General features: G+C 60.2%; 53 protein-coding genes, 2 tRNA genes, 1 other RNA gene and 1 pseudogene (2 of these 57 only partly in view). 38 read left to right on the top strand and 19 right to left on the bottom strand.

The window, feature by feature from the left end; translation table 11 throughout:
- A protein-coding gene (locus tag CFOUR_RS08165) for an ABC transporter ATP-binding protein (protein WP_230471924.1) crosses the window boundary here: on the bottom strand, positions 1-240 show its start. It extends 576 nt beyond the left edge of the window; only the first 240 of its 816 coding nucleotides appear in the window; it begins with the start codon at positions 238-240; its stop codon lies off the left edge, out of view.
- Complete coding sequence (locus CFOUR_RS08160) at positions 230-1093, bottom strand: ABC transporter permease (protein WP_085958559.1); 864 nt, start codon at positions 1091-1093, stop codon at positions 230-232. Before CFOUR_RS08160 ends, CFOUR_RS08165 begins: the two co-directional genes overlap by 11 nt.
- Before the next feature lie 162 nt (positions 1094-1255).
- Here CFOUR_RS08160 and CFOUR_RS08155 point away from each other — a divergent pair, with 162 nt between their 5' ends.
- The 6 genes from CFOUR_RS08155 (at position 1256) to CFOUR_RS08130 (ending at position 9816) form a co-directional block, all read left to right on the top strand.
- A complete protein-coding gene (locus tag CFOUR_RS08155) occupies positions 1256-1984 on the top strand; it encodes a DUF6270 domain-containing protein (protein ID WP_143339062.1) in 729 nt (242 codons plus the stop codon).
- Positions 1985-2115: 131 nt separating this feature from the next.
- Positions 2116-3567: a hypothetical protein gene (locus CFOUR_RS08150; RefSeq protein WP_143339063.1), complete on the top strand. Its 1452-nt coding sequence runs from the start codon at positions 2116-2118 to the stop codon at positions 3565-3567.
- A gap of 41 nt (positions 3568-3608) precedes the next feature.
- Positions 3609-3956: a hypothetical protein gene (locus CFOUR_RS08145; RefSeq protein ID WP_143339064.1), complete on the top strand. Its 348-nt coding sequence runs from the start codon at positions 3609-3611 to the stop codon at positions 3954-3956.
- On the top strand, positions 3953-6628 hold the full coding sequence (locus tag CFOUR_RS08140) for a glycosyltransferase family 2 protein (RefSeq protein ID WP_085958563.1): 2676 nt from the start codon (positions 3953-3955) through the stop codon (positions 6626-6628). The genes CFOUR_RS08145 and CFOUR_RS08140 overlap by 4 nt, the downstream gene beginning before the upstream one ends.
- Positions 6625-8589, top strand: coding sequence for a hypothetical protein (locus tag CFOUR_RS08135; RefSeq protein ID WP_143339065.1), 1965 nt, complete (start codon positions 6625-6627; stop codon positions 8587-8589). Before CFOUR_RS08140 ends, CFOUR_RS08135 begins: the two co-directional genes overlap by 4 nt.
- Before the next feature lie 48 nt (positions 8590-8637).
- On the top strand, positions 8638-9816 hold the full coding sequence (locus tag CFOUR_RS08130) for a glycosyltransferase (RefSeq protein WP_179154894.1): 1179 nt from the start codon (positions 8638-8640) through the stop codon (positions 9814-9816).
- Between the two features lie 186 nt (positions 9817-10002).
- Here the strand turns inward: CFOUR_RS08130 and CFOUR_RS08125 are convergent, their stop codons facing one another.
- Complete coding sequence (locus CFOUR_RS08125; protein ID WP_290179095.1) at positions 10003-11379, bottom strand: UDP-glucose dehydrogenase family protein; 1377 nt, start codon at positions 11377-11379, stop codon at positions 10003-10005.
- Positions 11380-11583: 204 nt separating this feature from the next.
- Here CFOUR_RS08125 and CFOUR_RS08120 point away from each other — a divergent pair, with 204 nt between their 5' ends.
- The 7 genes from CFOUR_RS08120 to CFOUR_RS08090 all read left to right on the top strand — a co-directional run bounded on the left by CFOUR_RS08120 (position 11584) and on the right by CFOUR_RS08090 (position 20515).
- The gene (locus CFOUR_RS08120) at positions 11584-11982 is read left to right on the top strand and encodes a hypothetical protein (RefSeq protein WP_085957810.1); all 399 of its coding nucleotides are present in this window, start codon (positions 11584-11586) and stop codon (positions 11980-11982) included.
- Entirely contained in the window at positions 11955-14141 is a 2187-nt protein-coding gene (locus CFOUR_RS08115) for a glycosyltransferase family 2 protein (protein ID WP_085957811.1), read from the top strand. The genes CFOUR_RS08120 and CFOUR_RS08115 overlap by 28 nt, the downstream gene beginning before the upstream one ends.
- A 2-nt stretch (positions 14142-14143) precedes the next feature.
- Positions 14144-14821, top strand: coding sequence for a hypothetical protein (locus tag CFOUR_RS08110; protein WP_085957812.1), 678 nt, complete (start codon positions 14144-14146; stop codon positions 14819-14821).
- A gap of 7 nt (positions 14822-14828) precedes the next feature.
- Positions 14829-15893, top strand: a complete 1065-nt coding sequence (locus CFOUR_RS08105) for a glycosyltransferase (protein ID WP_230471825.1) — start codon at positions 14829-14831, stop codon at positions 15891-15893.
- Between the two features lie 404 nt (positions 15894-16297).
- A complete protein-coding gene (locus CFOUR_RS08100) occupies positions 16298-18145 on the top strand; it encodes an ATP-grasp fold amidoligase family protein (protein WP_085957814.1) in 1848 nt (615 codons plus the stop codon).
- Between the two features lie 454 nt (positions 18146-18599).
- A complete protein-coding gene (locus CFOUR_RS08095; protein ID WP_290179094.1) occupies positions 18600-19562 on the top strand; it encodes a UTP--glucose-1-phosphate uridylyltransferase in 963 nt (320 codons plus the stop codon).
- 8 nt (positions 19563-19570) lie between these two features.
- Positions 19571-20515: an NAD-dependent epimerase/dehydratase family protein gene (locus CFOUR_RS08090; protein ID WP_085957815.1), complete on the top strand. Its 945-nt coding sequence runs from the start codon at positions 19571-19573 to the stop codon at positions 20513-20515.
- 198 nt (positions 20516-20713) lie between these two features.
- On the opposite strand, the gene CFOUR_RS08085 is transcribed toward CFOUR_RS08090, so the two are convergent.
- Positions 20714-21190 (bottom strand): type 1 glutamine amidotransferase domain-containing protein, encoded by a 477-nt coding sequence (locus CFOUR_RS08085; protein ID WP_230471826.1) that lies wholly within the window; start codon positions 21188-21190, stop codon positions 20714-20716.
- Between the two features lie 451 nt (positions 21191-21641).
- Here CFOUR_RS08085 and CFOUR_RS08080 point away from each other — a divergent pair, with 451 nt between their 5' ends.
- The 3 genes from CFOUR_RS08080 (at position 21642) to CFOUR_RS08070 (ending at position 23343) form a co-directional block, all read left to right on the top strand.
- Positions 21642-22115, top strand: coding sequence for a hypothetical protein (locus CFOUR_RS08080; protein ID WP_143339018.1), 474 nt, complete (start codon positions 21642-21644; stop codon positions 22113-22115).
- Between the two features lie 86 nt (positions 22116-22201).
- Complete coding sequence (locus CFOUR_RS08075; RefSeq protein ID WP_143339019.1) at positions 22202-22903, top strand: hypothetical protein; 702 nt, start codon at positions 22202-22204, stop codon at positions 22901-22903.
- On the top strand, positions 22900-23343 hold the full coding sequence (locus CFOUR_RS08070; RefSeq protein ID WP_143339020.1) for a hypothetical protein: 444 nt from the start codon (positions 22900-22902) through the stop codon (positions 23341-23343). Before CFOUR_RS08075 ends, CFOUR_RS08070 begins: the two co-directional genes overlap by 4 nt.
- 747 nt (positions 23344-24090) lie before the next feature.
- On the opposite strand, the pseudogene CFOUR_RS08065 reads toward CFOUR_RS08070, so the two are convergent.
- The 3 genes and pseudogenes from CFOUR_RS08065 to CFOUR_RS08055 form a co-directional block, all read right to left on the bottom strand.
- Positions 24091-24554 (bottom strand): annotated as a pseudogene (locus tag CFOUR_RS08065) (type 1 glutamine amidotransferase family protein); the annotation flags it as partial.
- Positions 24555-24558: 4 nt separating this feature from the next.
- Positions 24559-25557 (bottom strand): NADP-dependent oxidoreductase, encoded by a 999-nt coding sequence (locus tag CFOUR_RS08060; RefSeq protein WP_101706394.1) that lies wholly within the window; start codon positions 25555-25557, stop codon positions 24559-24561.
- Between the two features lie 155 nt (positions 25558-25712).
- Positions 25713-25785, bottom strand: a tRNA-Asn gene (locus CFOUR_RS08055).
- 107 nt (positions 25786-25892) lie between these two features.
- Between CFOUR_RS08055 and CFOUR_RS08050 the strand changes: the two genes are divergently transcribed.
- Together CFOUR_RS08050 and CFOUR_RS08045 are read left to right on the top strand one after the other, a co-directional pair.
- Complete coding sequence (locus CFOUR_RS08050) at positions 25893-26156, top strand: hypothetical protein (protein ID WP_085957820.1); 264 nt, start codon at positions 25893-25895, stop codon at positions 26154-26156.
- Between the two features lie 28 nt (positions 26157-26184).
- Positions 26185-26817 carry a hypothetical protein gene (locus CFOUR_RS08045; protein ID WP_085957821.1) on the top strand — a complete coding sequence of 211 codons (633 nt, stop codon included), beginning with the start codon at positions 26185-26187 and terminating at the stop codon, positions 26815-26817.
- A gap of 212 nt (positions 26818-27029) precedes the next feature.
- Here the strand turns inward: CFOUR_RS08045 and CFOUR_RS08040 are convergent, their stop codons facing one another.
- The 3 genes from CFOUR_RS08040 to CFOUR_RS08030 form a co-directional block, all read right to left on the bottom strand.
- Positions 27030-28160: an XRE family transcriptional regulator gene (locus tag CFOUR_RS08040; RefSeq protein WP_230471827.1), complete on the bottom strand. Its 1131-nt coding sequence runs from the start codon at positions 28158-28160 to the stop codon at positions 27030-27032.
- Positions 28126-28812: a hypothetical protein gene (locus CFOUR_RS08035; RefSeq protein WP_179154833.1), complete on the bottom strand. Its 687-nt coding sequence runs from the start codon at positions 28810-28812 to the stop codon at positions 28126-28128. The genes CFOUR_RS08040 and CFOUR_RS08035 overlap by 35 nt, the downstream gene beginning before the upstream one ends.
- Before the next feature lie 153 nt (positions 28813-28965).
- Positions 28966-30600 (bottom strand): AbgT family transporter, encoded by a 1635-nt coding sequence (locus CFOUR_RS08030; RefSeq protein ID WP_413540781.1) that lies wholly within the window; start codon positions 30598-30600, stop codon positions 28966-28968.
- Positions 30601-30683: 83 nt separating this feature from the next.
- Here CFOUR_RS08030 and CFOUR_RS08025 point away from each other — a divergent pair, with 83 nt between their 5' ends.
- The 12 genes from CFOUR_RS08025 (at position 30684) to CFOUR_RS07970 (ending at position 42206) form a co-directional block, all read left to right on the top strand.
- Positions 30684-31349, top strand: coding sequence for a DUF4230 domain-containing protein (locus tag CFOUR_RS08025; RefSeq protein ID WP_230471828.1), 666 nt, complete (start codon positions 30684-30686; stop codon positions 31347-31349).
- 10 nt (positions 31350-31359) lie between these two features.
- Entirely contained in the window at positions 31360-31974 is a 615-nt protein-coding gene (locus tag CFOUR_RS08020) for a hypothetical protein (protein ID WP_085957823.1), read from the top strand.
- A 172-nt stretch (positions 31975-32146) separates the two neighbouring features.
- Complete coding sequence (locus tag CFOUR_RS08015; RefSeq protein WP_143339056.1) at positions 32147-32833, top strand: hypothetical protein; 687 nt, start codon at positions 32147-32149, stop codon at positions 32831-32833.
- The gene (locus CFOUR_RS08010; protein ID WP_290179092.1) at positions 32782-33825 is read left to right on the top strand and encodes a DDE-type integrase/transposase/recombinase; all 1044 of its coding nucleotides are present in this window, start codon (positions 32782-32784) and stop codon (positions 33823-33825) included. The genes CFOUR_RS08015 and CFOUR_RS08010 overlap by 52 nt, the downstream gene beginning before the upstream one ends.
- A gap of 132 nt (positions 33826-33957) precedes the next feature.
- Positions 33958-34755 (top strand): serine hydrolase domain-containing protein, encoded by a 798-nt coding sequence (locus tag CFOUR_RS08005; RefSeq protein ID WP_290179093.1) that lies wholly within the window; start codon positions 33958-33960, stop codon positions 34753-34755.
- 68 nt (positions 34756-34823) lie between these two features.
- Positions 34824-36266, top strand: a complete 1443-nt coding sequence (uriT, locus tag CFOUR_RS08000; RefSeq protein ID WP_085957825.1) for a uridine transporter UriT — start codon at positions 34824-34826, stop codon at positions 36264-36266.
- Positions 36259-37242 carry a uridine-preferring nucleoside hydrolase UriH gene (uriH, locus tag CFOUR_RS07995; RefSeq protein WP_085957826.1) on the top strand — a complete coding sequence of 328 codons (984 nt, stop codon included), beginning with the start codon at positions 36259-36261 and terminating at the stop codon, positions 37240-37242. The genes uriT and uriH overlap by 8 nt, the downstream gene beginning before the upstream one ends.
- Positions 37243-37605: 363 nt before the next feature.
- Positions 37606-38421: a trimeric intracellular cation channel family protein gene (locus tag CFOUR_RS07990; protein ID WP_179154834.1), complete on the top strand. Its 816-nt coding sequence runs from the start codon at positions 37606-37608 to the stop codon at positions 38419-38421.
- 48 nt (positions 38422-38469) lie between these two features.
- Positions 38470-39312, top strand: a complete 843-nt coding sequence (locus CFOUR_RS07985; protein WP_179154835.1) for a trimeric intracellular cation channel family protein — start codon at positions 38470-38472, stop codon at positions 39310-39312.
- A gap of 21 nt (positions 39313-39333) precedes the next feature.
- Complete coding sequence (locus CFOUR_RS07980; RefSeq protein WP_085957829.1) at positions 39334-40251, top strand: DMT family transporter; 918 nt, start codon at positions 39334-39336, stop codon at positions 40249-40251.
- Positions 40252-40498: 247 nt separating this feature from the next.
- Positions 40499-40822 (top strand): hypothetical protein, encoded by a 324-nt coding sequence (locus CFOUR_RS07975; protein ID WP_085957830.1) that lies wholly within the window; start codon positions 40499-40501, stop codon positions 40820-40822.
- Complete coding sequence (locus CFOUR_RS07970; RefSeq protein ID WP_085958464.1) at positions 40812-42206, top strand: NAD-dependent succinate-semialdehyde dehydrogenase; 1395 nt, start codon at positions 40812-40814, stop codon at positions 42204-42206. The genes CFOUR_RS07975 and CFOUR_RS07970 overlap by 11 nt, the downstream gene beginning before the upstream one ends.
- Here the strand turns inward: CFOUR_RS07970 and CFOUR_RS07965 are convergent.
- Both CFOUR_RS07965 and CFOUR_RS07960 read right to left on the bottom strand, forming a co-directional pair.
- Entirely contained in the window at positions 42176-42988 is an 813-nt protein-coding gene (locus tag CFOUR_RS07965) for an HAD-IIA family hydrolase (protein WP_085957831.1), read from the bottom strand. The two genes, CFOUR_RS07970 and CFOUR_RS07965, sit on opposite strands and share 31 nt — an antisense overlap.
- Entirely contained in the window at positions 42985-43272 is a 288-nt protein-coding gene (locus CFOUR_RS07960; protein ID WP_101706396.1) for an acyl carrier protein, read from the bottom strand. The genes CFOUR_RS07965 and CFOUR_RS07960 overlap by 4 nt, the downstream gene beginning before the upstream one ends.
- Before the next feature lie 17 nt (positions 43273-43289).
- Between CFOUR_RS07960 and CFOUR_RS07955 the strand changes: the two genes are divergently transcribed.
- On the top strand, positions 43290-44150 hold the full coding sequence (locus tag CFOUR_RS07955) for a Rib/alpha-like domain-containing protein (RefSeq protein ID WP_101706397.1): 861 nt from the start codon (positions 43290-43292) through the stop codon (positions 44148-44150).
- Between the two features lie 109 nt (positions 44151-44259).
- Here CFOUR_RS07955 and CFOUR_RS07950 read toward each other — a convergent pair whose 3' ends face one another.
- From CFOUR_RS07950 to aceE, 3 genes are all read right to left on the bottom strand, one after another.
- The gene (locus CFOUR_RS07950) at positions 44260-45303 is read right to left on the bottom strand and encodes a DDE-type integrase/transposase/recombinase (RefSeq protein ID WP_290179092.1); all 1044 of its coding nucleotides are present in this window, start codon (positions 45301-45303) and stop codon (positions 44260-44262) included.
- Positions 45252-45938 (bottom strand): hypothetical protein, encoded by a 687-nt coding sequence (locus CFOUR_RS07945; protein ID WP_143339056.1) that lies wholly within the window; start codon positions 45936-45938, stop codon positions 45252-45254. Before CFOUR_RS07945 ends, CFOUR_RS07950 begins: the two co-directional genes overlap by 52 nt.
- Positions 45939-46145: 207 nt before the next feature.
- The gene (aceE, locus tag CFOUR_RS07940) at positions 46146-48941 is read right to left on the bottom strand and encodes a pyruvate dehydrogenase (acetyl-transferring), homodimeric type (RefSeq protein WP_085957834.1); all 2796 of its coding nucleotides are present in this window, start codon (positions 48939-48941) and stop codon (positions 46146-46148) included.
- A gap of 199 nt (positions 48942-49140) precedes the next feature.
- On the opposite strand from aceE, the gene CFOUR_RS07935 reads away from it, so the two are divergent.
- Positions 49141-49545: a DUF3052 domain-containing protein gene (locus CFOUR_RS07935; RefSeq protein ID WP_085957835.1), complete on the top strand. Its 405-nt coding sequence runs from the start codon at positions 49141-49143 to the stop codon at positions 49543-49545.
- A gap of 47 nt (positions 49546-49592) precedes the next feature.
- Positions 49593-49668, top strand: a tRNA-Val gene (locus CFOUR_RS07930).
- 230 nt (positions 49669-49898) lie between these two features.
- On the opposite strand, the gene CFOUR_RS07925 is transcribed toward CFOUR_RS07930, so the two are convergent.
- The 4 genes from CFOUR_RS07925 to CFOUR_RS07910 are packed head-to-tail and all read right to left on the bottom strand — an operon-like array spanning position 49899 to position 52345.
- Complete coding sequence (locus CFOUR_RS07925; protein ID WP_085957836.1) at positions 49899-50315, bottom strand: hypothetical protein; 417 nt, start codon at positions 50313-50315, stop codon at positions 49899-49901.
- Between the two features lie 22 nt (positions 50316-50337).
- Entirely contained in the window at positions 50338-51240 is a 903-nt protein-coding gene (locus tag CFOUR_RS07920) for an SURF1 family cytochrome oxidase biogenesis protein (RefSeq protein ID WP_085957837.1), read from the bottom strand.
- A 6-nt stretch (positions 51241-51246) separates the two neighbouring features.
- Positions 51247-51762 (bottom strand): low molecular weight protein-tyrosine-phosphatase, encoded by a 516-nt coding sequence (locus CFOUR_RS07915; protein WP_290179091.1) that lies wholly within the window; start codon positions 51760-51762, stop codon positions 51247-51249.
- The gene (locus tag CFOUR_RS07910; protein WP_085957838.1) at positions 51713-52345 is read right to left on the bottom strand and encodes an HAD-IA family hydrolase; all 633 of its coding nucleotides are present in this window, start codon (positions 52343-52345) and stop codon (positions 51713-51715) included. Before CFOUR_RS07910 ends, CFOUR_RS07915 begins: the two co-directional genes overlap by 50 nt.
- Before the next feature lie 36 nt (positions 52346-52381).
- Here CFOUR_RS07910 and CFOUR_RS07905 point away from each other — a divergent pair, with 36 nt between their 5' ends.
- The 5 genes from CFOUR_RS07905 to CFOUR_RS07885 form a co-directional block, all read left to right on the top strand.
- Entirely contained in the window at positions 52382-53515 is a 1134-nt protein-coding gene (locus CFOUR_RS07905) for a Nif3-like dinuclear metal center hexameric protein (protein ID WP_290179090.1), read from the top strand.
- 9 nt (positions 53516-53524) lie between these two features.
- Entirely contained in the window at positions 53525-54205 is a 681-nt protein-coding gene (locus CFOUR_RS07900; RefSeq protein WP_290179089.1) for a zinc ribbon domain-containing protein, read from the top strand.
- Positions 54206-54208: 3 nt separating this feature from the next.
- Positions 54209-55351, top strand: a complete 1143-nt coding sequence (locus CFOUR_RS07895) for a bifunctional RNase H/acid phosphatase (protein WP_290179088.1) — start codon at positions 54209-54211, stop codon at positions 55349-55351.
- A gap of 484 nt (positions 55352-55835) precedes the next feature.
- Positions 55836-56225: RNase P RNA component class A (gene rnpB, locus CFOUR_RS07890), an RNA gene on the top strand.
- A gap of 26 nt (positions 56226-56251) precedes the next feature.
- A protein-coding gene (locus CFOUR_RS07885; RefSeq protein WP_290179087.1) for an RNB domain-containing ribonuclease crosses the window boundary here: on the top strand, positions 56252-56911 show its beginning. Its footprint extends 726 nt past the window's final position; only the first 660 of its 1386 coding nucleotides appear in the window; the start codon lies at positions 56252-56254; its stop codon lies off the right edge, out of view.

The raw sequence follows: 56911 nt of genomic DNA, 5'->3' as shown, positions 1-56911 counted from the left end.
TACTCGTACGAGTCCAGACGTAGGAGACTCGTTCCCCGCGATGATCCGAAGCAGGGTGGATTTGCCCGAGCCGTTCTTGCCTAAAATGCCGACGGACTCGCCACGGTAGGAGACGAACGAAACGGACTTCAAGGCGTCGACAGAAGTGGTCTTCCTACCGAGTCCACGGATCGAGCCCGAAGACGTCAGGCGGTAGGTTTTAGATAAATCTCGTACAACAACGGTTGGTTTACCGGACACGCGCGTACCTTTCTTCAGCTTCCCAGAAGAAGATCAAACCGATAATGAGTAGACCAAATGTCCAAGCAGCGAGATAGAGCCACCGGCCGAGGGGAGGAACGGTTTGATAAATGGTTGCCTCGCGTACCGCTGTTAAGAACTGGTAGGCGGGATTAGCGAGCATGATGGACTGAATGGTCTCATTCGAATCGAATCGGTGGATGTCGAAGAACACGCCTGATACGAAGAACAAACCGCGAGTGAAAGTAGACACAAGGGCTTTCAAATCGGGAATGAACGCCGTAATTCTTGCGACGATCAACATTGCTCCTAGAGAGAACAAGTGGATCATCAGGAAAAAGACGGGCACCGTAAGGATTGCAGGGCTAGGCGTCAGCCCGTGGTACAGAAACGCAATGAGAAGACCGACGATCGCCGGCGCGACGTTGTCAAGCAACTGCTTGACAGTCAGCGAGATGGGGAGCGCCGCCTTTGGGAATGAGAATGACGAGATCATTCCTTTCGAGCTTTGAATCAATCCAGCACCAGAATTCAGACCTCTAGTGATGAAGTTGAAGAAAATAACACCGATAACCAGGTACCCAATGAAATGGTCAATATTCTTTGAGATCTTGAGGACAACACCAAAGACAAGGATGTAAACGGCGGTGTCAAGAATCGGTTGAAGCACAATCCACGCCCGCCCGAGGTACATGTCTCTACCTCGTGAAAAAGCCTTGTTCCTAGCTTCAGCCCAAATAAAATGGCGGCGTTGCCAAAGTTGTGCGAGATATCTGCCCAGGCCTGGCCTGGCGCTAAGTCTCCTCAAATAGGTGTCATCGACCTCGATGAGATTTTGTTGCACCGTATTCACGTTCTTTCCTCAGCTAACAATTCGCGTTGGGCTTGTAATTCACGACCATAATCTAGACTTCTTTCGCCGATCGTCCCAAAAGAGGGAAATGAGTTGGGAGCTAGTAGGATTATTCAAACTTTTTCGATTTCAACCAGTTTGCTCTAGTGGGTGAGGACAGAAGTGACATCACCGAAATACAGTCTGCTCATTGTGGGCGGCTGCGTTAGTCGCGACACGGTCGACCCTCTTCTCGGAAAGTCCCTTGAGCTCAAGCGGTACGTAGCACGTCAATCCTTCATCTCTGCCGGCACTGATGCAACGAAACTGGTTCCCAAAGTTGACCTGCGCAGTCAATTTCAGCGTCGAATGCTCGAAGCCGATCTGGCGGGCTCGCTATTTCGTGATGTCGAAGAGAATTCGGAAGTCGACTTGGTGCTGTGGGATCTGAATGTTGAACGGCTCGGCGCTTGGCAGTTCGATGTGGACACGTTTGCTACAGACAGTGGTGAGTTTAGGCGGATGGAGAACTACAGCAGCATCACCACTGGTGTCCCCCATATCGACTTCGGCGAAGAGGATCACTTCCGAATCTGGAAGGAGCGATTCTTCCAGTTCAAGGACGTGCTCCAAAGGAACGGGCTAGTTGAAAAGACGCTACTGTTAGCTCCTGACTGGGCTTTGGTTGATGAAACTGGTGAGACTGTTGGATTGTTTGAGGCAGTCAAGGCTGGTGCGTATAACGCGATCTACCGGCGGTACTGGGACTTCGCGGAGGCAAACGGATTCGAGGTTCTGCGGATGCAAGATACAGTCGCTGATTCCCATCACAAGTGGGGGCCTGCGCCGTTTCACTACACTGAAGGCGTATATGACGTTTTCCGGGAAACCATAATGGGGAAATTGGCATAATGCCCATTCGCAGCATTCTGAAGTGCGTCGCCACTTGGTGGCCTTTTGAGTCGTTATACCGACGTGTGAGACCGGTGAAAACGAAGGTCTCCGTGTACCGGCAACGTGGTAGATCGTCTCGAGGCGCTGTCATGGTTCCACGATCTCGCAGAATTGATGATGAGGTAACGCCGTTTGGTAGGGGATACCTCATCGCTAGAGGTGAGGAGCCGCATTTTGTGCCTAGCGGGTGGGAACGTCTTTCCATCTGTGACCTCGATCTCTGGCATGACGAGCGGTTGCCTGTAGAAATCTGTGCACCAGGCGATTTCGAGTGGGCTGCGATCCTCATCGGCACAGCGATTGATTCAGATTTGCATTCGAGCGACCAGTCCGAAATCTGTAGCAGGCTCATGGAAGCGGCGGGCAGCGGCTCGGACTTGCGGGCATTGGACGAGTACGTCACATGGCTCGGGGGCAGGTTTGTAATTCTCATGGTCAACGGGGAGACCGTAAGGATCTACGGGGATGCGACCGCTAGTCGGTCATGTTTCTGGGCCGTAACGGAGCGTGGTTTCGTTGCATCGTCACATTCGACTCTGACCGCACGCGCTATCGATGCGGTGGCTACAGACAGGTCGCGTTCGTTTCTAAATCACCCTGACTACAAGAGCCCCGCAGGAAAGTGGCTGCCCGGAGCAATGGCGCCGCACGATGTAGTTTCAATGGTCACGGCGAACTGTGTCTTGACGGTGAATAAGAACGAGGCGAAGCATTCCCGGTTCTTTCCTCCGGAGGGCTACTCGCCAAAGAGACGTGACGCGTTCGAAACAGCACGTCAGGTGGAGGAAGAGCTCAACCGCCAACTCGAGCTCGGAATAGATAGCAGAAGGCCTTTCTATTTCGGGTTAACCGCGGGCTGGGACTCGCGAGTGTTTCTCAAAGCGACCCTCGATCGCCTGCATGCACTGAATGCGATTGCATTCACCTACCACTCCTTCGATAAGAACCCATCCCACTCCAGAAATGACCTGATAGCGGCTAGCCGCCTAGCCGTGGATTCTGACTTGCGGTTTTTGGTAATGGATTTGAAACCGTCCGATAAATCCAGTCGCTTCAGAAAGGCTTATGCAAAGACGTTTACAGGGTGGGCACGCTTCCCCGCATTGGCGGAAAACTTCTATAACGAACTTGACCATGACGGCCAGGTGGCGATTTTGCTTGGGCCGGAGGTTGGCACGGTTTTCTACCGTGAGAGGGATCCATCACTTCTCAATGCACACGGTCTCGCAAAGAAATTCACGCAATCTTCGTTTTCAGAGAATGTCGAACTGGTGCGTTACCTCGATTCGTACGTCGATTACACCCAGCTTGATATGAGTGAACAAGCGACTTTCCACCCGTTTGATCTGTTCTACTGGGAAAGCCGATTGAGCTCGTGGGCTGCCGGCGGTTACGCGGAATATGAAATGACAGCCGATGTAATATTGCCTTTTAATACTAGGAGGATTCTTGTGCCGATGCTGGAGCAATCCCTAAATGAGCGCCTAAGTAAGCGTGTCTATAAGATCATTTTGGATAGAATTGACCAGCAATATCGCTGAGTGTGTCCAAACTCGAATGTCAAAGAGAAGGTATTAGCGGCGTGGCAAAACAAGTGCGACCGGTTGATGATTTCGAATCATCTCAAGACGTAGCTGATCAAGTTCGGCGTTTGACCGTCGAACTAGAGGAGACCTGCGATGCTCTGCTCTTTGAGATTGATCGGGATAGAAAACTCCTTGCCGGAATTCAAAAGCGAGATCGGAAGATTGCGGAATTAAAACAGCGAGTCCGCGTTCTGGAAAAGAAGCTCGGCATTCCCGACGAAGAGCGCGCTGGCTTGCCATTCCTACCAAACTCATTGCGCGGCAAAGACGTACCGCGGGGGGTTTTGCAGATTAAGAAAAAGTATTGGGCAATGAGAAGCACTTTTAGGAAGGCAAAGAAGTGAAGGACGCGGCCGTACAAAAGCAGTTAGACCGCCTGGCTGAGCTGGAAGCTAAAGCCGAAGCAACCAAGTCGGCATCCCGGGACCTACGCTCATACACTCACACGCTGGCATACCGCGATGCTCTGTCGGGCAAGCACGTCTTTTTTGATCCCACTAATTCTCGCGACGCTTATGAACAGCGCGTGGACTTTTATGACAGCGAGTTTTCGCAGCGACTAAACGAGATGTTGGCTGAGGCTGATTCCTTGCCAGCTATACACCGACAGCGCTGGGACAAGCGTAGGAACGTTCGGATCGGCATCATCGCCGATAGATTTCTTTACGAGTCCCTCCGAGTTGCGGCCGATTTTGTGCCTTTGACCCCGGAGAACTTGGACAAAGAGATTCCGACTTTGGACCTCTTGCTCGTAGTTTCCGCTTGGAGAGGGTTGGAGGACGAATGGCATGGGTTCGGTGGGGCGAATTCTGAAGGGCGTCGGCTCTTCTCCGAAAAGGCCGCTCCGCTTGCTCGGTCGCTTGACATCCCGATCGTTTTTTATTCGAAGGAAGACCCGCCAAACTTTGCGAAGTTCCTTGGTCTTGCGAAGGAAGCGGACTTCATTTTCACGTCCGCTGAAGAAATGGTGCCCAAGTACCAGGAAGCGGTGGGCGATGGAACACCGGTCGAGGCCTTGCGTTTCGCGGTCAACTTCGAGCGAACCAATCCCGTTGGAAGTGAGCGATTCGACGGTAACGATGTAATTTTTGCGGGATCGTGGCTTTCGCACAAATACAAGTCTCGTGCACAAGCGGCAAAGAAAATCTTTAAGGGAGTCCAGGATTCCCACCTCGACCTGTCGATTTTCGACCGCAATGCGGATTTGGATCAGAGCGACTTCAAAAGCGATCTATCCCGTTATAACTACCCGGATGACTTTCTTCCGCATCTGCGGAGACCGATCTCGCACGAAAACGTTCATCGTATTCAACGGCTTCTCCCTTTCGGGGTAAACCTGAATTCAGTTACGGCGAGCTCAACTATGTTTGCCAATCGCGTTGTAGAGCTACTGGCGACCGGTACGACCGTTTTATCTAACTACAGCAACGGAGTGAATTCCCTTTACCCGTATGTTGCAATCGTCGATTCTGAGATAGACGCTCAGCAGTTCGTTGATAACTTGAGCACGGAGTATTTCCGCTACGGTCGAGCGAGCGGCATCCGAGACGTGTTCCTCAATGACACTGCGTTTGAACGAGTCGATCAAATCCTCGATGCGGTTGGAGTGTCGCACACTAGGACTGAGCATCGCGTTCTCGTGGTCGCTGATGATGAGAAAAAGTTCGCGGACTTCGTGGCTTCTCAAGACGGAGACTTCGACTTTGAATGGGTCACTCGAGACGAGCTTGCAAAAACACAAGGCAGCAAGGATGGCGATGTCGTCGTCTTCGCCAACAACCTATCGCTCAATTCTCCTTTTTTGGTTGCAGACGCGATTGCGGCTTTCCGCTACAGCGACGCCGACGCAGTAGAGCTTTGCCCAGTAGATGACCCGCGGACTTGTTATGAATTCGTGGAACCGGGGCCGAGGTCGACCCTGCAGGTTTTTTGGCTAGAGCCGGGGGAGACCTTTAACACCACCCCCATTGAGCGGGCGATCTTGGTGAGGACCGCTGCGGTTGCAAATACGGTAGTTTCTTCGCCGGAGGCAAAGGATCTGACAGTAATTGTGCCGGTATACAACAACGGCCGATTCCTGATTCATAAGTGCTTCCAATCACTGCGGAGGAGCTCGGTATTCTCAACGGCGGAAATTCTTCTGATCGATGACGGGTCGACAGACAAGGAAACGCTTCATGCATTAGCTGTGCTTGAGCAGGTTTACGAGAATGTCTCAGTTTTCCGGTTCCCACCAGGGGGATCGGGTAGCGCTTCTCGCCCTCGAAATAAGGGCCTTGAGCTCGCGCGCACGAAGTTCGTTACTTACTTAGATCCGGACAACGAACAAGTGGAAGATGCTTATATCCAGCTTCTTGAGTTAATGCGCTCTGAGCCACTCTCGTTCGCACTTGGAAACATGGTGAAGTTCAAGGGAACTCGAAGCGTCATCAACAATTCTTGGCACCTCAAGAAGTCTCTTAAATCAGCTGGAATCAAACGAAGTGGAGAAGGGATTTACCACCTCGGCGGTAACAACCGCGACTTACTGGCTACAGCCCAGTATCAGCCGATGAGTATTCAAGCTCTCATCGCTGATACCGCCTGGCTCCGCAGCACTGGTATTGAGCAGCCAGAGGGCGCTGTCGGACAAGACTCATACTTCTTCCAGCAGATGCTTTACTACGCCGAAAACATCGCAGTCGTACCGACTCCGGTGCACGTTTACTATGCGGAGGTTGCCAACTCGACGGTGAATTCTATTTCGGCGAAGTTCTATAGAAAATACTTGCCGCTAGAGGAGTCTCGATCTTCCTGGTTGAAGGAAATCGGCCTCATCGACCACTACTCTGACACACGATTCATGGCGTTCCTTGAAAAGTGGTACTTAGTGAAGCTGAAAGACGTTGTTGGCGAGGATCGGGCAGAGAGCATCTCGCGTATTCACGAGATTGCTTCGATGTATGGCCCTCGGGTAACGGAAAGCCCCAAGTTCCAAACTTTGATGGCTGAAGCGGAAGGGGAAGCTTACCTGTGACCAGATCGGAAAATGATCTGAGCGATCAGCCAGTTACTTTGAGCACAGGTAATCAGCCCCGTTCAATCTCGCGGCACCTCGATCCATACGTAGGTGGATTCCTTCTTTCAGAAGATGACCTAGGCGTGATTGGCAAATTCACTAAACGAGAGCTTCCGAACGGGCTCTATTGGTGGAGCGACAATATCGTCGCAGAGGACCTTGTGGAAGGTCTTGACCAAAGTTTCCTTTTGATTCGGGGGCACTGGGCTCTGACCTCACCCGGAGGGGAGGACGGTCCTGCTGCTCGGTGCCTGCTTGAATCGGCCCAGTCCTCCATGGATGAGTTTCATGAGCAGTTGGAATACCTCAGTGGCAGATACGTCATTATCCTGCATCTTGCCGGGCGCACATACGTGTATAACGACACCCTCGGAGCGCGCACGGTCTTTTATTGCGAGAAAGATCGATTAGTGGCTTCGCACCTGCATCTCATAGAGGAAGTTGGTGCATATGAAAAATACGATTTTAGTGGGGACATCCGCGAAGTTCAGTGGGCTGCGGATTTCACGCCCCTAAGAGGGGTTTTCAACCTCCTTCCTAATTTCTTCCTCCAAATACCAGAATTCAAAGTTTCTCGGTTCTATCCGCGACAAGAGAACAGATTCTGGGGCGTTGACAGAGAAGAGAAGTACCGCGAGATTGAACGCATCTGGCGGAGCTCTCAAAAGACCTACTTCGAGGCATTCCCAAACATTGCGTTTTCGATCAGCGGTGGAATAGATAGCCGACTAGTCCTCGCCATGGCCAAGCCGTATTGGCACAAGATGAATGGCTATACCTATGGACTGCCATCACGTGAAAATAGCCGCACTGGAGGTACCTTTTACCGGCGCACAATGCTTGCGGACGATCGCATCGTCCGGAGCATCCTCGAATCAGTGCGTTTCAAGGAACATACCTTTTTCGACGTAGCGAAACGAGCAGAGGTCAGCAGTGAATTAGCTGGTCTGCTTCGAAAAAACACCTACGGTGAGCATGGCCAGCACCTGGTTGCTTCCTACCGCGAAAAGTTTTCGAATGGGAGCTGGCTGAACATTAGAGGAAACGCCATCGAGCTTGCGCGTATTGTTCATCTCGGTACTGGGTTTGACCGTCGTCTTTCCAAAGTTCAGAGTGAATTTCCGGATGATGTTGAAGAACGAATGAATGTCCTGGGGTATAGCTCTACTCTTCACGGCTACGCCAAGCAGCTCATGATGTACTGGGAGCTGAGACACGGCAAGTGGCTCGGAGAGATTAACAATGAGCTCGATGCAGCGTTCGATACGTGGATTCCTGCTGCTAACCGGCGGATCCTTGATTTGATGAGCTCTTTCGCTGAAGAGGAGCTCACAGAGGGGCTCGTCATTCGCGATCTAATCGACAGGAATGCGCCCGAGCTAAATTGGCTTCCGGTTAATTCATCGCAGACGCTCTACCAAGATTGGCGCGATCTGCGCTTTCCGGCATCCCGGATGCTCGACACGGTTACCACTTTCGATGGCAAGGGTAATCAGCAGGAACTTCAGCCCTTGGGGGAGTGCAGGCTATCGCAGTCCCAGGTAGGCCCAGGTGCGGGGATGCAGATTAAGTTTGCGCCCGTAAAGGAGACTGGGACTCTACTCTTTCGGGTTTTGGTGCCCTATGGAAGCGCTTCTGGGAAGGGCTATTTCAACTGGGGCGTCAAGATCAATGGAGAACAGCGTTTCACCATTGATGGAGCGGAGAAAGGTGTCCCCGTCAGCTTTTCAATTGACAACATCTCGCCGCAAGATGAGGTGCTCGTGGAGCTTAACTTCCTTAAGAAGGTCAACGGAGCCGAATCTTGGTCGAGGGCAACTCGGCTTCGAATTGAAGACTGTAAGCTCTATCCCCGCGCAATTGGAGATGCCAGTCCAGAACTCCGAACGGATTGGCCCAGCACAGGAATCCAACCGTGACAATAACTAGAAATTAATTGTTCAGAGAAGGGTTTTAGTATGGACAAAATGGTTCCCGTAATCGCGCTTACTAAGTGTGGGATTGGAATCTTCGATCTTGACTGGTGGGTTCCTCGACTCGGTCTTTTCAAGTCGGTAACCCTGCCGAGCGTGCTCCAAGCATCCGAAGGGTATGAGTTTCACTGGTTCATACTTCTCGACGAAGACATGCCGGCTGACGCGCTGGAATCTTTGCGTACTGCGATCGACGAAGCGGGTGGCACTGATAAAGTTCATCTGCAGTTCGTGCGGACCTCAATTGAAGCGAACCGTGCGGGTTTGAATGCGGTGCGGTCGGTAGTCGGGGATGATCAACGGGCACTAGCTATCCGGATCGACGATGACGATGCGGTGTCCCGCGAAGCGTTTACGACTGCCCTAGACGCTATTGATGACCGTGGACGACCTGCGGTGATTTCGCTAGCTGAAGGCTACATTTTTGATGCCCCTGGCAAGGCCTATGGTGACTGGACGTCCCCGAACCAGACGAGTAATACTTACTACTACGGGAATCTCGCAGAAATCCGACGGGTCATTTGGCACAACCACACGAAGGCGCTATTCAACGCAAAGCGTTTCGGGTATCAGTCGAAGTCGGTCCTTGGGAAGGGCAGGAACTTCCTTTATACGGTTCACCGCCAAGCTGATGGCTCCTATGAGGAACGTCAACAGAGGATTCAAGAATGGTCGGACGTTGATGACCAACTAGCTGACGAGTTTGCGCTAGACGTTGAAGGGTTGACCGACTGGCAGAACTATCAGCGTACTGCTAAACCTACGTTGGGCTTGACCTGGCGTAGGGCCATGCCAGAAGTCACTCGAATTCGTGAGCTCTATGCTGAGATCGATAAGCTGAAACGCGAAATCGTCAAGACTAATAGCACCCTGTTTGATCCCAAGACTCCGTTCCTGTACCTGCTGGACCCGGCAATTCCCCCTGCGTCGGTCAAGAAGGGCAAGGTGCGTTTCAGGGGAGTCGCCACACCTGGTACGCGTCTGAATCTGTCATTAGCTGGTAAAAGCTCGAACTACAAGCTATTCAAGACGACGGAGGTAGACGACCACACTGGAGAATTTGATTTTCTCTGCGGCTTTAACGCAGCGACATGGAAGGTGCGGCTAGACGTGGTCGATAGGGAGAATGAAAAGGTGCTGAAGACGTGGGAGTTTAAACTCACTGTGCGTTAACAGAGCGGGCCTAGATTCCCGGGACCAAACGAAGAAGAATCCCTGAATGGTTCCGGGAATGTCTCTGCCCTACACGTCTAAGTCCTACCTTTTTAGGAAATTAACGTCTCCAGAACTAAAAATGCCTGGTTGCACTGCTAGCAACAGTTCGTGTCAGTGGCCACCTAGCCGGATTGTCCTAAAGCGTTATCTCCCATGCAATCCCGAGATAGGGGTTTGCGTTCGGCCTAGAGCTTGAATTTTCCAGCCAGCGTTTTGCCAGTCGGTGACGTCGAGGACGTTTCGGCCGTCGATAAGCAGTTGCTTAGCGACGAGTGTTGCCGCCCACTTCGGGTCCATCTGCTTGAACTCGTTCCATTCGGTGGCCAGGATGACCAGTTCCGCCCCTGTTAGTGCGTCTTCGAGGCTGGTGGCGTAGTCGAGTGTGGGGAAGACCTTGCGGGCGTTGTCCATGCCTTGCGGGTCGTAGACGCGCACGCTTGCTCCGGCGAGGTTGAGCTGGCCGGCCACGGCCAGTGCCGGCGAGTCACGCACGTCGTCGGAATTCGGTTTGAACGCCGCGCCCAACACGGTGATGTTGCGCCCGATCAGGCTGCCGAGCTCCTCACGCGCAAGATCGATCACGCGCTGGCGACGGCGCATGTTGATCGCGTCGACCTCGCGCAGAAACGTCAGCGCCTGGTCTGCGCCGACCTCGCCGGCGCGCGCCATGAACGCGCGGATGTCCTTGGGCAGGCACCCGCCGCCGAACCCCAAACCCGCGCCGAGGAACTTGCGCCCGATGCGGTCGTCGTAGCCGATGGCGTCCGCCAGCTGCGTCACGTCCGCGCCGACGTTTTCACACACCTCGCTGACGGCGTTGATGAAGGAGATCTTCGTAGCGAGGAAGGCGTTGGCGGAGACTTTCACCAGCTCCGCGGTCTGCAAATCGGTGACGATAAACGGGGTGTTGTGCGACAGCGGGGTGGCGTAGACCTCCCGGGCGATCTCCTCGGCTCGGCTGTCGCCGTGCGTGGCGCTTCCGTTTTGGGCACGTGTGCCCAAAACGATGCGGTCCGGTTCGATGGTGTCTTTGACCGCGTAGCCTTCGCGGAGGAACTCCGGGTTCCACGCGATTTCCACACTGGCGTGGCCGCCAGCGTTGGCCACAAGCCGGTCCGCGCGCTCCTGCAACGCGGCGGCGGTGCCGACCGGGACGGTGGATTTACCCAGGATCAGGTGCTCGCCTTCCAGCTGGGGCACCAGATCGTCGATGACAGCTTCGACGTAGCGGGTATCCGCCGCGTACGAGCCGCGCTGCTGCGGGGTGCCCACGCCGATGAAGTGCACGTTGGCGAACGCCGCGGCCTCGGCGTAGTCGGTGGTGAAATCCAGCCGCCCGGCGTCGATGTTGCGCTCGAGCACCTCGGGCAGGCCCGGCTCGTAGAAGGGCACCTTCGAGTTCTTCAGCGCCTGGATCTTGCTTTCGTCAACGTCTACGCCCAGTACCTCGTGGCCCAATTCAGCCATGCACGCCGCATGCGTCGCGCCGAGGTAACCAGTACCAATCACAGTCATCCGCATGTATTTGAGCTTACAACTCGGCTTTGTAGCGGATTGAATGGCGAGCACCCCGGTTTTTATTGCAGCGCCGTGGTCGTGCATTTTGGGGTTTCTCAGGGGTCAGGTAGTGCAGTGAAGATTCTGCTAATAAACTAATTTTCCGGTGAAGAATGGCTGCGAGGTCAGGCTCGCAGAGTATGTTGCTATTCAGAAAGTTTTTTACGGATGTCAAAAGTGGAGCCCAACCTGGTTTATCCCAATCGGTTCAGTGAGATGACACTCGTTTTAGATGGCGATGTTTCGTTCAGCTACCGCGACTTTGTAGTTACCTTCAAATTCTTCGATGAGTCGGGTAAAGAGATGACTGAAACAGAGATCGGAGCGGAACAGTCCCAGAAGCTCGGGTGTTTCTTCAGATATTTGAAGCCGAGTGACAACGGGCTAGGCGCGGATGCCATTCGTCCGTTTCAGTTACTGCATCCTGCGGCGAGTGCGCGGGTGGAGATTCGTCCCTGGAAGAACAGGAGTGCAGACGCCGCCAGAGAAATGCAAGGGCGTGTTTTTGTGTGTGCGAAATCTTCTGAAAGTGCCAAAGTATGGACCAGGAGGATTGGCAGCAAATGAGTGTCTCGGTAATTCTTCATTCGCTTCCTAGCGATAGCAGCACCTGGGGTGCGTATATCGACCATTTCCGGCAGATTCCGGGGGTTTTCGAGTGTCTGCTCACCTTGACAGATGGGTCAGACATAGACCCTTCGCGAATCTTCTCTTTTGCAGATGATTTTTTTAGGTTCGAGTACGTCGCAGAGCCCCTCAATGATGCACAAAGACTGAATCAAACCGTTGCGGCAGCCTCCGGGGACACACTTTTGCTTCTGGAAGGGCCGTTTTGGGTCGCGGGTGATTGCTCCGAGGGCTGGCACGAGCTCCGCTCGGCGAGAACTGTCCGCCCACTGGCACGGCGCGTGTCGAATTCACTTCACGCCGGTCAGTCTGATGTATTCTCAAACACACTGCCTATTGCTGACGATGCATTAGGGGCTGCGTTCATCATCGGGAGAGATCATTTCCTGGAAATGCGTGGCTACGACGAACGCGATGAGGTCAGTGGTGCGTTGGGGTTTGACTTCCTGTTGCGGCAACGTCGTTGTGGTTTAGGGGTTGAGGCTCCAACTCCTGGCGGAGGGCCTGTTGCAGTGAATGGGGACGCGCCAATGAAGCTCGACAATGAAGCGGAAATTAAAAGCGTAGCCCTTCAAGATTTGACTCTCTTCAGGAACTTAGAGTCTTGGTCGGTTCCGGCTGAACAGCGAAAGCCGTTGATTTCAGTCGCTATCGCAACAAAGGACCGAGGACCAATGCTGATTGAGAGCATTAACTCGGTTCGCTATCAGAGCTTTCAAGAGTTTGAAGTCATCGTCGTAGACGATGGGTCGGCGGATCAGGTCGCGGTGAAGCGGTCGGTTGAAGATTTGGGCGATCCGAGAATCAAGTTCTTTGAGCACACGGAGAGTCGTGGGGTTGCCGCAGCGAGAAACACTGCTGCAAAGCACTCGCGTTGTCTATACACCGCAGTGCACGACGATGACGACATTATGCTTCCGGATCGTCTGCTCGACGGACTCAGGCCGTTGAGCAGTGAGGTTGACGCTACTTACGGTAGCTGGATCAACTTTGATCATGATACGGGTGAGCTACGAGGCTTTCTTACCAAAACTGGCTTTAGCGAAAACATGATCGCCTTCAACGGCGCGGGCCCGGGACATAGCACCTGGACTGTGCCAACTCGGCTGGTTCAAAAGTTCAAGTACGACGAGCGTCTGACTTCGTCCGTTGACCACGAATTGGCGTCACGGCTAATGAACGCGGGAGTCCGCTGGCTGCACGTAGAGAAATTCATGTATCTCCGCAGGGTACATGACCTCCAAATCACGGCGCAGGACACAGATAACCAAAAGGCTGGTCATACCCTTTCGAAGCTTGCCAATAGGTTCCTGACATCATCTCGAGGATTCGACGCCATGGCGGCGCTTGGGCGCAATCTTCCTTATCCCAGAACTCCGGGATCGAAATCCCTTAATGCCATGTTCTCGGGGTATCTCCCAGACCACTTGGTAAAGCGTGACATCGTCTTCAGGGGCAATACAGTTACCAAGTCACGTGTGGCTGACACGCCACACCGAGTATCAACGATCCTGACCGAGCGGGACCTTCTCACCGGGAGGGCCGTGGTTGAGGAAAGTTCGATTGCAGATGTGAAATTTGAGGACTTCGTGAAGTTCCGGCAGCTCGGCGTGGCCGACTTCACCGTGAAGTCGCACCTTCGGAGTGAGAGCGAAGGGAAGACTTTCGAGCGCGATGATACTTCCATCACCGATGAGGGGGCGATTCGCTCGCGCGTACGGGATATGGTGATGAACCGCATCGACGCAACGATGGCTCAGCTTCAAAGCGCCGAAGAATCGAAGCTGCACTTTGTGCTGGTCTTCTTTGAAGACGGGCTGAAGGTGTCGGAAGGCGATTTGGTCGAGGGGGGCCCGCAGGTCGTCCGAAGGATTATCGGTACAGGTCAATTCGGCTTCAACACGACTGCGTATCTTCTCGGGTATTCCTCGCTGACTACAGCAATCCAGGCAATGGATACGTTGACTGAACGCTGCGATAGTGCCGCCGTGCTATTGATGGACGAAGATCCACACGAATTCGTTCCAGCACTGCGACTGGAGAAGTTCCACGCTGTAGTGGTTGATTCGGAAGATGATTCCGGTTTGGCCGGGGAGTAGATATGCGCATTGTTTTTGAGAACAAACCGAACGGAAAATTTTCTCTTCGCCAGGAGGCTGAGACTGCAGGCGACATAATTAGCTTTCCTCGTGAATTTCTAGCGGACGTCACGCTTCTCGAGGCAAAACCGTCGAACGCTCTCTTGGCCGCGTTGATTCTGTTTCAAATTTCCGAGGGGAGCGGCGTGCTGACTGTGCCTCCTTCGACTACGCAACTTGATCGCACTCTACGGCGTGTTCTGGGGGAGCATTCACCTCAACTCACTGTGGACCCTTTGTTGTCAGTGACGCCGGAAAGCCACACGCAGCTGCTGGTAGGGGAATACCGAGAAGGCAAGGTGGCAGTTCAGCCAGACGGCAAAGGACGCAATGTTCTTGTGCAGTACCTAGACAGCGCACGCTGGACCGGCAAACTCTTTTCTGTAGATCGGGTTGTCGTCGCGGCGAACGTCTCGGCATTCGACGAGACGAGGCTGAGCCCGACTGCCTTTAGGGTTGCACTTGGTCTTTTGTTGGCAGGCGATTGGAAATCTTCGACCTTAATCGTCGAGGAATCTGGCGATGAGGAAGGCCTGTTCTCTACCGCCATGATGCAGGAGCTGTGCGCCGCGATCGGCGTGCGTCTTCTATTTGTTGACGGGCACGAGATGGAAGGGATGTTGCAAGATGGCCAAGCGTAGGATTCTCATGCCCGTTCGCACCGTTGCCGAATGGGGAGGCGTGCACGAATGGACCGTGGATGCGGCGTCGGCCCTCATTCGAGCGGGGCACGATGTCACGTTTGTCGGTAGCGGGGTGGTCTTTAAAGAGAGAGCCGAAGCTACTGGCGCCTCATTTCGGGTAGTGAACTGGCGCAAGGGGTGGGAATCTGTTGCGCGATCGATGGGGGAGCAAGCTGATTTCGATCTGATTTTTTCGCACGCTCCTGCAGGCAGACAATTCGGCTTGCTGGCTAACGAGCAAGCGAAGAAAGAGCACATCGTAATGGTGCATGGTGCGTACCACGACTACATGTACGAGTGGTCAGACCAGGTGGATGCGTTTGTCGCGGCGAGCCCTGCGCTAGTACATTTCGTTCAACAGTTCGGCCGGGTGGCGCCATGGAAAGTAACTAATCTGCCTAATGTGGCGCCTGACGACGTATTCGATCTACCGTTGCTGAGCCACGATGAAAAGCTCGAGGGGGGCGTCGGGCATATCGTCACCGCTTCGCGCTTGTCCAAAGACAAGGTTGTGCAAATCGACTCAGTGGAGGAGGCAGTGCGCTCCCTTGCCTCTTTGTACCCAGACGTGCACTGGGAAATAAACGTGTGCGGGGATGGCCCATTACGGGATTACTTTGACCAACGATACAACCTTTTGGAGATGTCCGTCCCGAATGTTTCTCACACTATGCATGGCTGGGTTGAACCTGCAGAAATCCCTCTGATGATGAACCGCGCTTACTTGACCGTAGCCGCAGGAATGGCTGGCATGCGGGCATCGGCAGCCGGTTCGCTTCTCCTTGGGACTGGCGCCCGTGCCTCGGTTGGTATTCAAACTGGAAACAACTTGAGGGCAGGAATTTGGAGTAACTACGGAGATCACGGGATCTTCAGGTTTGCACCATCCGACGTACGCGCTGATCTGGTTAAACTCGGGTCGCCTGCGGCGTACGATGAAGCTATTTCAGTGGCGCGTTCGGTCGTTAGATTGGCAAATTCACAAACGGTTGTCGATGATCTTATGTTCGCTGCACTCCACTGTGGCTGAGTACCCAGATTGGCTAGTTGTCTTGAGGTCCAAAAGCCACCATGGAAATCGCGGTTGTCCAGTCGACGATCTTTCACTTCTGTGGAAGCTGACCTGGGGCTGGGAAAGCACACCTTCCCCAGCGTGCTCAGCAGTCGGGTTGTTAACCTAGGAAGTCGTGTAGAACATTTTTCCAAAGCAATCCATTCAGAATGGATCGAATCGAACTCAGAAAATGCGAAGCGCTCGCAGCGTGACACTGCGCTAAAGTGAGCCCCGTAATTTCACCACCCCATGGTGACTACTGTTCGGGGGCTGGGCTTTCAGACTTTTCATTGTGTAGGGTATAACAACAACTCTTAATAGGAAATCGCCAGTTGGGGACGGAATTCGATGATTTCTTCTAATCAGGAGACCGTATAAGAATGGCGACTATTTTTGCCCCGGAATTAAAAGGAGAATTTTATTCGATGTCCCAGGTCTCAGTCATCCAAGTCTCCGAGTTAGAGAAAGATGGCCTCAATGCGCCACGCGTCTCGTTGGATCGGTTGGATGGATTTCCCGAAACCCAACCTCTCGGAGCGACCCAATACCAATACAAATATCCGGAAGGTCCCCAACTTGACGCACTTCTCGTGAATCAGGGTTCAGACACCCTTGTGGTCTCCCTCCATGGCGCTCTGAATAGGCAGCGCTTCACGCTGCCTAGGTACGAACGCCTCAGGACCTTGACTGATTACTCTGTTAGTTCGCTGTACTTTACTGATCCCACTCTTTATCTTGATGACCAGTTGCAGCTCGGTTGGTATACGGGATGGAAGGGGCAAGATGTGCAGTCGCACATCGCCGATTGGATTATAGCCGCACAAAAAGCTGTATCGGCTAGCAAAGTCGTCATTTCAGGATCGTCTGGTGGAGGCTTCGGTGCGCTGCAAATCTCTTCCAAGGTTCCGGGATCTCTGGCAGTAGTTTTCAACCCAAGCGTCTACATACGCGGCTACCTGAACAACGGGGAAGAAGGTGCTCACGCAACTGAGCGCAAATATGTCACCAGTGTTCACCCTGATTTAAGAGACTTAGTAAAAACTAATGAGGATATAGAGAACAACGACTGGTCAACCGGATTCGGCTCCGAAATTTCAGCGCTTAAGACTTACTCGCGCCCGGTTCATAATCGAGTCCTGTTCTGCCAAACGCCGACAGACTGGCACTACGATCAGCATTATCTCCCCTTCCTCGCCGCAGCAGCGCGTGGTGAGAACTTGGATAAAGTCCGAGTACATGAGTACGGGGAACGGGTCGGGCACTTTCCACCCTCTCCGACAGAATTTCGTACTGCACTAGAAAAAGCCTTTTCGTGGCTCGGCGAGGATTCCACTCAGCCTAGCGCAAGTACAGTCGAACAAGCCCCTACTTTCAGCGACATCTTCTCGGTCTACCGAAAAAACAAGTTCGAATACGATTCCGTAAAGATTCCAGTCCCTTACTGGGCAATCGATAAGCTTTCAGTCGAAGAGTTTTGTATAGCAAACGACATCCCGTCCCCACGAGTGCTGGAGAAATGGAGAGATCCGGCAGAGCTTACCTTCGACAACTTGCCAGACAACTTCGTGCTTAAGCCATCCAATTTGAACACCTCGCGAGGGGTTATGGTGCTGGAGCGTAAAGGGAAAGCCTTTTATGACTATTTTGCAGAGAGGGAGTTAAGCGCAGCGGATATCAAAGCTGAGCAACAAAGGATTTTTGAAAACGTCGCGCAGAAAGAGCCACATCGTCTTAAGCGCTATCACCTAATTGCAGAAGAGCGCCTGAGCGACGGGGACGGGATTTTGGAGGTTGCAACGGACTTCAAGTTCTGGATATTTGGAAATGAGATTGTCTATATCTTCATGAAGGAAGAGGGAAAGCACGAAAAGCTTCGCTTCTGTTCTTACGATGGCAGTTTCAATTCGCTTCCCGCAAACAACGAACTTACTTATGCGCTGCCAGGATCCGAATACATAAGCCCGAAAGAACTTTCACCATCGGATAAGAAAGAAATGATTGAACTCGCGCTTCATGTAGCTCGCCTAGTTGGCAGCACATTCGTTCGGGTTGATTTATACCACACTGCCGAGGGGCCAAAACTCGGGGAAATCACGCCAGTCCCCGCTTCACCATTTAATGGGAAGTATTTCAAATTCACCCCACAGTTTGAAAAGTTTATTGGCCAGAAATGGATGGAAGCCATCAGAGAATACGCTTCAGCGTCGAAGGGGGATGGCCCACGGTAGAAATTGAGGTTATCCTAGCAATCTCATTCCCGCTATGTTGCTAGCTGTTCCACCTCGGGGCACTGAAGATTCATAGCGTGTTTACCCGGTTGGGCGGACCATGATTTAGCTCGTTCGCGCCGTCCGAAAGGACAGTAAAACTAGCCGCTGGCCTCGGTATGGATTATTCCTGTCCGCGCCTGAAAATGTTCTTGGTGCGGTGCCGGCGAAGAAAGTGACATGCCCAAACAGCTAGTAGGGATCTCGCCCATCCTAGGTGGAATGAGGCCTCACATTAATGTGGACGCCAGCACAAGGGGTGCGGCCAACCTCAGTGGCGAAGCTTAAATGACCCAACTGCTAATTTATGGCTAGGGGTCACGCACCCGAGGGTGTCCAATTTGGTGTGTGCGCTCCTTGACTCTGCCGGGTCGTAGCCGGGTTGTGCCGTGTGTGGGCTGTAGGCTTTGCGTTTATGCGGAATTCTACTGACCAGCCCGTGCAGGACGTGAGTGCTTCGGTGAAGACGGTTGTTGTGCCTGCGGCGGGGATGGGTACGCGTTTTTTGCCGGCGACGAAGACGGTGCCGAAGGAGTTGCTTCCAGTGGTGGATACTCCTGGCATTGAGTTGATTGCGGAGGAGGCTGCTGCGGCTGGGGCGCAGCGTCTTGCTGTGGTGGTCGCGCCGAATAAAGAAGAGATCATGCGTCATTTCGGCGAGTTTGAGCAGTTGCAGCAGTTGATGGTTGCCCGCGGCAAGGATGCGCAGGCTGAGAAGGTCGCGCGTGCCAATGGGCTGATTGAAGCTGTGGCGGTGACTCAGGAGGAGCCGCTTGGTTTGGGGCATGCGGTTGGCTGTGCTGAGTCGGCGTTGGATGACGATGAAGATGTTGTGGCTGTCATGTTGCCGGATGATTTGGTGTTGCCGGTTGGTGTGATGGACAAGATGGTTGCGGTGCGCCGCGAGCTTGGTGGGTCGGTGTTGTGTGCGTTTAACGTCTCTCGCGATGAGGTGTTCAACTACGGCGTGTTTGACGTGGAGGATGCCGAGGCCCAGGTTGATGGTGTTGAGGTGTTGAAGGTGCGTGGCATGGTGGAAAAGCCTGCTGTGGCCGAGGCGCCGTCGACGTTGGTGGCCACTGGTCGGTATTTGTTGGATCGGGGCATTTTTGATGCTCTGCGTCGGATTGAGCCGGGCAAGGGTGGGGAGTTGCAGCTCACGGATGCGATTGAGTTGATGATTTCTGAGGGGCATCCGGTGCATGTGGTGGTGCATGAGGGCAAGCGCCATGATTTGGGTAACCCGGGTGGGTATATCCCGGCGAATGTGGATTTTGGTTTGCGGGATGCGAAGTACGGCCCGGCGTTGTACACGGCGGTGAAGAAGATCATCACCGACTTTGAGGCAGAAAACCCGGACGTTAAAGAAGCTCGTTAGGCAATAGGATGAAAACGGTAGTTACTGGTGGCGCAGGTTTTATCGGATCACATCTGGTCGATCTTCTGGTGGCAGATGGTCATCAAGTAACCGTGATTGACAACCTAAGCTCCGGACGTACGGAGAACATCGCAAAGCATCTCGATTCCGGCGCGGTTGAACTTCTAGAGCAGGACATTCGCGACGCCGATTTCGAGGCGATTTTCCGCCGGATAGAGCCGGAGGTTGTGTTCCACCTCGCTGCCCAAATCGATGTGCGCCGTTCCGTGGAAGATCCGTTTCTGGATGCAGAAATGAACATTTTGGCTACGATTCGTCTGGCGGAGGCGGCGCGGCGTACTGGGGTGCGCCGAGTGGTGCATACTTCGTCAGGCGGCTCAATTTACGGTGAGCCAGACCAATTGCCTGCTACCGAAGAGCTGCATGTTGATCCGAAGTCGCCGTACGCGGCTTCTAAGGTCGCTGGCGAGCTTTATCTGAACGTCTACCGGCAGTTGTACGGGCTGGAGACGAGTTTCATCGCTCCGGCTAATGTGTACGGCCCACGGCAGAATCCGTTTGGCGAGGCCGGCGTGGTTGCGATCTTTTCCCGCAACCTTTTGGACGGCAAGTCGACCTGCGTCTTTGGCGGCGGTACGAACACTCGCGACTACGTGTACGTAGGGGATGTGGCGCGCGCGTTTTATCTGGCGTCCGCTGAGGCAGGCGACGGTGAGCGTTTCAACATTGGTACGGGTGTGGAGACGACAGATCGCGAGCTGCATTCTGCCGTTGCGAAGGCCGTTGGTGCTCCTGATTCGCCAGCTGATGAACCCGCTCGTCTCGGCGACGTCGCGCGTTCTTCGTTGAGCTACGCGAAAGCCGAGCGTGTATTGGGCTGGACACCGCAGGTCTCGTTGGATGAAGGCGTCGCTCGGACCGTGGAGTACTTCCGTAACGAACCGGGGCGCTAGTAGGAAGTGCGCGGCCAACCTTCACTAGCCGAATGCGTTGTCTAGCTTCGGACGGCGTTTTGAGCTGCTGGCCGGGCTGGTTGTGGCGTGACGAGTGCGGGGTACCTGTGATCGTCGATAGGCAATTGCGCACCGATGCCAGCGTGTCGGCGATACCCGCGCGCAGGCTATCTCCAGCTGGCTCTAGCGCAGAAGCACTTAGGCCATGTCCTTAACCAGGCGCTGCGCGAGCTCGCGCGAGGAAGACGGATTCTGTCCGGTGTAGAGGTTGCCGTCGAGAGTGGCGTAGGAGGCCCACGGCTCCGGCGCCTTGTCGTACACAGCGCCGAGGGCGACGAGCCGGTCCTCGAGCAGCCACGGCGCCTTGTCGGCGAGCCCGGCGTCTCGCTCTTCGTCGTTGGAGAATCCGGTCGTGGTCCGGCCGGCGAATGGGGTGGCGCCGGACGCGTTCTCTGTCGCGAGGACAGCGGCCGGTGCGTGGCAGAGTAGAGCCACGGGCGCGCTTTCCGCCATTCGCTCGGGGAGGATTCGTGCGGACGTCTCGTCGACTGCGAGGTCCTCCATCGGGCCATGCCCGCCGGGGTAGAAGACAAGGTCGTAGTCTGCGAACTTAACAGTGTCAATGTCGAGCGGCTTCGCCAATACGGGTTCAAGCTTTTCCAGCCCCGCTTTCACCGCTGCCAGGGTGTCAGCTTCGGATGAAGGATACGGCGCGGCGCACAGTGAGGCTGGCGATTTGGTGATCGCGGTGCAGAAGTGGCGCTTGGGCGGGAGGACACTCAATCGATGAGTGGGGTCGTACATGGGGAGGTGGCGCTAGATCCGGCGTGGCGGGTGGTGTTCAGGACCGTCGGGTTGCGTTGGAATGGCCTGGCGGTGGCGAAGGCGTTAGAAGCTCAGGATTCCGAAAGTGCTTGCGAGAATGACAATGGTAGAATTTGCCAGAGATTCGACTAGGAGGAGCGGAGTGGCCAGCACTGTTTACGGGCCGAGAGATCAATGGCCACGCCATCCCCAGAAAGACTTAAATGAGCAGGCGCAGAAAGCGAGATCGCTCGGATGGAGTGCGAAACCTAAGGAGAGTCACGGGGGCTTTGTGCTCATATGTCCCACGGGAGAATGTCGCGTGCGCATTGACTCGACTCCGCGGAACCCGACGAGAAAAGCCAAAGAAGTTGATCGGGCTATTCGACACTGCTCGCATTCCTCCACGCACCGCGAGAGTCTGCAGGAGGCTCTTGAGTATTTGGACAAAGCGGAACGGTTGATCAAGGCTGCTGAAGAGCTTCTTCGCGCTAAACAGCTATTCGGAAAAGCGATCGAGCTCGAGCTAGATACTTTTGTCGAAGGTGCTATTGAATGCGAAGAGAAGGCGGGGGAGCTCTTACGTGAAGCCGGGGCATCTGATGCAGGGGCCGCGGATGTGCCTCAGATCAGTGAATGTGCTGAGCGGCCACTCGAATCCGCTCGGCAAGAACTACGGGCGCGATATCTGGACAAGCCCCCACATCCAGAGGTTGATGACGCGTGGAAACGTTACAAAGGTCTGCGGGACAGATTGCGCGGGGCGAAAAAGCAAGTTCGGAAGGGGGAAGGGTGAAAGATCCTGCGGTTTTGTTAGTTCTCAAATAAACTGTTTTACTGGTTGTCATTTGACAACCTCGCTGGCCTTGAGAGGGGATGAAGATGGCAACAGTAGTTAGACTGCAGGTTCACGGAATCGATTTTTCCGATGATCAACGAATTGACGGCATCGAAGAAGCTGTTCCTGAGGTGTCCTTTTCTCTCTCAAACGGGGTTGTAATTGCGGAAATTGTGCTCGAAGAGGACAGTGAGAACCTCTTCCACAAAGCAACCGATATCCTGCACATACTCAAGACACGCGACACATTGATTGTCGATAGAGTTGAACCGCTTTTGGTGAACACCTCCGATATTGCGCAACTTGTTGGTGTAACGCGCCAAGCCGTGACGAAATGGGTGGCGAATACAGACAACGCCTTTCCAAAAGAAGAAGCGTGTATTGGTAGAGGGGAGCGGCGACAAAAGATCTGGAGCTTATATGAGGTGAACACCTGGCTTGCTGAAGTGGCGAAAATTGACTTGGGACTTGAGCTTCCGACGCCGGAGCTCGTCCGAGAGATTGACGCCTTTTTGGTGGAGAAGCACGAGCCGGTCTCGGAAGAGTGGGCTTCGTTTGCAGGCGCCGGGGCGAGCGTGATGTTTGAGGAGTCGGTCCGGGGGCAGCGGTCTTCCGGGGATACTCCACGCCCCGGTGAGTGGATGGAAATCTACTGGGGTTCCCCTTTTTCTTCGAAACGTACAGTGGTGAAGAAGTCCGAAGGGTATCGGAGGGTTGAAGTGAACCGGAAAGGCTCTGTGCTGTGAGCGAACAAGAGCAGAGCGTCGAGGTGGCGAAAGAGTGTGTCGTAAACGAGATTCGCCTAGTGGCCGTGAATGCGGATGCTCTGAACTATGAGACGCCATACGAAGGCGTCCATGTGCAGTTTGAACTTGGTCAATTTCAAGGGAAACTCATTGAAGGTGGGGTGCGGGTTCGTGCTAAAGCGGAAACTAAACTTTTCGCCGATGGCGAAAAAGAGCGAGTTCTTGGTGAAATCGGGATCTGGTACGAAATAGATCTCTCTGTACCAGAGGAGCAAGCTGAATCTTTCATCCACGATCCAGACCGCAAGGGCGAGATTATTGACGAGTACGTTGCTCCGGCACTGTTTCCCTACGTGCGGCAGAAAATACATGATTTGACCAACGAACTTCCACTTGTGCCAGTGCTGCTTCCGGTGAATACCTTGCGGGGATTGGGATAGGGGAGCTGAAGCTTACGGCTTTCGCCACGCCCGAAGTGCCTGCATGGTTGAAGATGCTTGGTTGGACAAATACGGGCGAGTAGTCAAGTAGAAATCACCCGATAATGCTTAAGTGCTCGCTCTCGGCGCTCGAGTGCTAATGGTGACATACTGGCGCAGCTATTACTAATGCTTTCGATGAATCTGGCAAAGCTTGACAATCAAGAGCATGGCTCGGATATCCTTCAATGCCCTAATTTTTGGAGACTGTCGACCCCAAATCAATACGGATCTGATTTTCGCGGATCGGGAAGCTATGGGTGGCGTTTACCGCAACGCCGAAACCAGTGTGGGCACAGGTGTGGTCGAACAACCTCAGAGCAGTCAAACCGTAAATCCGCCGGTGCGGCGATGCAGGGGGGCATCTTCCCAGACCAGGAGTCCATTGTCCTGCTTGTCGGGCCAGTTCTTGCCGGGCAGCAGGACGACTAGAACCGGTAAAACGGCTTCGCGTCGCTATCCGCACTCGAACCACACTAAACACCGCATGTACCAAACGAAGGTGATAACGGCGACCACCACCAGCTAATCTCCTGACCAACTCCCCGAACCTCATACCGAGCTGAAAGCACACACGGCTTTACCACTTCACGGGACTTGACGAGTGCGGGGGACCTGTGGTCGTCGATAGGCAATTGCGCACCGATGGCACCGTGCCGGCGACAACCGCGCGGAGTGTGTCGCCGACCGGTCCCAGCGTGAAATCCCTTAGGCCAGGTCCTTGACTAGGCACTGCGCGAGCTCGTGAGACGAGGACGGGTTCTGCCCGGTGTAGAGGTTGCCGTCGACAGTGACGTAGGACGCCCACGGCTCCGGCGTCTTGTCGTATTTAGCGCCGAGGGCGACGAGCCGGTCCTTGAGCAGCCAGGGAGCCTTGTCGGCGAGCCCGGCGTCTCGCTCTTCGTCGTTGGAGAAGCCCGCTCGGTGAGGATTCGTGCGGACGTCTCGTCGACTGCGGGCTCTTCCATCGGGCATGCCCGCCGGGGTAGAAGACAAGGTCGTAGTCTGCGGCCTTGACGTTGTCGATGTCGAGCGGTTCTGCCAGAACGGATTGGAGTTCCTTAAGTTCAGCCGGCGTCGGTGAAGATCGGAAGCGGGGTTACGAGCTCTTCGGATCAGAATCCGGTGGGGTGGGGTGTGCCGTCGTTAAGCGTCCAGTGCTCTGCTGTTGTCCTCCTAAAACTTGACCATCATCTTTCCGGTGTTGCCGCCCTGGAAAAGCCCCAGGAACGCGCCCGGCATATTGTCAATGCCCTCGCGCACCGTGGTTTCGTAGCTGATCGATCCATCGACGACCAGGGGCGCGATCTGCTCCTGAAACTCCTTGGCCAGGTGCGAGTATTGGCCCACCACAAACCCGCGCAGCGTGAGGCATTTGCCGATGGAAAGGCCCAGGTTTCGCGGCCCCGGCGCCGGCTCGGTGTCGTTGTACTGGGCGATGGCCCCGCACATAGCGATGCGGCCGAAGGTATTCGCGTTTTGGATCGCCGCCTCGAGGTGGTCGCCGCCGACGTTGTCGAAATAGACGTCGATGCCCTCCGGCGCTGCCTTGGCTAGCTGACCGTTGACGTCGCCGTCCTTGTAGTTGAACGCTTCGTCGAAGCCGATCCCGGTGATGTAGTCGATCTTCTCCTGCGAGCCTGCGGACCCGATCACCTTTGCCGCGCCGAGATGCTTCGCAATTTGTCCTGCGGCCGAGCCCACAGCACCTGCCGCGCCCGAGATGAACACGACGTCGCCCTCTTTCATCTCGCCGACGGCGGTCAGGCCGACGTAGGCGGTCAGACCCGTCAGCCCGAGCATGCCCAGGTACGCCTCTGCGGGGGCGAGGTTGGTGTCAATCGGCTCCGCCTGGTCCTCGTTGAGTACGGCGTGGGTGCGCCACCCCGCAAAATGGCGGACCGTGTCGCCTACCTTGAACTTGGGGGAGCGGGACTCCGTAACCGTGCCGATTGCAGTGCCGGTCAGCGGCTGGTCAATCTGGAACGGCTCGATGTAGGACTTCACGTCGTTCATCCGCCCACGCATGTAGGGGTCGACGCTGGCGAAGGTGTTCTCGACGAGGATCTGGCCCTCTGACAGCTCCGGCAGCTCTACTTCCTCCATGCGGAAGTTTTCGCTCGTCGGTGCGCCCTCTGGGCGGGAGGCCAGGACCCATTGCTTCGATGCAGTCACGCTGTGCTCCTTTGTCGTTGTTCTCTGTGCGTTCGGCCTTTGCCGGAACATCAGGTGGAACGTCGAGGAGGGCTGTCGTTATTCCTGCTATCTTGCCGCGATACGAAAAATGCCCCGTGGCCAGCTGGTGCTGATCACGGGGCTCCATCTTTTTGCTCCTCCAACTGGGCTCGAACCAGTGACCCTTCGATTAACAGTCGAATGCTCTGCCAACTGAGCTATGGAGGAATATGTTGCTGTTGCTTTCGCTGTGCAACGAGATGTAAATATAGCGTGGGATGTTTGTAATGCCCAAATCGCCAGGTTGATCGTGGTTTTGGGGTAGTGTCGCGGGCATGTTGATTCCGGTTGGTGGATTCCGTGTAAACGCGCTCGCGTGGGGGCTGGTGGGCTTCGGCGTGGTGTGCCTGCTCTCAGCGGACCGGTTGGCGGACTGGCGGGCGCTGACGTTTTTGGGCTTGGCGCTGGTGGTGCCGTCCCTGGTCTGGCTGGCGGCGGATAAGTGGTTCTCGCGCCCACGCGGGGTGCTGTGGTGGCTCTTGGTCGCCGCCGCAGTCGCCCTTGGGGTGTGGGGAATTGCGCTCTTTCCCTCGAAGTGATTGGGGTTACTGGGATAGGGTGGTGGCTATGAAGAAACCGATGCTTGCTCTCGGCGTTGCCGCCGCCGTCACCACGTCCGCCGTTATTGCTCCTGCCGCCTTTGCGGAGGGGACCGAAACGACTACTGAAACTGGCTCTTCTTCGAGTTCGGGGGAGGCCGAAGGGTCGTCGCTAAGCACGGGCGCCATCGTGGGCATCACGCTCGGCGTGCTGGCCGCTGTGGGCGCCGGTGGCTACTTCGCGCTGCAGCAAGGCTTGCTGGAGCTGCCGGAAGGGATTGACCCGGCCGCGGGGCTCGGCGCTCTGATCCCGGCGCTGGCCATCCCGGGGCTGACCCAGAAGCCGGCGGCATCGGGTGAGGCGAAGGGTTCGTGCGCGCCGCAGGCCTTCGACGCAGTGGTGCCGGAGTGGCCGCACTTCACGGGCACCTCGGTGATCTTCTGTGACGGCAAGTGGGCCATCACGGGCGCCAACCAGACGGACTGGATCCTGTACTTCAAGAATTCCAACGGCAAGTGGGCCGTGCTGCCTACCGCGGGGACGAAGCAGGACGGGATGTCGCGCGGGTGCTACAACGGCAATACCTTGCGCGAGCAGGGGGCGCCGGAAGAGTTCATCCGGCAGGCGCCGATCTGCACGCCGGCGGAGATTGGGAAGTAGTTTTTCGGAGGCGCACGGGCGCTTGGGGCGCTGAGGGGGTGAGCCGGGAGCGAGTTGTGTCGCTGCCGGCTTTTCTTTTGCAATCTAGGTGGACAGGTGTTGTTCGATTTTGGCGTATAGACGAAAACCTGAATTCGTCGGCGGGGGAGGCAGTCTTCGCCCCTTAACTCGCTGGTCGCACTCCTGGTAGAAGTCAGAAACGAGCCAGGCTTTCAGCGCACCACGCGGAGCGCCGGGCGGGCCGGGGCGCTTGTTGTCCGGGTAGCGCTCGAGACCGTGTGAGGTTGCGTACTGAGCATGAGCGCGTGCAGGTCTTGTGGCGGGAGCTTTGTTTCAGCGGCGATGTTCGAAATGCTGGCGCCACCATCGGGGGAAAGCACGTAATCGAAGATGCGTGAGCGTTCATACTGCAGTGTGCTGCCGGGCTCGCCGGTGCGGAAGCCGCGCGCGGAGAGGGCGGTCAGGTGGGAGTGGTATTCCCGCTCACTGAGTTTGCCGTGGTGGTAAGCGGCGCGAAGCATGGCCATGGCTGACACCTTCAATGCGGTCTTGAGCCGGAGGATGTCGTCGAAGCTCGCGTGCGAGCGAAGGTGTGCGTGAACAATGCCGGGCGGGATGAGGAAGTCAGCGGCGAACTGGTTCGCCTCGTCCTCCTCGCGTGCTCCGTTGTGTGGATCGTCGGAACTGTGAAGTAGCAGGTGCCCCAACTCGTGCGCGAGGTCGAAACGGGTGCCCTCGGGGGTGCGGCGACGGGCCAGGAAAATGAGCGGTTGCTCGCCGTCCCACATGGAAAACGCGTCCACCGCAGAGGCTGCGGGCGGCAGGCCCATGACGGCGATGCCGAGGGATTCGGCGAGTTGGACCGAGTTTGGAACTGGCCTGTCGCCGAGCTGCCAGATCGTGCGCGCATGGCGGGCTGCCTCCGAAGGCGTAAGCCCGGACAAGTCAGGCAGGTCAGGCTCTGGGAAGTTGAAGTTGCGTCGAAGCCAGGCCAAAAGTGCGCTGGCGTTTGCCCCGGATGCGACTGCAACGCTCTTCTGGCGTTGAGTTGCGCGGCTGCCAGCCCGAAAGAGGGTGGAATCCGTCGAGGGGACTTCGAGCTCTTCGGAGACCAAGTAACCTGCGGTAAACCCGAGTGCAGCCTCGAGCTGCTCGATGAGGGACTCGGTGCGGGAAGGTGGCGGTCCCTCATTCTCCCAACGAGACAACGTTGCTGGAGCGATGCCGAGATTGGCGGCGAGCTCCGCTTTTGTGAGGCCACGGCGCAATCGCGCAACAGTAATACGGGACGGCGAGATACGGGCGGAGTTAGTCTCCGCTTGCACGTGAGATTGTGAAGTCAATGTCATCGTCCTCGGTCCCGAAAAGGTCTGGCTGGGCCATAGCGAATTCCGGATGAATCGGTTTGAGCAGAACTCTAACGTCCCACGCCTCGACTTCTCCGTCCTCGGAAATTGAGGCTGGGCGTGAGAACTCGCTACGGAGCTCTTCATGCTCCTCATCATAAAAGTACAGAAGCAGCCATTCACCTGGCGGGGGAGTGTGGCGGGCGTCAGGCGTATGCGACGCGGGTGTGAAGGGCCCCAGCCCTATCTGAAGCTGGTTTGACGCGTTGACAGATTGAATGGTTGAAACCCCTTTTCTTCGCGCCAAACCTGGTGCAGCTTCCCGGAGGCCGGTAGCTGAGTTGCCAGCGGCTGCGACGAACTTCGTTTGCTTATCAACGTGGACAAGGAGCGGGCGGTTGTCCGGGTTCGCTATTTTCCAGTTGTTACTTTCGCAATGGAACTTTCGGATGGAGAAGTTAGTCTCGGACCACTGGTAGTACCCAGGGGCAGTCACGGGGTGGTACACCTCGCAGTTCTGCCGCTGCGCGAGGCCCTCGGTGAGGGCAGTGGAAAGGCAGTCTGCATCGATATCGCGCTTTGCTAGGTATTCTTTGGCTTCACTGGGCGGGATGATCGTTGTGTTCTCGATGGGGGACGGTGTTGTCATGGTGGCTCCTTCCGGCCTCGTCGGGTGTGGAGCTGAAAATAGCGCACGGTGTCGACATTCCCGCTGGAAATTGGAACAGACGTTCGCACCGAAGGCTCGTCGCAAAGCAAAAGGCCCGGCTGCACAAACGCAACCGGGCCTTCAAGCCACTGCCTACACCTGGTAGCCCATCGGCGCACCCGGGCCGAGCGGGATGCCCAGGAAGTACCACAGCAGGAAGAAAAGGAACCAGCCGATCAGCATGCACATCGAGTACGGCAGGGCCAGCGACATCAGGGTGCCCACGCCGGCCTTCTTGTAGTACTTCTGCAGGAAGGTCAGTGCGAGGGCGAAGTAGGGCGACATCGGGGTGATGATGTTGGAGGGGGAGTCGCCGATGCGGTAGAGCATCTGGGTCACCTCAGGCGAGACGTCCACGTACATCATCATCGGCACGACCACCGGCGCCATCAGCGCCCACTGCGCGGAGCCGGAGGTGATGAACAGGTTGATCAGGGTGACCATCAGCACGAAGGCTGCGAAGAGCACGACGTTGGGCAGGTCCCAAGACTGCAGCAGCTCCGAGCCCTTGATGGCCGTCCAGGGGCCCAAGTTGGACCACTGGAACCACGCCAGGAACTGGGAAACGGCGAAGAACAGCACCAGAATGGGCAGCAGGGACTCCAGGCCCTTGGCCATGAACTTGGGCACGTCCGCCGCTTCTTTGACCGTGCCCACGATCAGGCCGTAGACCAAGCCGGTGGCGAAGAAGATGAGGGTGATCGGCACGGCGATGGCGCGGATCAGCGGGGACTCCATGAAGCCCTCCTCGGGGCGGGCGAAGGGCGAGCCCGGGATGAACAGCAGCGCGAAGTAGGCGGCCAGGCACACCACGAGCGTGATGCCGGCCCAGTTCAGGCCCTTGCGCTCCAGCGGGGTGAGGGTGAGGTCATCGTCGTCGGTCAGGTGGGCGTCGTCGGGCTGGTTGGACTCGTCCATCTGCAGCTCGCCCTCGTCGATAGCGTCGTGGTCGACCAGGCCCTGAGCTTTCTTATCGACGTACAATTCTGTCACCGCCGTGATAATCAGCGACAGCACCACTGCCGACGGGATGACGAAGAAGATGTTGGCAAGCGGGGAGACCTCGTAGGTTTGGTCTACAAGCTGCGCCGCCGAGGTGGAAATGCCGGCGAGCAGCAGATCCGTGATGTTCAGAATCAACGAGGCATTGAAGCCAGCAGAGGAGGCGGCAAACGCCACCATCGCGCCCACGACAGGGGAGCGGCCCACGGCGTGGAAGGCCATCGCACCCAGCGGGATGATGATGACGTAGATGGCGTCCGAGGCCACCGAGCCGGTCACACCCGCCAGCGCCACCATGAAGGTGAGCATCTTCGGGCTGACCTTGTCCACCATCGCGCGCACCATCGCGGCCAACAGCCCCGTCTGTTCCGCCACGGCCACGCCCAGCATGACAGCCAGGATCACACCCAGCGGCGGGAAGGCGATGAAATTCTCCACCGCGTCGGTGACCATGCGCGAGATGTTTTCGCCGGTGAGCAGGGATTCGACGTGGATCTCCTCGCCGGAGGCGGGGTCCACTGCGGACAGTCCGGCCTTCTCTGCAATCCACGAGGACACCGCCACCACTCCGGCGAGGATGACAAACAGCCAGAACGGATCCGGTAGTTTGTTGCCGATCCTTTCAATCCAGCCCAGGAAGCCAGGCATGCCCTCCTGGCGCTGATTGTTGTCTTTGCGGTCCGCCCGTTCTTGCAGGCCGTTTTCTACTTTGGTTGATCCAGTCATGGTGGGTCTTCCTGGTCGGCGATAATTCGTCGTAAAAAGGTGAGAGCCACCTTACATTTTCATAGCGAAGTAAGGTAAACGAAGTGAGTACGAAATTGCAGATTTCCCCGCGCGACACCCGTCCAACCCTCCGCGGCGCCGGTTGCTTTGGTGCGCTGACCTCGGTCATCGCGGTGGTCGCCGTTGTGGCGCTCGTCGTGGCGCTGACCCGCCCGGCGCTATTCGGGATGGGGGAGGAAAAGGTCGAGTCGACCACCATCGGTGCGCAGCTCAGCGACATCGCCGAGCTCGCCACCGAGGAATACGCGTTTTCGGACGTGGGCAAGTTCGACCAGGCTGGCCTCGAGGTGCTCGGCGTGCACGTGCCGTTCACCGGCCGCAACTTCCTGGTCACCTACGACGGGCGCGTCACCGCCGGCATCCGCGATGCTTCGCTTATCGACGTCACCTCCGGCAACCACACCATCGAAATCACTTTGCCGAAAGCGGAGGTGCTCGAATCCCACATCGACGCCGACAGCGTGAAGGTGTACGACCAAACCATGAACCCCATCAACCAACTGCGCGTCGAAGACGTCACCGGCTTCATTGCCGACCGGGAGAACGACGCGCGCGAGAAGGCTGTTTCGGCTGGGCTGCTCGACCGCGCCGGACAGCGCGCCGAGGAACTCGCGCGGGCGCACGTGGAGGCACTGGTGGCCGGAACGGACATGGAGGACTACCAGGTGCGCGTGACGCTTGTCGAGTAATCTTTCGTGCATGCGTAAAACTTTTGCCGCGGCCGTTGCGGCCTGCACCGTTGCCCTTGTTGCTCCTGCCGGCGTGGCAGAGACTGTGGACCCGGGCTTCTCCCGTGTCTGCGTGATCGAATACAACGTGGACCAAATCCCGGCGCTCGCCGCGGGGCTGCACGCGGACGACATCCTCTACCACTCCGGCGACCGCGCCGACGCGGTTGCGCTTTGGAAGAAGGAGCAGGACACGCTGCGCGCCGGGCTGGAAGACAACGGCTGGGGCACGCTGAAGGACATCGACAAAGACTCCCTCTGGCCAGTCGAAGACCACACCGCAAGCTCCGTTATCGCCGAGGACCTGGGCAGCTCCGACACCGGCGCACCCACCACCCTTGACACCCCGTTCAGCGCGGGTGAGGTCGCCTACTTCAAGTCGGCCGCCTCCTACACGACGCAGCGCTTCCAGGACTGCGGCAGGGAGGTCAACCGCCCCGTGCCGGCAGCACCGTCGAGCCTGGACCTCGCCCTCGCACCGGGCAAGATCGCCGGCATTGTTGTCGCCCTGCTGGCCGTGTTGGGTGCCGGCGCGGCGTTTGCAGCGTCTGCGGGCCTGATCCCGGGCGTGGCGCTGCCGTTCTAGCTTCGGAGAGCAGAAAAGTTCACTCGCAGCGTGCCGGCCAGTGAATTTTTTAGCAGGCGCCGATTTGCCACCTGCGGAAAGTGAATTATCTAGCAACCGGGTGCGATCCTATTCATCGCCGGGGTCTGCGGACTTCCTGTGAACCATCGGTCGTCGGGATCGGAGTTCGAGGATGAGTTATCCGCCGGAGGTACGGCAGCGTGCCGTTGAGCTTTCGGGGCAGGGGCTTGCTGCTTCGCAGGTTCGTGCGCAGTTGATTCGGGAGGAATGTAGGTCTGTTCCTTCTACCGCTTCAATTTCGGGATGGGCACGCAACGCCCGTCATGGCAGCGGGGTCGATAAAGGTTGGCGTTCTGCCGAGTTGATTGCTGAGGTCGTTCGGGCGAATGTGACAACGTCGGCATCCACCCGCGAGATTGGATGGCGTTTTCGGGTCGCTGCGAGTTCCGTGGCGGCGTGGACGCACAAGTTCGCTCCGGATGCGGGTTCGCGGCGTGGGATGACACCGCAGGAGATAGAACAGGCGACACTGGCGCGTGTGAAAGAACACCACGAAGCCCAAAAACGCAAGCGCAAGAAGGCCGAAACACAACGTCAATCACAACGCGCCCCGCGCGATGAGAGTGCATATTCACGCAACCATGAGCAGCCAACAGCTCCGTTTGATGAGGCAGCGTTGCCGGATGACGTTGAGACCCTCAAAGACCTGTTGCGTCAAGAGCGGTTTATGCGTCTGGCGGATAAAGCGCTGTTTGAGGCGGTGATGGAATCTGAGGGAAAAGCGCAAACCCGGAGACGCTCGACAGCGTGGTCGTCGCTACGGCTGTCAGACGACTCCGGGACGTCGGATACCAAGTAACGCGTTGCTGCGCCTACTACGGATTGAAGTACAACACCTACAAGTCGGCATGCAAGCGGTTAAAACACCCTCTAGTCGACCGAAAAGGCCAGGCCAAGGCAATGGTTACCGCCGCCTGTGAGGGCAACCGCATGGTCTACGGCTACCGCCGCGTGAGTGAAGTGTGCAAAGCGAACGGTCTGTCGCTGGGGGAAAAATCGATTCGCACGATCATGCGCGAAGAACACCTGCAGCCGAAGATGAAACGCACGAAGCGCTACAGCTCGTACAAGGGCGAAACTGCGCATCGCCCAGCAAATCGATGTCTGGTTGGAGACATCGACACTGTCACAAAAAATGGCACCCACGTCTCGCAAAGATATCGTTCGCAGGCGCATCGTCGCAGGCAGGCGGGCAGGAAGGATCTGGTACACGATTTCTATGCCGATGCGCCAAATCAAAGACTCGGCACCGACATCACCGCGTTTCAATGCGCTGACGGCAAAGTCTTTTTTAGCCCGCTGATCGACTTCCACGACAACATGCCCATCGCGTACACCTGCGCAACGCGACCAGCGGCGTTGCTGACCAACACGATGCTTGAAGCTGGGCTCGAGCAAATACAACCAGGACAACGCCCCGAACTGCACACCGACCGTGGCTGGCACTACCGCCACATCGATTGGGTTGACCGACTGACTGATATCAGTCACGACAGGCAACAATGCACACATTGCACAGAGGAGAACCCGTGCGATAACGCCTGGTTGATGGTGCCGTCCCTATCCCGGCTCGGCAACAGCGGCGACAACGCCCGAGTAGAAGGGTTCTTCGGCACCATCAAGCGCGAACTTCACGCCAGTGGAATTCGCCCCGAAAAGCACACAACCGAGGAGTTTATGAAGTATCTTGACGATTATCTGGACTGGTTCGTCTTTGGCAGACTCACCACCGGACCAGACGGGCAATACACAACCCTGGCTAAACAACGAAACATAGCCAAAACCACCTAGCCAACAACACAACGGCCACCAGTGTGGTTCACAGGAAGTCCGCAGACCCGCCGAGTGAACAATTCCGCAACGCGCCTGGGGCCGAGCTCGGGCCGACGCCGTGGTCCGTTGCGCGCACGTAGGGTGGGGCTCATGCAGCTCGAGAAGTTTTTCCAGGACTGGCCGGTAGACAACGTCGCGGCGGCACTTGTCGGCGACACCGAATCTCAGTTCGGCGACACCGACCGCGTCTTCGAGCTCGCCAGCGTGACCAAGCTCCTCTCCGCCTACGCCGTGCTCCTCGCAGTCGAAGAGGGGGCATTCGAGCTCGACGACGCCGCCGGGCCGGAGGGTGCCACCGTCCGCCACCTGCTCGCGCACGCTTCCGGCGTCGGCTTCGATTCCCGAGAGCCACAAAAGGCACCGGGGGAGCGACGCATCTACTCCTCGGCCGGCTACGAAATCCTTGCGGACCACGTTGCAGAGACCACCGGCATCCCCTTCGCCGACTATGCCCGCGAAGGTGTCTTTGAGCCGCTCGGGATGACCAAGACCGAGATCTACGGCTCGGCTGGCCACGGCGGGCGCTCCACCGTCGACGACCTTTCTGCATTCGCAGGCGAGCTCCTCTCGCCGCGTCTTCTGGATCCGTCAACGGTTCGCGAGGCCTTTTCCAACCAATTCGGCGACCTGCGCGGCGTGGTGCCCGGCTACGGCATGCAGAAGCCCTGCCCGTGGGGCCTGGGTTTTGAGATCAAGGCCGACAAATCCCCGCACTGGACCGGCGACGGCATGCCCGAAGGCACCGTCGGCCACTTCGGTATGGCGGGGACCTACCTCTGGGTCGCCGGCGACCAGGCGTGCGTGGTGCTCACGGACCGCGAGTTCGGCGACTGGGCCAAGCCGCTGTGGCAGGAGACCAACACGGCGCTGTGGGAGGCGCTGGGGTAGGGGGAGACAAAGGCCCCCGCGCAGTTTCTGAGATGAGCCATCTGCGCTGCATGTTTTAAACTGCACCCATGACTACGACGAACACCCCGCTGCCAGCCGCGGGGCAAAAGCTGCCGACCAATCAGGTCGTGCCTCTGATGACGGCGTTGCTGGTCGCCGTCTTCGCGTTCCAGCTCAATGCGTCGATGCTTGCTCCGGCGCTCGCCACCATGGAAGCCGACCTGAACGCCACCACCGCGCAGATCGGCATGACGCAGACCGCGTTTTTCACCGCGGCAGCCGTGTTCGCGCTGTTCATGCCGCGCTGGGGTGACCTGATCGGCCGTCGCAAGGTGCTCGTCGGCATGATGGTCGTCACCGTCATCGGCTCGATCGTCGCCGCGCTGGCCACCAACGTGACCATGCTGTTCATCGGCCGCGTGATCCAGGGCGTGTCGGGCCCGACCGTCGCGCTGACGTCTGTGATGTTGCGCCAGGCGGTGCGCGAGGAGAAGCAGTTCGCGCTCCTGGTGGGCATTCTCACCTCCGTCAACGGCGGCATCGCGGGTATCGACGCCCTCCTCGGCGGGTGGCTTACCGACGCCTTCGGTTTCCGCTCCCTCTTCTGGGTCATCGGCGCCGCCGCGCTGATTGCCGTCTTCGCCGTGCAGTTCGGCGTGCCGGAGACCAAGTCCGACCAGCTGCAGCCCATGGACTGGAAGGGCGTTGTCGGCCTGGTCGTCGGTGCCGCGACCATCCTCACCGCACTCAACGAGGCCGGCGCGCTGGCCGCCGCGAACTGGGTCATGGTCATCATCCTGCTGGTTATCGGCATTGCTTCACTGGTGTGGTTCTGGCGCACGGAGAAGGCCAGCCCGCACCCGCTGATGTCCACCGACCTGCTGGCGCAGCGCCGCACCTGGGCGCTGCTTTTGACCACCACGCTGACCATGACCGGCGTGTTCGCCGTGATGAACGGCCTGGTGCCCAACCTCGCGCAGGACGAGGTCAACGGCCCCGGCATGTCCGCCGGTGTGGTGTCCTGGTGGACGCTGACCCCGTACGCGCTGGCCGGCCTGCTCATGGGCCCGGTCGCCGGCTGGCTGGCCGGCCGCGTGGGCTACAAGATCATCCTCCAGATCGGCATCGCCGGCGCGGCCCTGTCCGTGCTCTTCGGCACCGTCGTGGTGGGCAACCCCACGCACGCGATGCTGCTCGCAGTGTCCGTCCTCGCCGGCATCACCTACGCCGGCATGGGCAACATCATGCTCGGCTCGCTTGGCGTCGTGCTCGCCCCGAAGCACAACCAGGGCTACCTGCCGGGCCTCAACGGCGGCGCGTTCAACCTGGGCGCAGGCCTGTCGTTCACCATCATCTTCGCGGTGTTCACCGCCACCAACGGCAGCTACCGCGCGGGCATGATCGCCGGCGCGATCCTGCTGGGCTGCGCGTTCGCCGCATCCTTCCTCATCCCGAAGCCGGAGACGGTGCCGGACACGCTCGCCGCGGAGGATATGGCTGCCCGTGCGTAAGATCATCCTGGACTGCGACCCCGGCCATGACGACGCCGTGGCCATCCTGTTGGCTGTCGGCAACCCGGACATCGAGCTGCTCGGCCTGACCACCGTCGGCGGCAACCACACCATCGACCACGTCACGCGCAACGCCCAGCAGGTGCTCACCGTCGCGGGGCTGCACGACGTGCCCGTCTACCGCGGCGTGACGCGGCCATTGCTTAACGACGTCGTCACCGCCACCGACATCCACGGAGATTCCGGGATGGAAATCCACGGCTTCGAGCTGCCGGAACCGGCGGTTGAGGCGGAGGAAGCCGGGGCGGTCCAGTGGATCGTCGATACGCTCATGCGCGAAGAACCGGGAACCGTAACTCTGGTGCCCACCGGGCCGCTGACCAACATCGCCCTGGCGGCGCGCCTGGAGCCGCGCATCGTTACCCGTGTGCGCGAGGTCGTGCTCATGGGCGGCGCCTACGGGGCCGGCAACTTCTCCCCGTCGGCGGAGTTCAACATCGCCGTCGACCCGGAAGCCGCCGCGATCGTCTTCGGCGAGGCGTGGCCCGTGGTCATGGTCGGGCTCGACCTGACGCACCAGGCACTGGCTACCCCCGAGGTCGAGTCCCGCTTCGCTTCCCTCGGTACCGCGCCGGGCGATTTCGTGGTCGGGCTCATCGACGCGTTCCGCCGCAACTACAAAGGCGCCCAGGGCTTTGACAACCCGCCGGTGCACGACCCGTGCGCCGTCGCCTACGTCATCGACCCCACCGTGGTGGACACCGTCGCCGTGCCGGTGACGGTGGAGCTCGCCGGCGCCCAGACCCGCGGGCGCACCGTGGCGGACCTGCGCGCGTTCGGTGCGGCGATGGCCTCGGGCGCCTCGCCGGCAGACGCTGGTGCCGCTGCGGGTGCCTGCAACACCTCCGTGGCGACGCGCCTGGACACCGAGCGCTTCTGGGACCTCGTCGTCGACGCCGTGAAGCGCCTGGGGTAGGGCCCGGCTGTTCCGTTAAGCGCCTGGGCTAGGGCCCGGCTCTTCCGGCTCTTCCGGTAAAATCGGCTGGGTTGGAGTCCGCTCTTCCCGCAAACCGGCTACCTGCAACCGGCTACCAGGCCATTTTCCGCCTAGTAGCCGGTCGCAGGTAGCCGGTTTTCGCGTGCCCGGGCGGGCGGGAAACACATGGGCAGGCGGAAACACGCGCATGCCCGGGCAGGCGGAACCACGCGCGCCGGCGGAACCACGCGCCCGGACAGAGACAACCGCGCAGAACACCCCCGCCCCAACCCAGCGACCCCACATCGACCGCACAAGGCACACCCAGTCGTGGGCACCGCGCCGTCGCTAGCCTTGGCGCCCATGGACTTCTCTGATGACGTGGGCACTCTTTACTTTGTCCTCGAATACACCGGTGTGTTGTTGGCGGCCACGATCGGCGGGACCGTGGCCAAGCGGATGAACTTCGACATTGTGGGGTTCGCGTTCGTGGCGCTGATTTCGTCGTTAAGCGGTGGCCTCATGCGCGACGCCATACTTAACGACGGCCCCGCCGCCGCCATGACCAACCCCGGCTACCTGATCACGGCCACGATCGGCGGGCTGATCGCCTACTTTGCGCCCCTGCGCGGCAAACTCTGGGAGAATTTCCGGTTCTACGCGGACGTGGTCACCATCGGTGTGTGGGCGGTCGGCGGCACGATCAAGGGGCTCAACGCGGAGCTGAGCTGGGTGCCGTGCGTGCTGCTGGCCGTGATCACCGCAACCGGCGGCACGCTTGCCCGAGACGTTGTGCTGCGGCAGATCCCGGCGCTGTTTACCAGCGAGAAGATGACGGTGTTCCCGGCGATCATCGCGTCGGTGATCATGTTGGTGCTCAACCGCTTCGACCTGGTGTGGGAGGGCATGCTGGCCGCCGCGATCGCCGCGCCGCTGTTTGCGTTGGCGGTGTACTTCGGCGGCGACAAGCTCTTAGGGCTTCAGACCAAGCGCCTCGAGCGCCCGCTTGAAGAGAGGATCGGCGAGGCATTGGGTGTGGACACCGACTCGCGACGCCCGGCCGAGTCCGGCAAGGAGGTGCGCAACGCGCTGGAGAGCGCCTCGGACGAGCAGCTGGTCCAGGCGCTGCGGGTGATGCTGCAAAACGAGGTGCGGGAGAGCACGGAGGCGAAAGCCTAAACCAGAAACCCGCCCCGAAGCCGCGCCAACCCCTTTACGATGGCGCGCATGTACTTCGACAACGTGCTCACCGCCGTCGGTTTCTCGTTTGCCGTGATGGATCTCATCGGCGTGTTCCTCAATGCGCTGATGGGCGGCCTTGTCGCTCGGCGGATGCGTTTCGACGCCGTCGGTTTCATGCTCATCTCCATCATCTCCGGCATGGCGGGAGGCATGATCCGCGACGCGCTGATCGGCTCCACGCCGGCGTCCGCGCTGCAGAACCCGTGGTACATCGGCACCGCCCTGGTGGGTTCGTTGGTCGCGTTCGCCCTGCCCATTGAGGGCCGGGCCTGGGAGTTGTTCCGCTTCCACGGCGACATGGTCATCGTCGGGGTGTGGGCGGTCACCGGGACGATCACTGCCTTGCGCGCGGACGTGAGCTGGTTCGGCTGCATCCTGATGGGCATTCTCACCGCGACGGGCGGGATGGTCATCCGCGAGATGATGATTGGCCAAATCCCATCCATTCTTGTGGACCGGCAACTCTATGTGGTGCCGGCCATGGTGGCGTCGATAAGCGTGCAGCTCTTCTACGACTTCGGCTGGCAGTCGGTGGGCCTGGCCGTTTCCGCGCTGCTCGGTATTGCGCTGGGTGTGGCCGCGTACTGGCTGGATTGGTCGGTGCCCGGGGTGGAGGCGCTCGCGCCCGTGGACAGCTATTTCACCCGGGTGAAGCACCGGGTCGGCGACAAGCTTCCGCCCGTTTCGTACCGGCAGCGCGCCGCCACCCCCACCATGATCTCCGCGCCCACCCGCAAGGACGTGCGCGACGAGCTCGCCGCCGTCGACGGCGAGGTTTCGCACGAAGACTTCGTCGCGGCGCTCTACCGCGCGTACGGGCTGAAGTAGCAGGTGTGAAACCATAGGCCCATGCTGTTGCTTGTGGCGCTCGCAGTGGGCGGGCTGATTCCGATCCAAACCGCGGCGAACTCACGCCTGCGCCTGAGTCTGGGCAACAAGCCGGTGGTCTCGGCGCTGATCTCGTTTTCGGTGGCGTTGCTCGTCGCTATCGTGGCGACGAGCGTGCTGCAGGGAAACCCTGTGCCCCAGTTCGCTCCGGGGGAGTCCGCGCCGTGGTGGGTGTGGCTCGGCGGCGCGATGGGGGTGTGCTTCGTGCTGGGCAACATCCTGCTGTTCCCGCGCCTCGGTGCGGTGCAGACCGTGGTGCTGCCGATTCTGGGCCAGGTGGTGATGGGTCTGGTCATCGACTACTTCGGCTTGTTCGGCGCCCCCGTGTTGCCGGTGACGTGGATGCGCGCACTCGGTGCGGTGGTGGTGCTGGCCGGAATCGTGCTGGTGCTGCGCGCCGGTAACCGCCCGGCCGTGGAGGGCGATGCCGTCGGGCTTGAACTGTGGCTGTTCCGGGTGCTGGGCGTCCTGGTTGGCGTCGGTTCCGCGGTCCAGACCGCGGTGAACGGCTATTTGGGCACGATCGCAGGATCTTCCCTGCACGCTGGCGAGATCAACCTGGCGGTTGGTGCGGTGTTGCTGCTTGTGGCGGTGCTGGTGACCAGCCCGAAGCAGCTCACCCGCCGGCCCACGCCCGGACCGTGGTGGATGTGGGTCGGCGGCCTGGTCGGCGCGACGTTTGTGATCTCGGGCGCGACCCTGTCGCCGCTGCTGGGCACGGCCACCACCGTGATCGCCTTCAACGCCGGCACCATCGCCGCCGGCCAGGTGCTGGAGGCGCGCGGGGCGTTCGGGGCACGGAAGAACCCGCTGACCGCGACGCGCCTGGTGGGGCTGGTGGTGATCTTCTGCGGCGTGCTGGCGGTGCGGCTGCTCTAGCCCCCTCAACCTCAACCGAAGCTCGAGCAAATAGGGGGATCAACCAGCGGTTGAGGGTTGCCCGAGTGAACTTGTGTGAAGCAATATCGGCCAAGAGAAATTAGAGGCCGTTGGGGAAGACGAACCTCTCGTCTCGCACTCCGCCGCGCGGACTAGTCACCCGCCGCGGACATCCCGCCTAGTCACCGGGACCGGAGTGTGCCGCTACCACTGCGGGCAAACCCGCCCGCAAGAAGGGTCCCCACCAATGACGACAACACTGGCCGCACCCCGCACCTGCCGCGCCCCGCGCACCCGACTTTTGTGGACGCTCCGTATTGAGGGGATGCCGGGGCGGGTGCGGGGGAGCGTCGAGAAGCATATGCTCCTGCTGCCCGAGGGCGAGCCCGGCGAGGTCTGGTTCACGCGCTGGCAGCGCCGCCCCGACCGCACCTACTCGTGCCGCGAAACAATCGTGGCCACGCGCGCGGAAATCGAGGTCTTTGCGCAGGCCATCGACCGTCTTGCGCGCGAGGAAAATTTCGTGGCGAGCCTCACGCAAGGCTCCTACGATGGTCCGCATGTCTACTAAATACCGCGTACAAAACCCGAAAAACAACGAAATCGTCGAGTCCTTCGACTTCATCTCCGACGACGCGCTCGAAAGCGCGCTCGCCCAGGCAAACGACACATTTCAGCAGTGGCGCGAGAAGAGCTACGAGGAGCGCGCGGAGGTGCTGCGCAAGGTAGCCCAGCTTTTCGACGACCAAAGGTCCGAACTCACCCGCATCATCGCCGACGAGATGGGCAAGTCCGTCAAGGAAGGCGACGGTGAGATCAACGATGTCGTCGAGATCTTCAACTACTACGCCGACCACGGCGCGCAGTTCGGCGCCGACGAGGAGATCCCGAACCAGCGCGGCGGCACCTCTGTCATGCGCAAGGTGCCCCTCGGCGTGATCCTGGGCATCATGCCGTGGAACTTCCCCTACTACCAGGTGGCCCGCTTCGCGGCGCCGGCGCTGATGGCCGGCAACACGGTCATGGTCAAGCACGCCGAGATCTGCCCGCGGTCCGCCGCCGCGATTGAGAAGATCTTCGACCAAGCCGGCGCGCCGAAGGGCCTGTACACCAACATCTACGCAAAGCACTCGCAGATCTCCACGCTGATCAGCGACGACCGCGTCCAGGGTGTGTCACTGACCGGCTCCGAGCGCGCCGGCCGCGCCATCGCCTCCCAGGCAGGCCAGGCGCTGAAGAAGTGCGTGCTCGAGCTCGGCGGCACCGACGCCTACCTGGTGCTCGATTCCACCGACGTGAAGGCTGCGGCGGAGACGGCGTGGCAGAAGCGCATCGGCAACGTGGGCCAGGCCTGCACGTCGAACAAGCGCATGATCGTGATGGACGACATTTACGACGAGTTTGTGGATGAGTTGGTGGCGCTTGCGTCGTCGTATAGCGAAGGCGACCCGCTCGAGCCCGGCGAGGGCCCGGAGTTCTACCCGCTGTCCTCCCGCGACGCCGCCGAGCTTTTGGCCCAGCAGCTGCGCCTGGCGGTGGACGAAGGCGCGAATCTGCGCGTCGGCGGCGAAGTCACCGGCAAGGGCGCCTACATCACCCCGGCCGTGATCACCGACATCCCCGTCGGGTCCGACTCCTACTACGAGGAATTCTTCGGCCCCGTCGCCGAGGTGTACAAGGTCTCCTCCGAAGAGGAGGCGATCGAGGTGGCCAACAACTCCCGCTACGGCCTCGGCGGCGCTGTGATGTCCGAAGACCCCGAGCGCGCCACGAAGGTCGCCGCGAAGATCGACACCGGCATGATCCACGTGAACATCCCGCAGGCCCGCGGCGCCGAGCTGCCGTTCGGCGGCGTGAAGGCCTCCGGCCTGGGACGCGAGCTCGGCCCGCTGGGCATGGACGAGTTCGTGAACAAGCAGCGCTTCTACGTCGCCGGCTCCGACTCGGCGGTGTAGAACCCGTCGCCGAACGGGTCTAGGATCCGCTCCACCAGGTCCGCCACCGAGTGGACCACCGAGGTGGGGCGGAAGGGGTACTTGGCAATCTCCGCGTCGTCGGAGATGCCCGTGCGCACCAGCACCGTGCGCATGCCCGCCTCTAATCCGGCCTTGACGTCGGTGTCCATCCGGTCGCCGATCATCACCGTGTTCTCCGAGTGCGCGCCGATGTTGTTCAGCGCCGAGCGCATCATCACCGGGTTCGGCTTGCCCACGTAGTAGGGCCGCATCCCCGTCACCGCGGTGATCATGGCGGCCACGGACCCCGTCGCCGGCACCACGCCCGCCGGGCCCGGCCCGGTCAAGTCCGGGTTGGTCGCGATGAAGCGCGAGCCATTCCGGATCAGATTCGACGCGGTGGTCAGCGCTTCAAACGAGTACGTGCGCGTTTCGCCCAGCACCACGAAATCGGGGTCCGTGTCGGTGAGGATCCAGCCGATCTCGTGCAGCGCCGTCGTCAAGCCAGCCTCGCCGATCACATACGCGGAGGCCTCACCCGCCTGCTGCGAGAGGAACTTCGCGGTGGCGGTGGCGGAAGTCCAGATGCGCTCCGGCTCGATGTCCAACCCCATGCGCATCAGCTTCGCGGATAAGTCGCGCGGGGTCTGCATGGAGTTGTTCGTCAGCACCATGAAGTCGATGTCTTCCTCGCGCAGCGCGCCGATGAACTCCTTCGCGCCCGGGATGATCTCGCCCTCGCGGTGCAGGACACCGTCCATGTCGGTCAGGTAGGAAATCATTGGTGCTCCTCGACGTAATCGGCCAGGTCTTGGGCGGTGGGGCAGGAGGAGTACACGTGCTCGTCGATAGCTACTGCAAACGCGTCCTCGATGCGCACCGCCAGCTCAATGCGGTTTAGCGACGAAATTCCGCTGTCCTCCAGCCGCGTCCCGGGTTCGATCTCCACACCTGAGACCTCATCAACGAGCTCCGCGAGCTGCGCGAACGTGCCACGCGCCTGCGTCTCCTCCGTGTCTCCGGCGAGCTCGAGGCTGCCAAGGTCCAACCGCTGCGAAAGTTCCATGCCGTTATGATAAGCCCATGAAACGCTTCGCACTCCCGGCCGTGGCTGTCGTCGCCGCCGGTTTGCTCGCGCCCGCAGCATCCGCAGCGATGGCAGACGACTACACCCCGCACTTCGACTCCACGCCGCGCTACGTGGAGATGAAACCCAGCGACGGCTACACCGAAACCACCGAGTACAAACTGCTCGGAGTGCCGGAGGGCACCACCTGGAAGTTGACCGGCGAGAACACGATCCGCAAGAAAGGCCAACTCTTCGGCAGCGAGGACAAGTGCGAAGACAACCCCCTCGGCGCGCGGCTGAACAACTACACCCTGGGGGAGTCGCCGCAGCCGGGCGAGAACGTCATCGACTTTGACATCCGCGTCTGCTTCCCCGACGGGTCCGAGGAGCTGTACCCGCAGAAGATCACGCTCACCAGCGACGACGCGTTCTACTACAACCCGAATTACGGCAAAACCGTCACCGCCGACCCCGGCCAAACCTTCGCCGTCACTCCGACCAACGAGTTCGACGCGGAACTTCCCACCAATGCGAAGTGGAAACTTACCGGCGGCGACGGCTGGAACGCACATATCGACCAAACCACCGGCGCCATCACCGCCACGGTGCCGAAAGACACCTCCCGCGGCACGACCTTTACGGTGGTGAGCACCTTCGCCGACGGCTCGACGCGCAAGAGCACCGCCCACATCGCCAACTCCGGCAAGGGGGTGGAGGCTCCCGCCGCGACCCAGCCCGCGCCGGCGCCGGGGCCGGGGCAGTCCGGGTCGTCAACCGCGCAGAAGCTTGCCCTGGTCACGGGCGTGCTGGCAGTTCTAGTCGGCGCGGTTGCCTTTGCGTGGCCGCAACTGCAGCAGTTCCTCCCGCAGTTCTAGCGGAGGGGCCGGGGCTGGGCCCCAGGTCCTAGGCGCGGTGTGGGAATTTGTTCACCGGCCGGGTCTGCGGACTTCCTGTGAACCACACTGGTGGCCGTTGTGTTGTTGGCTAGGTGGTTTTGGCTATGTTTCGTTGTTTAGCCAGGGTTGTGTATTGCCCGTCTGGTCCGGTGGTGAGTCTGCCAAAGACGAACCAGTCCAGATAATCGTCAAGATACTTCATAAACTCCTCGGTTGTGTGCTTTTCGGGGCGAATTCCACTGGCGTGAAGTTCGCGCTTGATGGTGCCGAAGAACCCTTCTACTCGGGCGTTGTCGCCGCTGTTGCCGAGCCGGGATAGGGACGGCACCATCAACCAGGCGTTATCGCACGGGTTCTCCTCTGTGCAATGTGTGCATTGTTGCCTGTCGTGACTGATATCAGTCAGTCGGTCAACCCAATCGATGTGGCGGTAGTGCCAGCCACGGTCGGTGTGCAGTTCGGGGCGTTGTCCTGGTTGTATTTGCTCGAGCCCAGCTTCAAGCATCGTGTTGGTCAGCAACGCCGCTGGTCGCGTTGCGCAGGTGTACGCGATGGGCATGTTGTCGTGGAAGTCGATCAGCGGGCTAAAAAAGACTTTGCCGTCAGCGCATTGAAACGCGGTGATGTCGGTGCCGAGTCTTTGATTTGGCGCATCGGCATAGAAATCGTGTACCAGATCCTTCCTGCCCGCCTGCCTGCGACGATGCGCCTGCGAACGATATCTTTGCGAGACGTGGGTGCCATTTTTTGTGACAGTGTCGATGTCTCCAACCAGACATCGATTTGCTGGGCGATGCGCAGTTTCGCCCTTGTACGAGCTGTAGCGCTTCGTGCGTTTCATCTTCGGCTGCAGGTGTTCTTCGCGCATGATCGTGCGAATCGATTTTTCCCCCAGCGACAGACCGTTCGCTTTGCACACTTCACTCACGCGGCGGTAGCCGTAGACCATGCGGTTGCCCTCACAGGCGGCGGTAACCATTGCCTTGGCCTGGCCTTTTCGGTCGACTAGAGGGTGTTTTAACCGCTTGCATGCCGACTTGTAGGTGTTGTACTTCAATCCGTAGTAGGCGCAGCAACGCGTTACTTGGTATCCGACGTCCCGGAGTCGTCTGACAGCCGTAGCGACGACCACGCTGTCGAGCGTCTCCGGGTTTGCGCTTTTCCCTCAGATTCCATCACCGCCTCAAACAGCGCTTTATCCGCCAGACGCATAAACCGCTCTTGACGCAACAGGTCTTTGAGGGTCTCAACGTCATCCGGCAACGCTGCCTCATCAAACGGAGCTGTTGGCTGCTCATGGTTGCGTGAATATGCACTCTCATCGCGCGGGGCGCGTTGTGATTGACGTTGTGTTTCGGCCTTCTTGCGCTTGCGTTTTTGGGCTTCGTGGTGTTCTTTCACACGCGCCAGTGTCGCCTGTTCTATCTCCTGCGGTGTCATCCCACGCCGCGAACCCGCATCCGGAGCGAACTTGTGCGTCCACGCCGCCACGGAACTCGCAGCGACCCGAAAACGCCATCCAATCTCGCGGGTGGATGCCGACGTTGTCACATTCGCCCGAACGACCTCAGCAATCAACTCGGCAGAACGCCAACCTTTATCGACCCCGCTGCCATGACGGGCGTTGCGTGCCCATCCCGAAATTGAAGCGGTAGAAGGAACAGACCTACATTCCTCCCGAATCAACTGCGCACGAACCTGCGAAGCAGCAAGCCCCTGCCCCGAAAGCTCAACGGCACGCTGCCGTACCTCCGGCGGATAACTCATCCTCGAACTCCGATCCCGACGACCGATGGTTCACAGGAAGTCCGCAGACCCGGCCAGGGGCGTTTGGGTGAACAAAACCCGCAAAACACCAGCCCCGCCACGACAGCGCACGCCCCAACCTGTCAGGACCCCTCGCCGCATCCGCCCCCGGGCATGACAAAAGGGGCGCTCCGCAGCCGGAACGCCCCTTCGTCGTCAAGCTAAGGGCTACTCTGCGGCGTTCTCCGCGCCCTCGTCCTCGCCGTCCGTCTCAGCGGTGGCGGCGGTCGGGTCGTCGATCTTCAGGTCCTTGGCTGCCTGGGCGGCCACGGAACGGTCGATCTTGCCCTCGTTGGCCAGGCCCAGCAGGGCGGCAACGGCCATGGACTCAGCGTCGATGTTGTAGAAGCGGCGGGCGGCCTCGCGGGTGTCTGCGAAGCCGAAGCCGTCCGCACCCAGCACGATGTACTGGCCCGGCACGTAGGCGCGGATCTGCTCCTGCAGGTCGGAAGCGAAGTCGGAGGTAGCGATGTACGGGCCCGACGTCTGCTTCAGCTGCTTGGTGGCAAACGCCTCTTCAACCTCTTCGCCCGGGTTGAGCAGCTGCTCGGCGGCCTTGCGCTGGCCCTCGCGTGCGAGCTCCGTCCAGGAGGTCACGGAGTAGATGGCGGCGCCGACGTTGTACTTCTCCTGCAGGATCTCCTGCGCGCGCAGCGCCTGCTGCATGCCCACACCGGAGGCGAGCAGGGAGACCTTGTTGTCCAGGTCCTTGCCCTCGTCGTAGAGGTAGATGCCCTTGTGCAGACCCTCCACGTCCAGGTTGTCCGGGCGTGCCGGCTGGTGGTGCGGCTGGTTGTAGACGGTGATGTAGTACATCACGTTCTCGTCCTTGCCCTCACCCTGGCCGTACATGCGCTCGATGCCCTTGGAGATGATGTAGGGCATCTCGTAGGCGAACGCCGGGTCGTACGGGATGACGGCCGGGTTGGTGGACGCCAGGATCGGGGAGTGGCCGTCCATGTGCTGCAGGCCCTCGCCGAACAGGGTGGTGCGGCCGGCGGTCGCGCCGATGATGAAGCCGCGGCCCATCTGGTCGCCAGCGGCCCAGAAGTTGTCGCCGGTGCGCTGGAAGCCGAACATGGAGTAGAAGATGTACATCGGGATCATCGGCTCGCCGTGGGTGGCGTAAGAGGTCGCCGCGGCGATGAAGGAGGCGGAGGAGCCGTCCTCGTTGATGCCCTCGTGCAGGATCTGACCGTTCTCGGCCTCCTTGTAGGACAGCTGCAGGTCGTGGTCCACCGGCACGTAGTTCTGGCCGTTCGGGTTGTAGATGCCCAGGGTGGGGAACCAGGAGTCCAGGCCGAAGGTGCGGGCCTCGTCCGGGATGATCGGAACGACGCGCTTGCCCAGCTCCTTGTCGCGCATGAGCGCCTTGAAGGTGCGCACCAGCGCCATGGTGGAGGCGACTTCCTGCTTGCCGGAGTCCTTGAACAGCGCCTTGAAGGTCTTTTCAAACTCGGGCTGCTCCAGCGGGGTGTAGCTCTCGCGGCGCTCCGGCAGGTAGCCGCCCAGTTCCTCGCGGCGGGCCTGGAGGTACTTGATCTCCTCGGCGTCCTCGCCCGGGTGGTAGTACGGCGGCATGTAGGGATCCTTTTCCAGCTCCTCGTCGGAGATGGGGATCTGCTGCTTGTCGCGGAAGAGCTTGAGGTCTTCCAGCGTCAGCTTCTTCATCTGGTGGGTGGCGTTGCGGCCCTCGAAGTTGTGGCCGAGGCCGTAGCCCTTGACGGTGTGGGCGAGGATGACGGTCGGCTTGCCCTTGGTCTCCAGCGCGCGCTTGTAGGCGGCGTAGACCTTGCGGTAGTCGTGGCCGCCGCGGCGCAGGTTCCAGATTTCCTCGTCGGTCATGTCCTCGACGAGCTTCTTGGTGCGCTCGTCGCGGCCGAAGAAGTGCTCGCGGACGTAGGCACCGTCGTTGGCCTTGAAGGTCTGGTAGTCGCCGTCCTTGGTGGTGTTCATGATGTGGACGAGTGCGCCGTCCTCATCCTTTTCCAAAAGCTCGTCCCACTCGCGGCCCCAGACCACCTTGATCACGTTCCAGCCGGCGCCGACGAAGAAGCTCTCCAGCTCCTGGATGATCTGGCCGTTGCCGCGCACCGGGCCGTCGAGACGCTGCAGGTTGCAGTTGATCACGAAGGTGAGGTTGTCCAGGCCGTACAGGGAGGCCATCTGGATCAGGCCGCGGGATTCCGGCTCGTCCATCTCGCCGTCGCCGAGGAATGCCCAGACGTGCTGCTGGTCGGTGTCCTTGATGCCACGGTTTTGCAGGTACTTGTTAAAGCGTGCCTGGTAGATCGCGTTCATCGGGCCGAGGCCCATGGACACGGTCGGGAACTCCCAGAAGCCTGGCATGCCGTGCGGGTGCGGGTAGGACGGCAGGCCGCCCTGCTCGCGGGAGTGCTCCTGGCGGAAGCCGTCCATGTCGTCTTCGCTCAGGCGGCCTTCCATGAAGGCGCGGGCGTACATGCCGGGGGAGGCGTGGCCCTGGAAGAAAACCTGGTCGCCGCCCTGCGGGGCGTCCTTGCCCTTGAAGAAGTGGTTGAAGCCGACTTCGTAGAGGGCCGCGGCGGAGGCGTAGGTGGAGATGTGGCCGCCGACCTTAATGCCGGGGCGCTGTGCGCGGTGCACCATCACGGCGGCGTTCCAGCGCATCCAGCGGCGGTAGCGCTTCTCAATTTGCTCATCGCCCGGGAATTCCGGCTCGAGCTTGGTCGGGATGGTGTTGACCAGGTCGGTCGAGGACAGCGCCGGCAGCGGCACGCGCTTGGCGTTAGCGCGCTCGATCAGGCGCAGCATGAGGTAGCGGGCGCGCTCCGGGTCGGACTCTTCGAGTAGCCCGTCGAGGGAGTCCATCCATTCCTGGGTTTCTTCCGGGTCAGCGTCGTGCAGGTAAGACGCTACGCCTTCGCGCAGCGAGAGAATGTTGGTGTCCACTTCGGTCGCGCTCTTTGCTCGTGCGTCGACCATGTCCGTTTCTTTCTCGGCCACTTCAACCTCCTGGGTCCGTCGGGGCAGTAACGCATTCCAGGATACGTGCTTAGGCGCGCCGATTCTTACAGCGGGTGTGCTTTGGTGAGACTAATCACGAAGATGTGCGCATTCTTTGCTTGACGACGTTAAGCTAACGCCCATACACCCACTTGAGATCAATGGAGGACACGGAAATTTGAGTGCCACAGGAGTGGACACCTACGCATCCCGCCTTGGCTTCGCCACGGGCGATGTCGTGCAGGAAATCGGCTGGGACGAAGACGCGGACAGCGCCATCTCCGAGGCGATCGAGGATGCCATTGGTGCCGAGCTTCTCGACGAAGACACCGACGACCCGTGCGACGCCATCCTGCTGTGGTTCCGCGCCGGTGACGGCGACCTCGTCGACGACCTGGTGGATGTCGCCCGCGGCCTCGGCTCCGGCGGCCGTATCTGGCTGATGACTCCGGGGGCAGGATCCTCCGGCGTGGTCCCGCCGAGCGAGATCGCGGAGTCCGCCCAGCTCGCCGGCTTCACGCAGACCAAGGCCGACCGCTTTGGCGATTGGCAGGGCTCCTGCCTCACACCCCGCAACCGCTGAGCAGGGATTTCGCTGACGCCTCAGGCTCTGCTAGTCTGCTCCTACGCGCGCCGTTAGCTCAGCTGGAAGAGCAACTGGTTTACACCCAGTAGGTCGGCGGTTCGAGCCCGTCATGGCGCACCATTGAGACCCCGTCCCGGAATCCCCGAGACGGGGTCTTTTGCTCCCGACAAGTGGTCCACCTGCGCTAGATGCTAACTCCAGGGTGCTTACACATCGAGTGCGAGCACGGGCGCCAATACCCTCAACGGCGAGGTATAAGCATCCTGGAGTAAGCATCCTCGCGCCGGGGGTGCGCCCGGGGGAGGACGGCGCCCGGGCCCACAACGCCCCAGATCTACAACGCCCCGGGCCTACAGCGCCCGGGCCGCGACGGCGGCGAGGATGCCCAGCTCAAAGCAGGGGGAGGGTCCGTCGAATGCCACGTCGGCGACGTCCCACTCCGAAAACCGCACCCGGGCCGACCCGGCCGCTGAACCCTCGAAATCGGGCACGACGGCGATGTCCCACAGCTCCACACCCGCGGCGGTGCAGGCGCGGGTGGCGCGAGTGTCCAACGAACCGAGCTGCGACAGGACGAACAGAGTTTCATCTTCATTGGACGCCACCTGCGACAACACCGCAAACGGGCGCGTGGGAAACAGGGCGGGGTAGTCGGCGACGGCGTCTTCCACGTCCTCGGCTTCGATGCCGTCTGCCAGAACCACACCCGCAGACTTCAAGGTGGTCAGGGCGGAGTGGAGCAGCTCGGCGTCAACGGTGGAAGTCATCCGTCCCCCTTCAAAAGGAAAGCTAGCGTTCTTCTTCCTTATCGTAGGCCTTGGCCCACGGGTTGGCCCGGGAAGTTCCGTAGCGCTGGCGCGTCCGGGAGGGCGCTGGGGTGGGGTCGGGGGAGGCGCCGGAGGTGACGTCGTCAAGCATTTGTTTCTGCTCGGCCTCGAATCGGCGGCGCTCGCGCGAGTCGGCGTAAAGGAAGTAGATCAGCGCGGCGGGGGCGGCGGCGCCGAAGAGGATCCACTGCAGGCCGTAGGAGAGGTGGTTGCCGGTTTCCAGCTGCGGCAGTGGGATGGGGTCGAGCACACCGGGCTCGTCGCCGAGCAGCTGCAGGTACGGCGAGGCCAGCTTCTGGCCGACCATGTCGCCCACCTGCTGTGGGCTGATGGAATACACCATGTCGTAGCCCTGCTCGTGCATCGGCGGGTTGGGGTGTACGCCCTCGTCGGCGCGCAGCATGCCGGTAATGGTGACTTCGCCGTCGGGCGCGGGCGCGATGTCGGGCACCTGCGTGGAGTCCTTCGCCTTGACCCAGCCACGGTGGACCAGGATGGCCTCGCCGCTGTCAAGCGTAAAGGGCGTGAGCACTTGGAAGGAGGGGGCGCCGTCGACAGGCCGTAGGCGCAACAAAACGTCCGGGCCCGTATAGCGCCCCGTGGCGACCACGCGCGACCACTCCGCGCCCTCGTCGAGCGAGCCGTCCGCGCCCAGCCGAGTCGAAAGCGGCTCTGGGTCGTGCTCGAAGGCGGCGGAAATGTGCTCGTTGCGCTCCACCAGCGCCTCGTTCTTGCCCAGCTGCCACGGCGCCAGGAAGGTGAACGCGTAGTAGGAAAATACGCCGATCAACAGCGCCGCGATAACCCAACCGGGGGTAAGAACCTGCCGCCACCACGGCTTGGAGGATTGATTGTTGGCGCTCACGCCGGGTCAGTTTAGTCGCTCGCGCACCCAGGTAATAATGCCGTCAGCTGCAGACTCGATCTGTTCGCGCACCACCGCAAAGCCCTCCGGCCCGCCGTAGTAGGGGTCGGCCACGCCGGCGCCGTCCGGCGAGGCGGGGTCGAACGAACGGATGAGGCGCACCTTGTCCTCGTCCACGCCGCGCGCGACCAGCTCGGAGACGTGGTTGGTGTCCAGCGCGACAATCAAGTCGGCTTGCTCCTGCTCAAAGCCGAATTGTTGGGCGCGGTGCGCCTCGCCGTCGTAGCCGTGCGCCTTGAGCTCGGCGCGCGCCCGCTCGTCCGCCTTCTGGCCGACGTGCCAGCCGCCAATGCCTGACGACGTCACCGTCACCGCATCCCCCAACCCGGCCTCAGCCAACTTCTCGTGCACGATCACCTCCGCCATGGGCGAGCGGCAGATGTTGCCGGTGCAGACGAAGTCGATGTGCAGGTTAGAACTCACGGATAATCCTTTCCAGCTCCGCAGCGTCGCGGGCGACATAATCGGCCAACTCCCACTCCTTATCGGCGCCGTAGCCCCAGGTCATGGCCACACTCGAGATGCCGAATTCTTTCGCGCCCTCGAAGTCGTGCAGCCGGTCGCCGACCATCAGCGGGCGCACCGGCTTCGCCTGGTCCAGCACGTAGCGGATCACGTCCACCTTCTTCGCGCGCACCCCGTCGTTGGACGCCGCGCCTAAAAAGTCGATGTGCTCGAGCATGCCAGCGCGATCCAGCGCGGCGCGGGCGAAGCGCTCGCTTTTCGACGTCGCCGTGCACACCCGCACGCCCTCACCAGCCAAACGCGCAACAAGGTCGTCCATGCCGTCGAACACGTCGAAGCGCTGCCAGCCCTCGTTCGACATGTAGCCCGAGTAGGCTCGCATGGCAGTTTCAACCTGCGCCTCAGACATGCCGAGCGAGCGCATCGTCTCCGGCATCGGCGGGCCCGGAATGCGGCGGATGAATTCCTCGTCCGGGACTTTCCACCCCACGGCGTCTAAGCCGATGAGGAATCCCTGCCGGATGCCGGGGTAGGAGTCGATGAGGGTGCCGTCGACGTCGAAAAGCAAAGTGGCGTTCACACCTGCCTACTGTTCCAAATTTGTAGGCTGGCTGCCATGACAGATGTAACCGTGCAAACAATCGTGGACGCGCTCGAGGCCGCCTACCCGCCTGCGCTGGCGGAAAGCTGGGACCAGGTGGGGCTCATCTGCGGCGACCCCGAAGCGGAGGTGCGAAAGGTCGCCTTCGCACTGGACTGCACCCAAGAGGTGGCCGAGCGCGCCGTCGCCGCCGGCACCCAGATGCTGGTCGTGCACCACCCGCTGCTGTTACGCGGGGTGCACTCGGTGGCCGCGAACACCCCGAAGGGCAAGGTCATCCACACGCTGCTCGCCGGCGGCTGCGCCTTGTTCGCCGCACACACCAACGCGGATTCCGCGCGCCCGGGGGTGTCCGACAAGCTGGCGGAGCTCGTCGGTATCACACCCGGCCGCCCCATCAAGCCGGTGTGCATCGACGCCACCGACCGCTGGGGCGTGCACGTGCCCCCGGGCGCGGCCGCGGAGCTGAAAAAGGCGCTGTTTGAGGCCGGCGCCGGCGCGATCGGCAACTACCGCGAGTGCGCCTTCTCCTTCGAAGGCACCGGCGAGTTCACCCCAATCGAGGGCGCGAACCCCACCGACGGGGCCGTGGGTACGCACTACACGGCGGATGAAGTGCGCATCGAGTTCGTGGCGAAGGCGCGGGACCGCCGGAGGATCGTCGAGAAGCTGCGCGAAGCCCACCCCTACGAAGAGCCCGCGTTCGATGTGGTGCAGATGGCCGACACCCGCGACCTTGATAAAGCGACCGGCCTGGGGCGTATCGGCGAGCTGGACGAGCCGATGACGCTTAGCGAGTTCACCCAGCAGGTGGCCAACGCGCTGCCGGAAACCGCGTGGGGCGTGCGCGCCGCGGGCGACCCGGAGCAGATGGTGCGTCGCGTCGCGGTGTCCTCGGGCTCCGGCGATAGCTTCCTCGCGGACGTGGCGAAGCTCGGCGTGGACGTCTACGTCACCTCCGACCTGCGCCACCACCCGGTGGACGAGCACCTGCGCGCGGGCGGGCCAGCCGTGATCGACACCGCGCACTGGGCCAGCGAGTTTCCGTGGACAGAGCAGGCGGAGAGTATCGTGGCTCCGTTAGACGTGGACACCGAGATCCTGCGCATCCGCACGGATCCGTGGACCATCTCCGCGCACCCCGAATAAGGAGAAACGATGCACCTTTCCAAAGACCTGCAGCCCGTCCTCCTGCAGCTCGCGCAGGCAGACGCCGCCTCGTCGCAGCCCCGCGTCCGCCCCGAGGAGCAGGAGTTGCACAAGCTTATCGACGAACGCAAGCGCCTCACCGACGCCTCCGCGGCAGCCCAACTCGCCGTAGACGACATGGAGCTGGAGATCCTGCGCATCCAGGAAGACGAGCGCAAGCTGAAAAGGCGCGAGCTGGATGACAAGCGCCAGCTGTCCGCGGAGACCGACCCGGAGCGCCGCAAGGACCTCGAGCACGACCGCTATGCTGCGAAGTCCCGCATCGCGGACCTGTTGTCGGAGCTCAAGGAGGCCCACAACGAGATCGCGGCGCTGCGCAACAACCGCGACGTGCACGCCGCCCGCGTGGACGAGGCCAACCGCAAGATCGAAGCCGCCCAGCGCGCCGTGGATTCCCTCCCGGCCGAGGAAGTCGTCGACGTCGATGCCCTGCGTGCGCAGCTGCCCGAGGGCGTGCTGCGCGCCTACGACGACATCGGCGCCGCCAAGTTCAACGGCCGCGCCTGCGGCGGCTGCTTCATCCAGCTGCCCCCGGCCGAGCGAGCCGAGGTCCTGGCGGAGCCGGAAGACGAGCTTCCCACCTGCCCGAACTGCGGCACCCTGCTCGTGCGCGTGTCGCCGACGGAGTAGCGCATGCACGTTTCGATGTACTGCGACGGCGGCTCCCGCGGCAACCCCGGAGTCGCCGGCTCCGGCTCGGTGGTCTACGACGCGGACGGCGAGACGCTCGCCGAAATCGCCTACGTGGTGGGCAAGAAATCCACCAACAACGTCGCCGAGTACTACGGCCTGGTCCGCGGCCTGGAGGCCTGCCGCGAGGTCGGCGCGACGGTGGTGGACGTGTTCATGGACTCCAAACTGGTTGTCGAGCAGATGAACGGCCGGTGGAAAATCAAGCACCCAGACATGCAGAAGCTGGCCCGCCAGGCCCGCGAGCTCGCCTCCACCTTCGAGGCGGTCACCTACACCTGGGTCCCGCGCGCGAAGAACAAGAAAGCCGACGAGCTGTCCAACGTGGCGATGGACGCCGCCGCCCGCGGCGACGCGCCCGGCATAGTTAAAGGCACCGGCGTGTGGGTCGGGGAGAAGAAGGAGGCGGAACCGAAGGACGTCGAAAAGCAGACGCACCAAACCGCAAGCCCCGCCCACTGGTCCGGCACCGACGCGCCGCGCACCCGGTTTATCCTGCTGCGCCACGGGCAGACGCAGCACTCCGCCGAGCAGCGCTTCTCCGGCTCGTCCGACCCCGAACTGACCGACACCGGCCGCGACCAGGCGCGCCGGGCCGCCGAGGCACTACGCGGGTACGGGCGCATCGACGCCGTCGTCGCCTCCCCGCAGGCCCGCGCGCAGGGCACCGCCCGCATCGCCGCGGGCGCGCTGGGGCTGGACGTGGTGACCGAGGAGGGGCTGCGCGAGCTCGACTTCGGCGACTTCGAGGCACTGACCCGCGACGAGGCCCTGGCGAAGGACGCCGAGGCGTTCGAGAAGTGGCAGGCCTCGCCGAACAACGCGCCCCCGGGCGGCGAATCCCTCACCGCCCTGCACCGCCGCGTGACCCGCACCCGCGCCAAGCTGCAGGAACGCTACGAGGGCCAAACGGTGCTGGTAGTCACGCACATGACGCCGGTGAAGTCCTTCGTGCGCCAGGCTCTCGGCGCGAACGCGGACCTGTTCAAGCACCTGTTTCTGGACCTGGCCAGCATCTCCGTGGTGGACTTCTACGGCGATTACGGCGTGGTGCGCTGCGTCAACGACGTCGCCCACCACCGCTAGGCCGTCGGGGACCGCCACCGGTGCGTGGGCCTGCCACCAGCACGCGCACCCGCCACCAGCACGCGGATCCGCCGCCAGCGCGCGGACGTCGCGGGCCCGCCACCGGTGCGTGGGCCCACCACCTGCACGCAGGCCCGCCACCAGCGCGTGAGCTCGCCACCGGTGCGCGATTCTGCCGCCAGCACGCGGATCCGGTTACCTAGAACCGGCTACCAGGCCTAAAACTGGCCAGTAGCCGGTTCCTGGTAGCCGGTTCTGGAATAAGGGGGGCACGGAAAGGACGAGGGAGGGCGCGACAGGGCGTGACTGGGAGCGGTTGAGGGCGCGAAAGGGCGCGAGGGGGCGCGAAAGGGGTGTGCGGCGGGGCGCGACACGGCGTGACAGGGCGCGAAACGGCGCGCCGGGCCGCGGCTGGACGCGCTGGGGAGGGGATTGCCGGAGGTTGAACGTCGAGAAGCAAAAAGCGTAAGCTCACACACGCGAATGAGCCGGCCGGGCGGCCGCGGCGCTGCGAACCACCGCAAAGCGGGAAGGCGCACGTCGAGGAAAGTCCGGACTCCACAGGGCACGGTGGTTGCTAACAGCAACCCGGAGCGATCCGCGGGAAAGTGCAACAGAAAGTAGACCGCCTCGGCAACGAGGTCAGGGTGAAAGGGTGCGGTAAGAGCGCACCGGCATCTGCGGTGACGCAGGTGGCCAGGTAAACCCCACCGGGAGCAAGGCAAGAGCCCCCGCCACTGGCGGAGGTCGTCGGACGTAGGCTGCCCGCCCAGTCCGAAGGTAGCTGCTTGAGGCGCCCAGCGATGGGTTGTCCAGATGGATGGTCGCCGCCCCGCAAGGGGAACAGAATCCGGCTCACAGGCCGACTCATTCGCCCTTTTCGTGGCACCATGGCTTCCTATGAAGCTTTACGCGGCGCCTTTGAATTTCCGCCCGATTGCGCGCGAGTTCGACGTGCGCACCTCGTTCGACCCTGCGTTGCACTCGCAGGCGGCGCAGCTCGAGGACAGGTTTGCGCATTTGCGTATCGACGCGCGTTCCGTCCCCCTCGTCACCATCGACCCTGTCGGCTCGAAGGACTTGGACCAGGCCGTGCACATCGAGGCGCGTGACGGCGGCGGCTACGTGGTGCGCTACGCCATCGCGGATGTGGCCGCGTTTGTCGCACCGGATTCTGCGGTGGCCGCCGAGTCGCTGCAGCGCGGGCAGACGATTTACCTGCCCGACGAGCCAGCGCGTCTGCACCCCGAGGAACTGTCCGAGGGCTCGGCGTCGCTGCTGCCGGACGTGGACCGGCCGGCGGTGCTGTGGACCTTCGAGCTGGACGAGCGCGGCGAGGTGGATTCCGCCCACGTGGAGCGCGCGCTCGTCCACTCTGTGGCGCGCCTGGACTACGAGGGTGTGCACGCGGACATGCAGGCTGGCACGGTGCACCCGTCTGTGGGGCTGCTGGAGGAGGTGGGCAGGCTGCGGCAGCAGTCGTCGCTGCGCAGGCACGCGATCAACCTCCGTTTGCCCTCGGTGCGCGTGGTCGGCGACGGCGAGGACTACGAGCTGGTC

Origin of the sequence: Corynebacterium fournieri (assembly GCF_030408775.1) — a bacterium.
Lineage (GTDB): Bacteria > Actinomycetota > Actinomycetes > Mycobacteriales > Mycobacteriaceae > Corynebacterium > Corynebacterium fournieri.
The sequence above is the reverse complement of the archived record's forward strand: the minus strand, read 5'-3'. Positions and strand labels throughout refer to the sequence as shown.

Bases quoted from the DNA above. Each gene is read 5' to 3' on its own strand.
- CFOUR_RS08125 (WP_290179095.1), bottom strand. From the start codon at position 11,379: ATGCGGATGACTGTGATTGGTACTGGTTACCTCGGCGCGACGCATGCG.
- CFOUR_RS07925 (WP_085957836.1), bottom strand. From the start codon at position 50,315: ATGACTTCCACCGTTGACGCCGAGCTGCTCCACTCCGCCCTGACCACC.
- CFOUR_RS08045 (WP_085957821.1), top strand. From the start codon at position 26,185: ATGAAGAAACCGATGCTTGCTCTCGGCGTTGCCGCCGCCGTCACCACG.
- CFOUR_RS07945 (WP_143339056.1), bottom strand. From the start codon at position 45,938: ATGAGTTATCCGCCGGAGGTACGGCAGCGTGCCGTTGAGCTTTCGGGG.
- aceE (WP_085957834.1), bottom strand. From the start codon at position 48,941: ATGGTCGACGCACGAGCAAAGAGCGCGACCGAAGTGGACACCAACATT.
- CFOUR_RS08020 (WP_085957823.1), top strand. From the start codon at position 31,360: ATGCGTAAAACTTTTGCCGCGGCCGTTGCGGCCTGCACCGTTGCCCTT.
- CFOUR_RS08110 (WP_085957812.1), top strand. From the start codon at position 14,144: ATGCGCATTGTTTTTGAGAACAAACCGAACGGAAAATTTTCTCTTCGC.
- CFOUR_RS07990 (WP_179154834.1), top strand. From the start codon at position 37,606: ATGGACTTCTCTGATGACGTGGGCACTCTTTACTTTGTCCTCGAATAC.
- CFOUR_RS07960 (WP_101706396.1), bottom strand. From the start codon at position 43,272: ATGGAACTTTCGCAGCGGTTGGACCTTGGCAGCCTCGAGCTCGCCGGA.
- CFOUR_RS07975 (WP_085957830.1), top strand. From the start codon at position 40,499: ATGACGACAACACTGGCCGCACCCCGCACCTGCCGCGCCCCGCGCACC.
- CFOUR_RS08050 (WP_085957820.1), top strand. From the start codon at position 25,893: ATGTTGATTCCGGTTGGTGGATTCCGTGTAAACGCGCTCGCGTGGGGG.
- CFOUR_RS08100 (WP_085957814.1), top strand. From the start codon at position 16,298: ATGGCGACTATTTTTGCCCCGGAATTAAAAGGAGAATTTTATTCGATG.
- CFOUR_RS08150 (WP_143339063.1), top strand. From the start codon at position 2,116: ATGGTTCCACGATCTCGCAGAATTGATGATGAGGTAACGCCGTTTGGT.
- CFOUR_RS08130 (WP_179154894.1), top strand. From the start codon at position 8,638: ATGGTTCCCGTAATCGCGCTTACTAAGTGTGGGATTGGAATCTTCGAT.
- CFOUR_RS08115 (WP_085957811.1), top strand. From the start codon at position 11,955: ATGGACCAGGAGGATTGGCAGCAAATGAGTGTCTCGGTAATTCTTCAT.
- CFOUR_RS08075 (WP_143339019.1), top strand. From the start codon at position 22,202: ATGGCAACAGTAGTTAGACTGCAGGTTCACGGAATCGATTTTTCCGAT.
- CFOUR_RS08015 (WP_143339056.1), top strand. From the start codon at position 32,147: ATGAGTTATCCGCCGGAGGTACGGCAGCGTGCCGTTGAGCTTTCGGGG.
- CFOUR_RS07965 (WP_085957831.1), bottom strand. From the start codon at position 42,988: ATGATTTCCTACCTGACCGACATGGACGGTGTCCTGCACCGCGAGGGC.
- CFOUR_RS08120 (WP_085957810.1), top strand. From the start codon at position 11,584: ATGTCAAAAGTGGAGCCCAACCTGGTTTATCCCAATCGGTTCAGTGAG.
- CFOUR_RS08030 (WP_413540781.1), bottom strand. From the start codon at position 30,600: ATGACTGGATCAACCAAAGTAGAAAACGGCCTGCAAGAACGGGCGGAC.
- CFOUR_RS07915 (WP_290179091.1), bottom strand. From the start codon at position 51,762: ATGTCGCCCGCGACGCTGCGGAGCTGGAAAGGATTATCCGTGAGTTCT.
- CFOUR_RS08105 (WP_230471825.1), top strand. From the start codon at position 14,829: ATGCCCGTTCGCACCGTTGCCGAATGGGGAGGCGTGCACGAATGGACC.
- CFOUR_RS07900 (WP_290179089.1), top strand. From the start codon at position 53,525: ATGCACCTTTCCAAAGACCTGCAGCCCGTCCTCCTGCAGCTCGCGCAG.
- CFOUR_RS07905 (WP_290179090.1), top strand. From the start codon at position 52,382: ATGACAGATGTAACCGTGCAAACAATCGTGGACGCGCTCGAGGCCGCC.
- CFOUR_RS08095 (WP_290179094.1), top strand. From the start codon at position 18,600: ATGCGGAATTCTACTGACCAGCCCGTGCAGGACGTGAGTGCTTCGGTG.
- uriT (WP_085957825.1), top strand. From the start codon at position 34,824: ATGACTACGACGAACACCCCGCTGCCAGCCGCGGGGCAAAAGCTGCCG.
- CFOUR_RS07955 (WP_101706397.1), top strand. From the start codon at position 43,290: ATGAAACGCTTCGCACTCCCGGCCGTGGCTGTCGTCGCCGCCGGTTTG.
- CFOUR_RS07985 (WP_179154835.1), top strand. From the start codon at position 38,470: ATGTACTTCGACAACGTGCTCACCGCCGTCGGTTTCTCGTTTGCCGTG.
- CFOUR_RS08005 (WP_290179093.1), top strand. From the start codon at position 33,958: ATGCAGCTCGAGAAGTTTTTCCAGGACTGGCCGGTAGACAACGTCGCG.
- CFOUR_RS08090 (WP_085957815.1), top strand. From the start codon at position 19,571: ATGAAAACGGTAGTTACTGGTGGCGCAGGTTTTATCGGATCACATCTG.
- CFOUR_RS07980 (WP_085957829.1), top strand. From the start codon at position 39,334: ATGCTGTTGCTTGTGGCGCTCGCAGTGGGCGGGCTGATTCCGATCCAA.
- CFOUR_RS07970 (WP_085958464.1), top strand. From the start codon at position 40,812: ATGTCTACTAAATACCGCGTACAAAACCCGAAAAACAACGAAATCGTC.
- CFOUR_RS07895 (WP_290179088.1), top strand. From the start codon at position 54,209: ATGCACGTTTCGATGTACTGCGACGGCGGCTCCCGCGGCAACCCCGGA.
- CFOUR_RS08035 (WP_179154833.1), bottom strand. From the start codon at position 28,812: ATGACAACACCGTCCCCCATCGAGAACACAACGATCATCCCGCCCAGT.